The following is a 57,671-nucleotide window of genomic DNA, read 5'->3' as shown; positions in this document are numbered from 1 at the left end:
CAAATAATTCTGTAATCGGGGCATGCAGTTTAGTTACAAAAAAACTGAATGAGTCTGGAGTATATGTTGGTATTCCTGCTAAAAAATTAAATAAATAATATGTATATTCAGATGCTATTAATGAATTTAATTATTAATTGATAACTTGCGCTAGTTTATAATTATTAAGGTTATATATGGGATTAATAAAATCTATTTTAACTATCTTTTTTGATTTAATTTATTTTTTGAGAAAAGGTAGCATAGCTTTTGCTCGAAAAAAAGGAGTAAAAGTAGGTGAACAATGTCGAATTTATATTAAAAATTGGGGTTCTGAGCCTTTCTTAATTTCGATAGGTGATGATGTCACTGTGACTTCAGGGGTTAAATTTATTACTCATGATGGGAGTACGTGTTTAGTTAAAAATTCAGAAGGCAAACGCTATCAACGTTTTGCACCGATCACTGTTGGTTCCCATGTATTTATTGGAGTTAATAGTATTATTATGCCTGGTATTAATATTGGATCAAACGTAGTGGTTGGCGCAGGCTCGGTGGTCACTAAGGATATTCCTGATAATAGTGTAGTAGTTGGTGTACCAGCCAGAGTGGTCTCTAGTTTTAACGATTTTCACGCTAAAATTGAAATCAGCTGTGCCAGTGATTCTGAACTTACTGGAGTTGGTAATTACCGTAAGCGTGTAGAGCTTGCTATTGAGCTGCAAAAAGCAAAAAAAAATGCTGAATAATTTCGTTCTTAATATATCCACTAAGGTCTATCCTTTATGTTGAAAAAAGTCATGTTCTTTTTACCCACATTGGGTGGTGGAGGTGCGGAGCGCACGGTCATTCAGCTAGCAAACAGTTTTGCGGAGCAAGGTTTAGATATTGATTTAGTAGTCTGCAACTTGCATGGAGAGAAAGCAAAGCTTTTACCAGAAGTTAGTATTAAAATTCAATTGATTAATCTTGATTGTAAACGAGTGATAAGTGCGATTATACCGCTTAAAAATTTATTAAAACGCGTAGATTACGATGTATTAATAGCAACACAGACGCATAGCAATATTGTCTGTGGTATTGCAAAGAAAATGGCAAAAGTAACAACTAAATTGATTTTCCGTGAGGTGTCAACTCCCTCTAAAAATATGAAGCTCTCAGGTTTAAAGAAATTGATATTTAAATTTCTGATTAACTGGATCTATTCTTCAGTGCAACATGTTGTTTGTGTTTCAAATGGAGTATTGAATGATTTTCGGGAATACTATGCTTATTCTGGAAATAATTTAATCACTATTTATAACCCTGTACTGGATGAGGCGTATTTTGAGAAGCTAAATTTACCGGTAAAGCATCGTTTTATTAATGATGTTAACAGGGTAATAATAGCAGTAGGTCGCTTAACTGAAGCGAAAAATTTTGGCTTTCTCATTCGTTCATTTGCAGAATTGCATCGCTACTATCCTGAAACTCGCTTAATTATTTTGGGCGAGGGTGAGTTGCGTGATGAATTTGAAGTATTAGTGTCACAGCTTGGAATAAACAATGCTGTTGACTTGCCTGGTTTCGATTCCAATCCATACGCATATTTTAAATATGCTTCATTATTTGTGCTTAGTTCTAATTGGGAGGGCTTACCAGGCGTTTTGATTCAGGCGCTTGCATCAAAAGTTAAAGTAGTGAGTACTGATTGCCCTAGCGGCCCCATAGAGATTTTGGAGCATGCTAAATTTGGACTATTGGTGGCATGTAATGACCAAGTTGCTATGGTTGCAGCAATGCAACAGGCAATTTTTGGTGAGTACATAAAATTTTCCGAAACGGATTTTGAACAGCATTGTCAGCAGTTTAACAAGCAACAAGTTCAGTTTCGCTATTTGACTTTGATGGAGCAATCTATATGACTCAGAATAAAGAAATTATTGTACATGTAATCACCAACTTTGCAGGCGTGGGCGGTGCAGAAATGATGCTAGCTCGTTTGATTCAGAAAACTGAGCGAGACTTCGAGCATGTGATTATTTCATTAATTAAAACTTCAGAAGTGTATCAATCAACTTTAGAACGCTGTAAATCATATTATGCTTTGGATTGGAATGGTGTAAATTCATTGCAAGTGATATTTCGGTTGCGCAAATTACTATCACAATTTTCACCAAAAAGTGTGCAGTGTTGGATGTATCATGCCAATATTTTAACTAGTATCAGCATGATGGGTTTAAAACATCCTCCGAAGATATTTTGGGGTATTCATCATTCACTATCCTCACCAAAAGAAGAATCACTTAGTACAAAAACTGCTTTAGTAGTTAGTAAATTTTTAGCTAGAAAACCGGTAGGTATCATTTACTGCGCACATTCTTCACTTACTCAACATCGACAATTTGGTTTTCAGAATCAGAATTCGACGGTAATTCCAAATGGTGTATTTTTAGATAACTTTAAACTGAATACCAAATTGCATCAGCCTTTGGTAGTTGGATTTGCAGGACGCTATCATACAGCAAAAGGCTATCCTTATTTGTTTGAAACGATGGCAAAACTCAAAGATGAGCCAATAATTTTTAAAATTGTCGGTAGTGGAGCAAGTTTAAATAATGACAAAGTAAAAACCTTATTTGAAAAATACCAACTAGATGCTGCTAAAGTCCAATTGCTTGATCAAATTTCAGATATGCCAAATTTTTATCAGTCAATAGATGTTTTTCTAATGACATCAATCACCGAAGGTTTTCCAAATGTATTAGTAGAAGCTATGGCATCAGGAGTACCTTGTATTAGCACTGACGTAGGTGATGCTAAATATATTGTTGATAATAATGAATATATAGTAAAAGCAAGAGATTCCCACGGATTAAGAAATGCTATTTTAAAATATTATAATTTATCAGAAAATGAAAAAATAGAATTAAAAGAAAAATCACGTGAAAAAATTGAGAAGAAATTTTCTATTGATTGGGTGGCAATGCAATATATAAAATTTTGGGAAACTTGATATCAATTTTTTTGTTCGCATGAAATTTCGAAATGAATTTAATTTTTTTATGGTGCAGATCTAATGTATTTTAACTTTGACCCAGTGTCAAATTTTTTGTGGACTCCAATATTAATTGCTTTTTTTATTATTATTTCATTGAAAATCTGTGAGTATTTTAAAGTAAATTTTAAAAAAAGTTGTTTTTTATTTTTTTGGCATACTTTTTTTTGTTTTATATATCTTTATTATTCTTTAACTCAAGGTGGTGACTCAATTGTTTATTATCAAAGGGCTATCAGTGATGAATTAATAGAATTTAATTTTGGTACATCTTTTGTTGTTATTTTTACTAGGTTTTTTACAAATTTGGGGTTTTCATATGTGGACCTTTTTTTAATAAATAATTTTTTTGGCTATATAGGTTTATTGGCATTTTCAAGTGCAATTCAGAGTGCAACATATAATAAAAGTAGAAGTATAAAATTATTTGGAGTGATTCTATTATTATTACCTTCAGTTAGTTTTTGGACAACTGCTTTAGGTAAAGATGCAATCTCATTTATGGCTATAGGACTAGCATTGTGGGCAGCATTAGACTTTAAGAAAAGAAAAATATTATTATTATTTAGCATATTTTGTATGTTTTTAGTGCGTCCACATATGGGAGCTATTTTAGCAATTTCTTTTATTTTTGCATTAATTTTTGATAAAAAAACGACAATATATATAAAAATATTTTTAGGCTTAATATGTACTTTATGTACTGCTTTAATTATTCCTATTATGCTTAATTACATAGGTTTGGGTGAGGCTGAAGGCTTATCTGACGTAGACCAGTATGTGGATAAAAGACAAAATTCTAATTTAGGCGGGGGGAGTAGTGTTGACATTTCATCTATGAGCTTGCCCATGCAAATGGTAACTTATTTATTCCGTCCTCTACCTTTTGAAGCACATAGTGTATTTGCCTTATTAGCTTCTTTAGATAATTTGATTTTAATATGTATTTTTATTATGGGTAGCTTGGCTATATTGAAAAAAAATAAACCTACTGTTGAGTCTAATCGAATTTTTTTGTGGATATATTTTTATTTTTCTTTAATTGTTTTGGCAAGTACTACGGCAAATTTAGGTATTGCTATGCGCCAAAAATGGATGTTTATTCCATTTATAGTTTTTCTATTTTTATCTATTATTGGTTCGAAAAATATTAACTTAATAGGAAATAAAAAATAGTGAGATTTTTAATGATTTCTAGCTTTCTCCCTTCGGTGCTAAATTTTCGTGGGAAACTTCTTGAGCAGATTCATGCTCAAGATTTTGAAATTCATATTTTAGCTCCCGATTTAGAATTGTTTGAAAATGAAAGGCAGAAACTTGAAAATTTAGGATATAAATTGCATAAAGTTTCAATGCAACGTACGGGCACAAACCCGATATCCGATGTAAAAACCTTGTTCGAAATTTATAAGTTAATACAGAAAATAAAACCTGATTATGTTTTATCTTATACGATTAAACCTGTGATCTATGGGACACTGGCAGCATGGTTGACAAAAGTACCACGTCGCTATGCCTTAATTACAGGTTTAGGCTATGCTTTCCAAAATGTAGAAACTAATAATAAGCGTAGTATTTTCCAAAAACTCGTGCATGGTTTATATCAGCAAGCGTTATCGCATAGCCATAAAGTATTTTTTCAAAATCCAGATGACTTAAAGCTATTTCAAGATTTAAAACTAATCAAGACTAATATTCCTGTAGTGGTCGTAAATGGCTCAGGGGTAAATGTTGCCGACTTTAATGTATTGCCTTTACCTGTAGCACCTGATCAAAAAATTAAAATTTCCTTTTTACTGATTGCTCGATTATTAGTAGATAAAGGAGTAAGAGAATATGCGAAAGCCGCAAAAATCATAAAAGATAAATATCCAGATGTAGAATTTAATTTAGTCGGTTGGATTGATGAAAATCCATCTGCAATTACACAACCTGAATTAGATAAATGGATTTCTAGTGAAACTGTAAAATATTGGGGTAAATTAACGGATGTTCGCCCTGCAATTGCAGAATGCTCAGTTTATGTTTTACCGTCATATCGTGAAGGAACACCTAGAACCGTATTAGAGGCGATGGCCATGGGGCGTGCAATTATTACAACAGATGCACCTGGTTGCCGTGAAACTGTTATAAATGGTGATAATGGTTTTTTGGTTGAAGTTAAATCTGTAGAAAGTCTAGTAGAAGCGATGGAAAAATTTATTAAACAACCTGAGCTTATAGAAAAAATGGGTAAGCGTTCACGGGATCTTGCTTTAACTAAGTATGATGTAAACCAAGTGAATAAACATATGATGCAAGAGATGGAATTAATTTAAATGCTAAAACGCTTACTCGATATCATTATTGCCTCTATTGCCCTTATCCTCCTTTCGCCCTTATACGCTTTTGTCGCTTATAAAGTGAAAAAGAACTTAGGTTCACCTGTACTGTTTCGTCAAGTACGTCCGGGTTTACATGGCAAACCATTTGAAATGATTAAATTTCGCACCATGAAAGATGCGGTAGATGCTCAAGGTAATCCTTTACCAGACAGTGAACGTTTAACGCCGTTTGGTAAAATGTTGCGTTCAACAAGTCTGGATGAAATGCCAGAACTTTGGAACGTCATAAAAGGTGATATGAGTGTGGTTGGGCCACGTCCATTGCTTACAGAATATTTACCTTTATACAATGCAGAACAAGCCAAACGTCATCATGTGCGTCCAGGTATGACGGGGCATGCTCAGGTCAATGGCCGTAATGCGATAGGCTGGGAAGAAAAGTTTAAACTCGATACATGGTACGTTGAAAACCAGTCGACACTACTTGATTTTAAAATCATGTTTAAAACTGTACATAAAGTGCTAGCGAAAGATGATATTAGTGCAGAAGGCGAGGTAACCATGACTAAATTCACGGGTACAAAAACAACGATTGATGAACGAAAACATGACTAATATGTATGCGATTTATGGCTCTTCAGGTTGTGGACGTAGCTTAATGCCAGTGGCTAGAGAGCATTTGAAACGTTTGGGGATTCAGTCTGATATTTATTTCATTGATGATCGTTTAACAGAACAAACGATCATCAATCGTCATATTGCTTTAAGTTATAGCGCTTTTAAAGCCCTACCAAGTAACAATAAGTATGTATTAATTGCAATTGCAAATAGTAAAATTCGTGAAAAGCTTGCACAGCAACTGGAACATGACCAAATACTATTATGGTCTATACAGGCAAATAATACTTTGCTCATGGATGAAGTCGATATTGCAGAAGGTGCTGCGCTAAGCCCTTTTGTAACGCTGACTTCTAATATTAAAATTGGTAAATGTTTTCATGCCAATTTATATAGTTATGTGGAACATGATTGCATCATTGGTGACTATGTCACTTTTGCACCTGGGGTCAAGTGTAACGGCAATATTCATATTGAAGACCATGTTTATATCGGTACAGGTGCTGTGATTAAACAAGGTACGCCAGAAAAACCGCTAGTCATTGGTAAAGGTGCAATTGTAGGAATGGGGGCGGTTGTGACCAAGAGCGTAGCAGCAGGAACCACAGTGGTTGGCAATCCTGCGCGCATTTTAGAGAAGAAATAAAGATTTTTAAAATTAATTTGGGAAATGAATATGTTAAACACTGCATTTGAACCTTGGCCAAGCTTTACTCAAAATGAGGCAGATGCTGTATCGAAAGTTTTACTATCGAACAAAGTAAACTATTGGACGGGGCAAGAGTGCCGTGAGTTTGAAAAAGAATTTGCCGAGTTTTCTGGAACGAAGTATGCAGTTGCACTGGCAAATGGTACGGTGGCTTTAGATGTTGCACTCAAAGCACTCGGCATTGGTGCTGGCGATGATGTGATTGTTACTTCACGCACATTCTTAGCCTCAGCAAGTTCTATCGTCACAGCAGGCGCTAATCCTGTTTTTGCAGATGTTGAACTGGACTCACAAAATATTTCAGCCCGAACGATTGAGGCTGTACTGACACCCAATACCAAAGCCATTATCTGTGTTCACTTGGCGGGTTGGATGTGTGATATGGATCCGATTATGCAGCTTGCGCAGCAAAAAGGTTTATATGTCATTGAAGATTGCGCACAGGCACATGGCGCACAGTATAAAGGTAAGCCAGCAGGTTCGATTGGTCATATTAGTGCATGGTCATTTTGCCAAGATAAAATTATGACCACAGGTGGTGAAGGCGGTATGGTCACCACTAATGATGAAAGTTTGTGGAAAACCATGTGGTCCTATAAAGACCATGGGAAAAATTTTGATAGCATTTATAACAAGCAGCATCCACCTGGATTCCGTTGGCTACATGATTCATTTGGCACCAACTGGCGCATGATGGAAATGCAAGCGGTGATCGGACGCATTCAACTGACTCAAATGCCAGAATGGACCAAAAAACGTACTGAAAATACGGAAATGATTTTAAGTGCTTTTGAGCAGAGTCCTTATTTTACAGTCCATCGTCATTTAGGTGATTATGTGCATGCATGTTATAAATGTTATGTACAGGTCAATATTGAAGCCTTACCTGAAGGTTGGTCGCGCGACCGAATTATGCAAGAGATTAATGCCGCAGGCGTACCGTGTTTTAGTGGATCTTGTTCAGAAGTATATTTAGAGCATGCTTTTGATGGTACACACTGGAGACCTGAAAAACGATTGGAAAATGCTCAGAAACTAGGTGAAACCAGTTTAATGTTCCTCGTGCATCCAACTTTAAGTCTGGACAGTATGCATAAAACGGTTAAGGCCATTCAGCATGTAATGAGCCAGCTGTAAACTGAATGGGTTTATATGACCTTATTAAATGAAATAAACCAATTCGATGTTGGATATCTAGATGAAGAAATCATGCTTTCATCTAGATAAAATAGCCAAATTGAAAAAAAGAAGTTTTCCTGTGAAATCAATTATTGTTCCATTTGCGGCAGCACCTAGACAAACCAAGCAAATTTTTTTAGTTGCTTTAGATTTTGTTGTTTTCCCTATTTTGATTTGGCTATGCTTTGTTATCCGTGAGTTTAATTTAGGTGCAGAAGTCGTCCCTAACCTTGCTTTTGGCTCATTGTGGGTCAGTTTTTTAGCGGTGGCTGCACTTTTTATCAGTGGTGTTTATCGCTTTATTGTCCGTACTTTTAACGAAGTCTTTATTGCCAAACTGGCATTTGCAACCACTTTAACCGTGGTTGGTTTGTACGCGATCGCTTATTGTACTCATGCTTTTATTCCTACTTCCATTCCTCTCATGTTTGGTTTTATGATGTTTGCTTGGATTTGGGTGAGTCGTGGCATTATTCGTGCCATTGTAAAATCATACTTACAATCTGATGTTCCACGTAAACGTGTCGCAATTTATGGCGCAGGTTATGCAGGGCAGCAAGTGGCTGCAGCTTTATACCGCTCGAATGAACACTTACCCGTGTTTTTTATTGATGATGATGCCTCTTTGTTTGGTCAAATGATGGGGGGGCTCAAAGTTTATAGTCCAGCCTATGCACTCAAGTTATTTGCCAAACAACAAGTCGATGAAATTCTGATTGCCTTGCCTTCGGTGGGTCGGGTCAGAAAAAGCGAAATTGTTAAATTCTTAGAACCAGCACACCTCAAAATTACTGAAATTCCAGGTTTAACCAAACTGGTGGATGGCGAAATTCGAGTTTCAGATATTCAAGAAGTGGATATTATTGATTTGCTGGGGCGTGACCCAGTTCCACCTATTCAAGAGTTATTGGCCAAAAATATTTTCAATAAAGTAGTGATGGTCACAGGTGCAGGCGGTTCGATTGGTTCAGAACTGTGTCGTCAAATTATTAAAAATAAACCTCAAAAATTGGTCATTTATGAACTGACCGAATTTGCCTTATACAGTATTGATAAAGAACTGAAATTAAATACCGAAATTGAAATCGTGCCTATATTGGGAACGGTGCTTGATCAGCCAAAACTTGAACGCGTTATTGAACAATATCAAGTACAAACGGTTTATCATGCTGCGGCTTATAAACATGTGCCGTTAGTGGAATGTAATCCACTGGCTGGACTGAAGAATAATTCGATTGGAACTGCTTTTAGTTTAAATGCGGCCGTTAAAAAAGGTGTAGAAACCTTTGTTTTAATTTCTACAGATAAGGCCGTACGCCCAACCAATGTCATGGGCGCATCGAAACGTATGGCAGAATTATATTGCCAAGCCATGGCGGAAGCACAGGATCAAACTCAAGTCAGTATTGTGCGTTTTGGTAATGTGTTGGGTTCCTCAGGTTCGGTGGTACCACTCTTTAAACAACAAATTCTCAAAGGTGGCCCCATTACGGTGACCCATCCCGATGTAACGCGTTATTTTATGACCATTCCTGAAGCTTCACAGTTGGTCATTCAGGCAGGAGCATTGGGTGAAGGTGGAGATGTGTTCTTACTTGATATGGGAGAGCCTGTTCGTATTCAGGATTTAGCCCGTCAAATGATTTCGCTCAGTGGTCTAAAGGTGCGTGAACAAGATTCAAAAACTGGTGATATTGAAATTCAATATTCAGGTTTACGCCCAGGTGAAAAACTGTATGAGGAATTATTGATTGATCATGAAGATACTGAAATTACGCAACATAGTCGTATTTTAAGGTCTATTGAAAAGCATTATCCTTTAGATGAGTTGATTACAGTTTTTGATCAGATGTATCTATTAACTGCTGTCGATGATGATGTGAATTGGGCCTTGGCACAATTGGAATATTATGTTGATGGTTACCATCGCGGCAAAGAAATTAAAGTCAATTAAAAGGCACAACTAGCTAGGTACAGAAATGATTAAAAAAGCGATTCTTCCAGTGGCCGGTTTAGGAACTCGCTTTTTGCCTGCCAGTAAATCGATTCCGAAAGAAATGGTGACTGTGGTCGATCGGCCTGCTATCGAGTATGTGGTAAAAGAGGCAATCGCCGCAGGGATTGAGCAAATTATTTTGGTCACGCATTCATCAAAAGCGTCGATTGAAAATTATTTTGACCGTAATTTTGAACTGGAAAACAGTTTAGAACAAAAGAAAAAATTCGATTTACTCAAAGAAATTACCGAAATTTTGCCTGCTCATGTCACTGTAGTGAGTGTGCGCCAAGCACAACCTTTAGGTTTGGGGCATGCGGTACTTTGCGCTAAAGATCTTGTCGGTGATGATGCCTTCGCGGTGCTCTTACCTGATGTGTTGGTCAAAGATACGAATGAAAAAAATGATTTGTCTTTAATGATTCAACGTTTTCAGCAGACACAAACCGCACAAATTATGGTTGAAGCAGTGCCGAAGCATTTGGTTGATCAGTATGGCATTGTTGATGTTGCAACACTTCCTGCCGAAGGTGAAAGTGTCACGATGCAGAGCATTGTGGAAAAACCAGATGTAGCAGATGCACCGTCTAATCTCTCTGTCGTCGGGCGTTATATTTTACCTGCCAAAATTATGCAGTTATTGCAGCAAACGCCGAAAGGTGCCGGCAATGAAATCCAATTGACCGATGCGATTGCTTTGTTGCAACACACTGAGCAAGTCGAGGCTTATCGTATGAAAGGTCAGACCTTTGACTGTGGCAATAAATTGGGTTATTTAAAAGCAGTATTACATTATGGTGTGGCACATCCAACATTGGGTACAGAATTTAAAGCTTTGATTCAAGAGTTGGCATTATAGACAGGGTGCGAGCATGAAAGTTGCAGTATTTGGAAAAACTTTATATGCGGGAGTGATGGCTGCGTTGTTGTCAGAGTGCGGTCATCAAGTGTACTGGTGTAATATTTTTCAAGATTCACAGCACATTCAACGTTATTTTCAAGATGAATCAGTCGAGCGTTTATTGGAAAAACAATTGGCTCAGGGCTTTCTTCAGTATTGTGACTTTAGCGCTTTACCCTTAGATTTGGATGCCTATTTATTTAGTTTTAGTCCTACCGATCAGCATCTTGGACAGCATGTTTTGTTGCAATTGCAGCAACGTGCAATCATTCATCCTAAACTCATGATCAATGCCTCCACACTAGGTTTACAGGGGACTGAAAACTTTAGCACCTTGCTTCCACAAGACCATTGGGTGTATTTACCTGACACCATTCAGGAAGGCAATGCTTTGGCCAGTGTGACCCAAGCCAAACAGTTGATTGTCGGTTGTAGCCAAGCCGAGGTTCAAGTCAAAGTTCGAGAATTATTGCGTCCTTTATTCCCACTTGAGCAGCAATACTTATTTATGCCGATTTTAGATGCCGAATTTACTAAACTGAGTATTTCTGGCATGTTGGCGACCCGTATCAGTTACATCAATGATTTGGCCGTCGTGGCTGAAAAATTAAATATTGATATTGCCCATGTACAGCAGGGCATGGCAGCAGATAATCGGATTGGACTGTCTTATTTAAGTCCTGGAGCAGGTTTTGGGGGTGAAAATTTTTCACACGATATTTTGACTTTGGCCAATACCGTCTCTGGTACTGGGGTAAAAAGTCAGTTGTTGGCCCAAGTTTGGGACATTAATGAACAACAAAAAGAGCTGTTGTTCCGAAAATTGTGGAATTACTTTCATGGTGATTTAAAAGATAAAACTGTGGCCATTTGGGGGGCTTCTTTTAAGGAAAATACCTCGCGCATTCAGCAATCACCGATTCACATGATGCTCAATGCTTTATGGGCACAAGGGGTTAAAGTTCGATTACATGATCCGCAAGCTTTAATTGAAATAGAAGCACTTTATGGGCAACGTGATGATTTGATATTATGTCACGATCAATATCAAGCAGTTCAGGGTGCACACGCGCTATGTTTGTTGACCGCATGGAAACAATACTGGAGTCCAGATTACAATAGGCTACATCAAACCATGTTGCATCCACTTATTTTAGATGGTCGTAATATTTACGACCCTGAATACATGAAACTGCAAGGTTTTGCCTATATGGGGATTGGACGATAATGCAAAAAACATCTCATTCTTTTCCTGCTATTCAAAACAATCAAAGCATTTTGGCGCATTTAAATGAATTAAGTCATTCATTTCAATCGATGCATGTAAATCAGTTATTTGAACAAAATCCGCAACGCTTTGATCATTTTTCCGTGCAATTTGATCAGTTGTTCTTTGATTATAGTAAACAGCGGATTGATCAAAATATCCTGAATGCTTTAATTGAATTTGCAGAAACTCAAAATTTAGCGGCTTGGATTCAAATATTATTTTCAGAACATGAGATTAATTATACCGAGCAGCGTGCGGCTATGCATTGGGCATTGCGCTTACCTGAACATGATTTGGTACATAGTGAACTGTCACAACAGGTACATGCGCAATTACAGCGCATGTTCAACTTGGTAGAAAAAATTCATGCTGGGCAATATCGCGGTGCCACGGGTGAGGTGATTCAGGATGTCGTCAATATTGGTGTAGGCGGCTCTGATTTGGGGCCTTTAATGGTGACCCAGGCATTGTCTGATTTTAAACACGCCACGACCAAGCCGCTGAATGTACATTTTGTTTCGACCATGGATGGGAGTCAGCTTTCAGAATTGTTGCATAAATTACGCCCTGAAACCACACTCTTTATTATTTCATCCAAATCTTTTGTCACAATTGATACTTTATCCAATGCGCAGACCGTCAAATTATGGCTAGAGAAATCCTTGGGTACACAACCAGAAACGCTTAAACATCATTTTATCGGTGTCTCGACCAAATCAGAAAAAATGGTTGAATGGGGTATTGCGCCCGAAAACCAGTTTTTACTCTGGGATTGGGTCGGTGGGCGTTACTCACTGTGGTCTTGTATTGGTCTGCCAATTGCTTTGACCATTGGCGTAGAAGGTTTTAAGCAATTTTTGGCAGGTGCTTATGCCATTGACCAACATTTCCAAAGTGCACCTTTAAATCAAAATATTCCAGTGTTAATGGGTTTGTTGGGTGTTTGGAATAATAATTTTCTCGATATTCAAACGCATGCCGTACTGCCCTATGACGGTCGTCTAAAATATTTTGCCTCTTATTTACAACAATTGGAAATGGAGTCGAATGGTAAGTCGATTCAGCGTACAGGCGAAAAAGTCATTTTAGATACCTGTCCGATTGTATGGGGTGAGGTAGGACCTAATGCTCAGCATGCGTTTTATCAATTGTTGCATCAGGGTACGCAAGCAGTCAGTTGTGATTTTATTGCGCCTATACAGCGATATAATACCAATCAGTTTACCTACGTGGAAAATGCCGATGCTTTAATTGAGCAGCATCATTTGGCTTTGTCTAATTGTCTGGCACAGTCGCGTTTATTGGCATTTGGTCATCAGGCTTTAGATCAGGTCGAACGAGAATGTTTACCGCTTTATAAACAGTATGCAGGTAATCAGCCGAGCAGTACGCTGTTATTAAATGAATTAAATCCTTATAGCTTGGGCATGTTGATTGCTTCGTTCGAACATAAAGTTTTCGTACAATCCGTGCTCTGGAATATTAATCCTTTCGATCAGTGGGGCGTAGAAAAAGGTAAGGATATCGCCAATCAGCTTTTGCCCATTTTAAATGGTGAGAGTGAAGATCTATCCAGTCTCGATGCGTCGACTCAAGGTTTAATCCAAATCTTATTAGGAAAAACACATGGCTAAAATTCTAGTAACTGGCGGTGCAGGTTATATTGGCTCGCATACCTGTATTGAATTATTAAATTCTGCACATGAAGTTGTTGTGTTGGATAACCTGTCGAATAGTGCTGAAGAATCGTTGCACCGTGTGCAAGAGCTGACAGGGAAAGCTTTGGTTTTCGTTGAGGGTGATATTCGGAATGGACATATTTTAGATCAAATTTTTACACAACATCAGATTGATGCGGTCATTCACTTTGCTGGTTTAAAGGCAGTGGGAGAAAGTCAGCACATTCCATTGACGTATTTTGATCATAATATTGCAGGTTCTCTGAGCTTGGTCAAAGCAATGGAGCGGGCAGGTGTTTTTAATTTAGTCTTTAGCTCATCTGCGACAGTGTATGATGAAGCCAATCGTTCACCATTAAATGAAGATATGCCGACAGGCATGCCAAGTAATAATTATGGGTATACCAAACTCATCATCGAGCAACTTTTACAGAAGCTTTCAATTGCAGATGCGCGTTGGTCAATTGCATTATTACGCTATTTCAATCCGGTCGGTGCACACAAAAGTGGTCGAATTGGTGAAGACCCTCAAGGAATTCCAAATAATTTGATGCCTTACGTAACTCAAGTGGCAGTTGGGCGTCGTGATAAATTATCAATTTTTGGTCAGGATTACGATACGGTTGATGGGACTGGTGTGCGTGATTATATTCATGTGGTGGATTTGGCAGTAGCGCATTTGTGCGCCTTAAATAACCGTTTAAAGGCGAAGGGGTGTCGTGCTTGGAATATTGGTACAGGTAATGGTTCATCTGTATTGCAAGTCAAAAATACGTTTGAACAAGTTAATGGTGTAACCATTCCATTTGAAATTGTGCCACGCCGTGAAGGTGATGTAGCAACCTCTTTTGCAGACAATACACGCGCAGTTGCAGAGTTAGGTTGGACACCGCAATATAACTTAGAAGATATGTTGGTCGATAGTTGGAATTGGCAAAAGCATAATCCAAATGGTTATCAAAATTAAAGAAGATCTATAAATGGGAGCGCAAGCTCCCATTTTAATGGATTTAACTTTGAATTAATGCGGTCAGTTCATCCACATAATGTTGCATCGGTTGAGGATTGTGATCTAAACGACTTTCAATATTTAAACGAAGCAGTGGTTCGGTATTTGAAGCACGAACATTGAAACGCCATGTTCCAAAATCTAAACTGATGCCATCGGTTTGATCTATTGAAGGATTTTGATCTGCATAATGATCAAATATTTTCTGAATAGTGTAGGCAGTATCGGTTACTTTAAAGTTAATTTCACCACTACATGGAAAATGGCTGATCATATCTTCAACCAGTGAAGATAAGGATTGCGAAGTTTCAGACAATAAAGAAACCACCAATAACCAAGGAATCATGCCACTATCACAATAAGCAAAGTCACGAAAATAATGATGTGCGCTCATTTCACCGCCATAGGCTGCATTATGCTCACGCATTTGATCTTTAATAAATGAATGACCTGATTTTGATTGAACTGCAACACCTTGATATTTTTCAATAATATCTAAGGTATTCCACACCAAACGCGGATCATGCACAATTTTTTCGCCTGATTGTTTCAGTAAAAAAGCTTGCGCCAGTAGACCGACAATATAGTAGCCTTCAATAAAATGACCTTTTTCATCAAATAAAAAACAGCGGTCAAAGTCACCATCCCATGCAATGCCCAAATCGGCTTGATGAGCCAAAACAGCTTGAGAAGTACTGTCACGGTTTTCAATTAAGATGGGATTAGGAATGCCATTGGGAAAGTGTCCATCAGCTTGATGATGAATTTTAATAAATGTTATTGGAATGTTTAATTGTCTAAATTTTTCTTCTATTGCATCAATAACATGACCGGCTGCGCCATTACCTGCATTCACCACTAGTTTCAAAGGCTTGATCTGGGATGGATCAATATAAGTCATCAGGTGATCAATAAATTCTGGCACAATATCGTATTTGTGTGTGTGGCCTTTTAGTTCAACCGCTAAAAATTGTTCGCTTTCGGCCAAAGCTTGAATTTCTTTAAGGCCTGAGTCTGCACCAATCGGACGTGCATTTTCACGAACCAATTTCATGCCATTATAATCCATAGGATTATGACTGGCTGTGATTTCAATTCCACCTTGAACATCTAAATGAAAAGCCGCGAAGTAAACTTCTTCTGTGCCTGTCATGCCTAAATCTAGTACATCTACCCCTGCATCATTTAAACCCTTGATCGTGGCCTGCTTTAAACCCTCACTGCTGAGACGAATATCGGCACCCACCACAATGGTTTTAGGCTGGTAAATTTGCCCATAAGCACGCCCTACTTTATAGGCAATTTCTTCATTGAGTTCTGTGCCCAATTTACCGCGGATATCATAGGCTTTAAAACAGGTCAGGGTGGTCATTAAAATTCCTTCAGTGATTCAAGATAGAAAGGCCAGTTTGTCTTTGAATAATATGTTAACAATTAAATATTTAATTAATTCAAAACTTATAATTATTTTGACTTTGTAGTCTTAGATTAAAATTTTAAACTTGAGTTTAGGCCTCGAATTTTAATTTAATAATAAAGTGGTGAAGCATATTATTAATTGCTATTTGAGTTCTATGTTTAATACCCCAAATAGGACCATCGCTCATTCGTTCATTAAAAAATGCTTTTTACAACCAATTTCGCGCCAGACAGATGAGACGCTGTTAGTGTAACATTTTCCAAGTCATCGACTTTCTATATCTACTCTGGTCTTTTTGATGCAAAAGAATGAATGGGATTTTAGATGTATGTCTACCTTCAAGAATAGATCGTTTTCATCACTTTTGATACCGACCTAGAAAAAGTACGAGGATAAAGTGAAGGGGGAAAATTCAGATTAGCCTGATCATTAATTTAATAGAATTGATGTTTGTTATTTTTTGTGAAAAATCTGGCTCAATGCTATAATTGTGTGTTTGATAATTTATCAGCTTTTAAAAATTGATCATGATGATGCAACTTCACGTATCCCACTTAAATATGAGTTTGGTTGATCAAAACTTATCAGCTATAGAAAAAATTCCTCCCATGCAGCGTCGACGTTTATCGCATCTCGCAAAACTGGCGTTGAATAGTGCGATGCAGACTTTAGAGCTTGCACAGGTCGATTATATTGTATGGGTGTCGCAGTATGGCGATGAAGCGAAAACACTAAAAATTCTAGAAGATGTGTTAAGCGATCAAACCCCTTCGCCGACCCAATTTTCAACGTCAGTGCATAATGCGATTTCAGGACTTTATTCCATTTTATGTCAGGATGCGACACCTGCGACCAGTTTGGCGGGTTCATGGAGCGATGGGCTGATTGAAGCCTATGCATGGTTAAAAACAATGCCCAAAGCGCATCAGGTTTTGCTGGTGTATTATGATGAAGCTTTGTCTGACCTCTATATGGAGCATCAGCCATTTTCTGCTTTTGCGATGTCCGCGATTATTTCATTAGCGCCTGCCAATCTGATCTTGAAGTCAAGTCATGTTGCTGAAGATCTAGCGTATCAGCAAGCTTTAGCGTTTAAGGTGTTTTGGAACAATCACAACCAAACTGAATCGAAAGCGTGGGCGAAATGTTGAAATTAAATCGAATTAAACAAAAAGCCAACTATGCATGGCGTGTTGGGGCTACAGGATTTAGTTTTGCCAGCTTTGGTTTGGGAGGAGTCGCGATTGGTGGGTTGATTGCACCACTGGTGAAGCTGAGTTCACCCGACCTTGAGATTCAAAAACAGCGCACCCAAAAGGTCATTAAACATAGTTTTAAAGGTTTCACTGAAATGATGGTGAAACTGGGCATTATGACGTATACGGTTGATGGTTTGGACAAATTACAACATAGCCAGCAGGAGTTGGTGATTGCCAATCATCCGACACTGATTGACGTGGTGGTTTTAATTGGTTTAATGGAACAAGCAAACTGTGTGGTCAAGCAGACGTTGTGGTCGAATCCATTTACCAAAGGCCCTGTACAAAGCGCAGGTTATATTTTAAATGCAGGTTCCGAACAATTTATTCAGGATTGTGTACATAAATTACAACAAGGCCATGTGGCTTCACTGTTAATCTTTCCTGAAGGAACACGAACAGCCAAAGGTGGGCAGTTGAATGACTTTCAGCGTGGTGCAGCCAATATTGCGCTGCGTGCAGGTGTGCCAATTCGCCCTGTGCTGATTACCTGCACGCCATCGACTTTGACCAAAAATGAAAAGTGGTATCACATTCCAGAACAGCCTTTTCATATCCATGTGAAAGTTTTGGATGCGATCCGAGTGGAAGACGTATTGGATGATGTAACGGTCAATCCCAAAAATGTGCGTCAATTAAATCAACAATTACAGTGGTTTTTTAACCAAGAGTTATCCGTAAATGAGCAATCTTGCTGATGAATTAAAGCAAATGATTATTGATGTCCTCGCCCTTGAAGACATCCGTATTGAAGATATTGATACAGACGCACCTTTGTTTGGTGATGGTCTGGGTTTGGACTCGATTGATGCTTTAGAACTGGGTTTGGCATTGAAAAAGTGCTATGGCATTCATTTGAATGCAGAGTCCGCAGAAACCAAAGAACATTTTAAATCAATTCAAAGCTTAGTGGCTTTGGTTGAAGCACAGAAAACAGCATAAGAGGTTGCTATGCTTGCACAAGAAACCGTGTTAGAAAAATTACGTGAATGGATGGAAGAGCTGTTTGAAATTGCGCCTGAAGATGTGCGGTTAGAATCAAACTTGGCTTCAGATCTCGATGTTGACAGTATTGATGCCATTGATTTGGTCGTGAAAATTAAAGAACTGACAGGCAAGCAAGTCAATCCTGAAGACTTTAAAAATGTGCGCACCGTACAAGATGTGGTGGTCGTAATTCAGAATATGTCGACTGCATGAACAACCTTTTAAAAGGGATAGCAGGGGTCGGATTGATCCTCTATCCTTTTTTTGTGGCTTATGCTTTAGCGCATGGACAGTATGTCTGGGTCAGTGCGGTATTGATTGCGCTGGGCATCTTGCGTCTATTGAGTAAGGGCAATGCTTTGCTGTGGCCCTTGACGGGTTTTGCCATTTTATGTGGTGGGCTGAGTTTGATTTTAAAAGATCATGCGTGGCTTAAACTCTATCCTGTTTTTATGAGTCTCGGGGCGTTGTTGATTTTTGCCAGCACCTTGATTCGACCGCCTTCGATGATTGAACGTTTTGCACGTTTGGCAGAGCCTAATTTGCCCGAAGAAGGGGTAGAGTGGACCCGTCAAGTGACCAAAGTTTGGTGTGGGTTTTTCTGCATCAATGCAGTCATTGCGCTAATCACCGTTTTTTTCGCACCGATGAAAATTTGGGTGCTGTATAACGGCTTGATCTCTTATCTCTTGATGGGTGGACTGTTACTGGGTGAGTTTGTGTTGCGCAAACGCCAGCAGCGACTGCATCAGGTACAGAAATAACAGCATCTCTGTTAGGTCAACTGAAACAGTGGCCTCGAACTATAGCGATTAAAAATACGGTTTTTAAAAACACATTTTATGTCTTGTCATTTTCAACACCATCTCCATTCATCGCGTCCCCTGTGTATTCAGGCGGATTCAAGTTCCGTTTCCTTTCACACTTTTTGGTTGGATGTAGCTGAACAGACTGCGCAAATTCAGCAGTTGGAACAGCCTATATGGGCGCTTTGGCAAGAACACAGTTATGAATTTTTAGTGTTGTTATTCGCGGCCTTGCAAGCAGGTAAGCAAGTGCTGTTGCCGCCGCATCGGGTCAGCGACTTAGAAAAAGAACTGGCTGAACAGCAGATTTATTTTTTAAAACGTTTGCCGTCGACAGCAGAGTCAACCTTCGAGCTTCAATTTGATGCTGCCTTTCTCAATCAGGCTCAGCTGTATTTTTATACTTCGGGCTCAACTGGACAGCCGAAAAAGATTCCGCGCAGCTTGCAACAGTTATTCAATGAAGTCTGTGGTTTAGAAGACAGTTTTGATTTGCCTGAGCAAGCGGTTGCGATCGCTACGGTGAGTCATCAGCATATTTATGGTTTGTTGTTTAAGCTGTTGTGGCCCTTAGCCAGTGGACGCAGTTTCTATCAAAAACAACTGGCTTTCCCTGAAGATGTGGTCGATAGCCAAAAGAAAATTGCCCATGTGCAGCTGCCCAATTATCTGATTTCCAGCCCTGCATTGTTGAAGCGCTGGACTACAGATGTGATATTGCAAGACTGCCATAGGGTCTATTCTTCGGGAGGAAAGTTGGATGCAGGCGTACGTCCTTTGCTGAACCGTCCGATTACCGAAGTATTTGGCAGTTCTGAAACAGGCGGGATTGCCCACCGTCAGGCAGATGATGCGTTATGGACCCCCTTTGCCAATGTCGACATTCAGTGCGTTGAACAGCAAGAGTTAGCCGTCAAAACTAACCATGCTTTTAGCGCGGATTGGATTTTGACAGGTGATAAAGTAAAGCTTATGGATGCACAAAACCCTAAAAGTCCATTTCAGTTATTGGGACGTTTGGACCGCATTGTTAAACTTGAAGAAAAGCGTTTAAGTCTCGATGCGATTGAAGTAAAAATTGTTGAGTTGGTCGAAATACAGCATTGCCATGTCCTAATTCATGAAAAAGAACAGCGCCAGATTTTGGCGGTGGTGGCTGTGCTGACCGAGGAAGCTCGTGTACTGCTCATTGAAAAGGGCAAAGCAGTATTCACCGCACAACTGAAAAAACAATTGCAAAACAAACTGGAAAGCATTGCGATTCCGCGGCAGTGGCGATTCTTAACGCAAATGCCACAAAATGCACAATCGAAGCTGAATAAACAGTATTTAAAATCACTCTTTCAGCCGATGATCTTGCCCGTTGTGCTGAAACAGCAATCTCAGGATACGCAGATCAGTTATGCTTTAGAATTTGTGCCAGAGCTGGAATGCTTTAAAGGCCACTTTCCGAACTTCCCTATTTATCCAGGCGTAGGACAAATTGGTTTTATTCAGCATTTTGCCAAACAAAACTGGGCGGATTTATTGTGGTGTAATGGTTTTGAGCAGTTAAAGTTTCAAGGACTGATCCAACCCTATCAAGTGGTGGAACTGGTGCTCAGTCGTAAAGCGCATAAAGTCAGTTTTGAACTGAAAAATCGTGACAAAATATTGGCATCAGGACGTTTGCTGTTTGCTGTCCCTTCAGACGTTTAAGCCGAGAGATAAAAATGAAACACTGCTTTGTGATTCCTGTGTATAACCATCCACATTATTTGGCTGCGTTGCTATCACATTTGAGTGGCTTTGAGTTACCTATTATTATGGTGAACGATGGCAGTGACGCCGATTGTACGGCAGTTTTACATCAGCTCGCGAGTGACTACCCATGGGTTGATTTGGTCGAGCATATACACAATCAGGGTAAGGGGCAGGCAGTGATCACGGGTCTAAAGCATGCCTTTCAATGTGGTTATAGTCATGCCTTGCAACTGGATGCTGACGGACAGCATGATTGGCAGGATGTGCAGCGTTTTTTAGAAACATCCATCCAACACCCCGAGGCAATGATTATTGGTCAGCCGATCTTTGATGAAACTGTTCCGAAAAAACGTCTTTATGGCCGTTATGCAACGCATATTTGGGTGTGGATTAACAGTCTGTCTTTTGACATTAAGGACAGCATGTGTGGCTTTCGCATTTACCCTCTGGCTCAGACAGTGAACATTCTAAACACAGCCAAGTTTCAACCGCGGATGGGCTTTGATTCGGAAATTTTGGTACGTTTGAAATGGGACAATGTGCGGTTTATCAATCTGCCTACCCATGTGATTTACCCTGAAGATGGTATTTCACACTTTGATGTTTGGCGGGACAATTTGGGCATGGCGCGTGCGCATAGTCGTTTGTTGGGTGGCATGCTGCTGCGTTTCCCCAAACTGATTTATCAGAAAGTGAAAGGCTAATGCGGTCAGAGAAGCATATGCAGAAATGGAGCGCCGTGAAAGAGCGGGGCGGGATGATACCGCTGATGCTGATGCTCGGTTTCTACCGCTTGGGTGGACGTTGGTTGTGCAGAGTTATATTGTACTTTGTAATTTTATGGTACTGGATTTTTTCCAATACAACGCGTCAGGCTTCGCTGTTGTACTTAAAAAAACTGCATCATTTTGCAGGTGTGCAGTCGCCGTTTCAGGCTGAGCCGCAGCTGTGGTACAGCTATACGCATTTGATGCATTTTGGCGAATGTATTTTAGATAAAATTGAGGGATGGCTTGGGCATATTCCTGAGCAGAACTTAAAGCTGCATGGTCATGCACACTTTCGTTCGCACTATCAAAAAGGTGCGGTGATTGTGGTGTCGCACTTTGGCAATATTGAATTGCTTCGTGCCATCAAATCAGAGCATCCACAAAAAATTAATGTACTGGTCTATCAAAAACATGCCACTAAGTTCAATGCATTTTTAAAAAAATTGAATGAACAGGCAGATGTTAATTTAATTTCGGTGGATGAGTTGGGGATTGAAACAGCACTGATTTTACAGGATAAGTTGGATCAAGGTGAATGGGTGATTGTAGCGGCAGACCGCGTACCCGTGCAGTCGGATCGGGTACAATCGGTTGCTTTTTTAGGCGAGCAAGCGCTGTGGCCCCAAGGGGCGTGGATTTTGGCCAGTTTGTTGAAAGCACCTGTGTTGGCGGTGTTTTGCTATCGAGTAGATACACATTTTGAAGTGCATATTCACCAAGTAGCGGAGCAGTTAAATTGGCCACGTAAAGAGCGTTTACATGCCATGCAACAGACCACACGACAGTATGTGGAGCTATTGGAACAGCATTGTATACGCGCGCCCTATCAATGGTTTAATTTTTATAATTTTTGGAATAAAGGATAAGTCTTGTGTTAATTGTTGGGGAAAATCCGCTCAGTATTGAAGATGTTGTGGCTGTAGCGCGTAAAGAAAAACAGGTGGCCTTGCCCGTATCCGCGGAATGGACAGCACTGATCCAACGCGGCGCAGATTTCCTTGATCAGCTGTTGCAAGACGAAGGCGTCATTTATGGCGTGACCACGGGTTATGGCGACTCGTGCTTGGTTGAAATTCCAGCCCACCAAGTGCATGAGCTGCCGCTACATTTATCGCGTTTTCATGGCTGTGGCATGGGGCAAAACTTAGACTTGATTACGGCGCGTGCTGTAGTTGTAGTGCGTTTATGTTCTTTGGCACGCGGCTATTCGGGTGTCTCCCATGCCTTGTTACAGCGTTTGGTCTGGATGCTGAATGAAGATGTGATTCCTGTGATTCCCTCTGAAGGTTCGGTGGGTGCCAGTGGTGACTTGACGCCTTTGTCTTATATCGCTGGGGCATTGGTCGGTGAGCGCGATGTGTACTATCAAGGTCAGATCGTGCCAATTGCACAAGTGTATGCCGAAAAAGGCTTGCAGCCTTTGGTAATGCGTCCTAAAGAAGGCTTGGCCCTGATGAATGGTACAGCGGTCATGACTGCCATCGCCTGCCTAAACTATAAAAAAGCAGAACAGATTTCTTTTGCCAGTACTTTGATTACCGCATTGAATGTTTTAGCTTTAGAAGGGAATCCAAGCCATTTTGATGAAGTCTTGTTTGCACAAAAACCACATCTGGGACAACAACATATTGCAGCCCAATTACGTGACTGGTTAAACAGTGAAGTACAAACTGAACACCAAAGTTCACGCTTGCAAGACCGTTATTCACTGCGCTGTGCACCGCATGTGATTGGGGTGTTTGAAGACTCTAAACTGTGGCTGCGTCAGTTTATTGAAAATGAGCTGAACTCAAGCAATGATAATCCATTGATTGATCCTGTGAATCTGCGTGTACTGCATGGTGGACATTTCTATGGTGGACATATTGCCCAAGCCATGGACAGCCTGAAAATTATGATTGCCAATATTGCTGACCTGATGGATCGTCAGTTGGCACAGTTGGTGGACTATAAAATGAACAATGGTTTGCCACGCAATTTAACGGGTTCTAGTCCTGAGCGCTTGCCGTTGAATCATGGTTTTAAAGCGGTGCAAATCGCGGTTTCAGCGTGGACGGCAGAAGCCTTAAAACAGACACTTGCTGCATCGATTTTCTCACGCTCAACCGAATGTCATAATCAAGATAAAGTCAGTATGGGCACTATTGCCGCGCGTGATGCTAGCCGTATCATTACCTTAACCGAACAAGTGATTGCAGCACTCAGTTGTGCAGCGGTTCAGGCGGTTAAACTCAAAGGTGTAGATACAGAACTCAGCCCTGTTTTAACAGCATTTCAACATTGGGTGCTTCAGAGTTTCACCTATGTAGAGGAAGATCGTCCTTTGCAACAAGAGCTTCAGGCGCTGGTTAATCGCTTTGAACATTTAGAACTGTTAAACAGCGTTGCTGTTCAATATTCATAGGAAATGAGCATGCATGCTGATGTAATGATTGAGGTGCCTTTTCATGATGTCGATACCATGAATGTGGTGTGGCACGGCCATTATTTAAAATATTTTGAAATTGCGCGCTGCAAACTGCTGGATCAATTTCATTACAACTATAATCAAATGCGCGACTCGGGCTACGCATGGCCTGTGATTGAAAGTCATGTCCGTTATGTACAAGGTATCGAGTTTGAACAAAAAATTCGCGTGCGTGCCATTTTAAAAGAATGGGAAAACCGTTTGAAAATTGAATATCTGATTTTCGATGCGGTTTCGGGCAGAAAGCTGACCAAGGGTTATACCTCACAAGTGGCGGTACACATTGAAAAACGTGAAATGTGCTTCCAGTCGCCACAGGTGTTGCTGGACTGTTTAAATGCATGGCCTGAATTTAAAGCGGAGTAATGCGAGTATGATTCGATACAAATTCTCTAAGCCGATTTTGGTTGTGTGTGCAGTCAGTGTGATGACTTTGCTTGCTCCCGCAGTGAGTGCGCAAAATACTGAATTGAAGCAGGTGTTTGCTCAGCTCGGTGCAACGCCTGTGGTGCGTGCCCAATTTGAGCAGCAGAAAAAACTGGCCGCTTTGAACAAAACTTATGTGTCCAAAGGCACGGTGCTGTTCAGCAAAAACCAAGGTGTACTGTGGCAAATTCAAAGTCCAGTTAAAGCCGATTTGGTGGTGACACCGCGTAAGTTGGTACAAAAGACGCAGCGAACGTCCAGTCAAATCGAAGTCGATAAGACCCCCTATGGCTCTGTAGCGACGATGTTTTTACAGTTAATGTCGGGCAACGAAGCGGCACTCGCTAAAAACTTTAATGTGGTGTCTGCCAATTACAGTCCGACGCAGTGGAATGTCAGCTTAACGCCTAAAAGCAGTCTATTTAAAAAGCTTTTTGTTCAAGTCGATGCGCAAGGTCAGCGTTATGTGGACCGTATTACCATTTTGGAACAAGTCAATAACCGCACCATCATTCGTTTTAGCCAGCAAACGGCTCAACCTCAAACTTTAACGGCTGCGGAAAATGCGCTTTTCCAATTGGCAAAATAAATTTAGCACCCTTTGGCTGTTGGTGCTGTGTGTCATTGCTTTGGCACTGGGCGTGGCTTGGCTGAATAAAGGTATTAAGATTGAGACCAATATTTTTGCTTTGCTGCCTGAGGCACATCAGGATGTTCATCTGGAACAAGCACAGCAATATGTGAGTCAGCAGTTAAATGACAAAGTTTTTGTGCTATTGGATGCCAAAACGGATCAGCAACTCGAACAGGCAACGCAAGCACTCAAAACCCAAGCCGACCAAAGTCAGCTATTTTTACCTGTTCGTCCGCAGCTTGATCCTGATCAATTTGCCCAAGCGTTGTATCAACACAAGGCGGGGCTGTTATCCAAGACTGATCAGCAGATTTTGCAAGAGCAAGATGATACCGCATTGATGGAGCAAGGCTTATTACAACTGATGAGTCCGGGCATGCCGATTACGGCTGAAATGCTCAAGCAAGATCCCTTGCTACTATTTCCGCGTTATGCAGTCGGTTTAAGTGCTTTACAAAATAATGCCGATATCAATTTAGAACAGGGCTTTGCCACGATTCGTGATGAGCAAGGTATCTCGCGCCTGATAGTACTTCAGCTCAACAACAGCCCTTATAACATTGCCTACCAAGAGCAGACTGCTGGGTTTATTAAAAATATCAATCAGCAACTCAGCCAGTTGCAGGTCAAACCGCACTGGACAGGTACACTGCTGTTTGCACAGTTCGGCACCAACTCTGCCAAAGAGGAAATTTCCACTATTGGCGTGGGTTCGACCATCGGGATTTTGCTTCTGGTCTGGTTTGGCTTCCGTTCGATACGACCGATGCTGACGGAAATGGTTGCGGTCGGCACAGGCAGCTTGGTGGCCTTTGCGGTGACGTATTGGGTGTTCGGCGAAATTCACTTGATGACACTGGTCTTTGGCGCCAGTTTGATTGGGGTCTGTGTCGATTTTTCATTTTACTTTATGGCCATGCAGTCTCAGCACCGACAGATTGATGGATTTGCTGTTTTAAAACCATTATTGCCGAGTTTATTTGTGGGGCTAATGACCACGCTGTTGGCCTATGTGGTGCTGAGTTTTACTCCATTTCCGGGCTTTAAACAGATTGCGGTCTTTTCCATGGTTGGACTGAGTGCCGCATGGGTAACCAGTATTTTACTGCTGCCACGTTTGCCTACGCTGAATGCGGAACCTGCGATACGTGCTTTGGGCTTTATTGGCAAAGCACGCAGTTATGTGCAGAGTCGAAATACGCTGCGCTATGGCATGATTTCACTGATTCTACTGGTAACGGGTAGTAGTCTCGTCTTCCTGAAAAGCAATGATGACATCCGCAATCTGCAAAGTATGGATGCCACCTTAAAGCAGGAAGATCAATATATTCGTTCGCGTTTTATGCAACAGCAAAGCAGCGAATATTTTGTGGTACAGGGCAGAACCCCAGCAGAATTAGAGCGGCATGAACAGCAACTACTGGCAGAGCTTACGCCCTTGCAGCAGGCTGGAAAGCTAGATGCTGTACAAGCTTTAGGGCAGTGGATTCCCTCGCTTGAGCAGCAAAAACACAATATCGCGATGTTACAGGCGATTCCTCAATCCGCTTTGGTGAAATATGCGCAAGCACTACAGCTCAACGCAGCCGATGTTTTAAACTGGCAAGCGCATTTAAAAGACCAACCGTTATTGACCGAAGCAGTCTTTAAAGACCATCCCTTGCATTTTTTCCAGATGAGTCCGACACAACGTTTGGTGATGTTGCAAAATGTGCATGACGTCAAAGCCGTGCAACAGCTTGAAAATGCTGATGTACAACTGTTACGTCCAGTTCATCAACTGTCTGAATTGTTTAAACAGCATCGAGTGCAGGCACAGTGGCTATTACTCAGCGCTTTGCTGATTTTAGCCGTTGGCTTAGGGGCACTTTATGGAAAAAAATCTATTCTGCCTTTGGTGTTGCCTGTCAGTATGGCTTTAATGACTACTTTTGCGATTCAAGCCTGGCTGGGTGTCGAGATTAATTTATTCAGCATTATGGGCACCTTCCTGATTATTGGGATTGGGGTGGACTATGCAATCTTCTACCGCCACGGACACGATCATCCACAGGTGGTGGGTATGGCTCTGTTCCTGTGCATGATGTCGACGTTCTTTGGTTTTGGTTTGCTGTCTTTTAGTCATACCTATGCCATTCACAGTTTCGGCTTAACGGTTTTGCTGGGTGTTATTTTTTCATTTATTTATGCCACACTTTTTACATCCTCCGATGCAAAGCATGGGGTGGTTCAACAATATCAGCCAAAGAGCTGAGTCAAAGGGTACAGTGCAATGAGCACCATGCAACAGACAGATGTTTTAATTATTGGGGCGGGACCATCAGGTAGCTCGGCCGCAGCTTTGCTGCGCCAAAAAGGCCATCAAGTCACGGTCATTGAAAAGCAGTTTTTTCCGCGTTTTTCCATCGGCGAGTCTTTATTGCCGCAGTGTATGGTGTTTTTAGAAGAAGCGGGCTTATTAGAGACGGTGCGTGCACATGCCGATGAATATGCCTTTCAGTTTAAAAATGGCGCGGTTTTTTTAAGAGGCTCACAGCGCAGCTTTTATGACTTTACCCAAAAGTTTAGTGAAGGTCCAGGCACCACATGGCAGGTACGACGTGCCAACTTTGACCAGCTTTTGGCACAGCAAGCCGAAAAAATGGGAACGGACATCCGTTTTGGTCATGAAGTATTGGCGGTCGATGTGGCATCTACACAGCCGATTTTGACGGTCAAAGATGCGCAAGGTAACAGTTACCAAATTCAAGGCAAGTTCCTCTTAGATGCCAGTGGTTTTGGCCGCATTTTGCCAAAGTTTCTCGACTTAGAAAGTCCATCGGACTTTCCTGTGCGCCGTGCAGTTTTTACCCATATTGAAGATGGTTTATTGAATGACCCTGAGTTTGATCGTGAGAAAATTTTAATTACCGTACATGAAAAAGACCACCGTGCATGGTACTGGCTGATTCCCTTTGCTGATGGGCGTTCTTCATTTGGCATCGTGGCGGAGCAAGATTTTTTTGAAAAATACGGTTATGACGGCAGTGCGGACTATGACTTAGAAGCCTTGCAGAAACGTATTTTGGCTGATGATGCCAGTTTGTCGCATGTGCTGCGTCATACCAAACATGATACTCCTGTACGTACTTTGGTGGGCTACTCTGCTGATGTGAAACATTTGGCATCCAACAACTATGCGCTACTCGGCAATGCAGGCGAGTTCCTAGATCCTGTTTTTTCTTCAGGGGTGACCATTGCCTTGAAATCTTCCAGTCTAGCGGTGCCTTTGGTCGAGCAAGTGCTGCAAGGTCAGGCGGTCGATTGGATGGAGCAATATGAAAAGCCGCTGCGTAAAGGCATTCAAGTGTTCCGTGCCTATGTCGAGTCATGGTATTCGGGGGAGTTTCAGGATGTGGTGTTCTCCACGCATCAGGATGAAAAAATCCGTCGTATGATTGCTTCTTTACTGGCAGGTTATGCGTGGGATGCGAGCAACCCGATTCATCGTAATGCCAAGCAACGTCTGAGCACTTTGGCCGAATATTGCCGAGAAGAACAACCCCAAAAAGAGTCGCTGACCGATGAAACTTAAGCTGTGTTTAAAGACCATCAGTTGGGTTTTAGCCAGTGCTCTGCTTTGTAGTGCTTGCCAAAGCTGGATCCCAAAAGCGCAAGGACTCGCGACCCCGCAGTGGGCTGCGCAGAATTACCAGCGCCAAGACCAAATTGAAGTGCAGTGGAAAACCCAGAGTTTCAGCTTTTTACTGTACCAACAGCAACGTGGGCAGTCACTTGACATGCTAGCGCTCAGCCTTACGGGACAGCTGTTGTTTAAGCTCAGTTTTGATGGTCAAAAAGTAGAAGTTGAACAGCGGATTGAGGCGATGAAACTGTTGCCTTTCGATTACGTGGTACGCGATATTCTGTATGCGACCTATCCAAATTTTACTACGTTACATGCAGCTCAAAATGCGGTCGTGCAGAAAGACGATACCATTTATATACAGCAACAGCCCGTATTGAAAATTCAGCAAAATGAGGGAGTAATTGAGCTAGATAATCTGCAAGTGCCTTATCAGATAGTGATCAGTGCAGTGAGCAATACTTTAGAAGATGATCAAGGTGACCATCATGACTAAAAATCTACAGCATGTTTCAGCCGTTGGTATTCAGTTTAGTGCGGCGCTGTCGGCTTTGGGACAAAATACCGCTGAGCTTCAACATGCCTTAACAAGCACAGAAAATACCTTGTCGCAACGAGAGGATCTGATTGCGGGGCGTACGGTATGGGTTGGCGCATATAACTCAGCGTTGATACAGAACATTCCTGAAAACTTAAGCGGTGCAGACTCACGAAATTTACGCTTTGCGCTGACTGCTTTGTCGCACATTGAAACTGAGATTCGTGCCTATACTGCACAGTTCTCTAAACAGCGTCTTGCGGTGATTATGGGCACATCGACGTCTGGAATCGCAGATAATGAGCCTGTATTAAAAGCGCAGTTGCAGCAGCCAACAACGCAGTCTGTACAACATCAAAAACAGGAAATGGGCAGTTTGGCGAAGGCCTTACAACATTATTTGGACTGGGATGGACCTGCCTATACTATTTCTACCGCTTGTTCCTCGGCAGCTAAAGCGATGGCGGCGGGGCAACGTCTGCTGAATGCCGATTTGGCCGATGCTGTCTTAGTTGGTGGAGTCGATACCCTGTGCAAGCTGACCTTAAATGGTTTTGAGAGTTTAGAAAGCTTATCGAGCGGAATTTGTCAGCCCTGTGGTGCCAACCGTGACGGTATTAATATTGGTGAAGCCGCAGGGCTGTTTTTATTGTCTAAAGCACCTGCAGCTGTGATGTTGCTGTCGAGTGGTGAGTCAATGGATGCATGGCATATTTCAGCACCACATCCCGAAGGACGAGGGGCTGTAGAGGCAATGCAAAACGCATTAAATGTTGCACAGCTTGAAGCAGGTGATATTGGTTATTTGAATTTACACGGCACATCCACACCGCAAAATGATGCGATGGAGATTAAGGCGGTACAGACCGTTTTTTCAGATGCAGCTGTGGCCTTGAGCAGCACCAAACACAAAACGGGACATTGTCTGGGGGCAGCTGGTGCAATCGAAGCCTTTATTTGCCAGCAGGTTTTATTGGATCAATCCTGGTTGCCGCTGCATCATGCAGGCGAATTGGACGAGGCTTTGGTTGGGCAAAATTATGTGCGTGTTCCACATTTGGCTGCACCGATTCGCTATGTAATGAGTAATTCCTTTGCTTTCGGTGGCAGCAATATCAGTTTAATTTTGGGGACGGCTTTGCCATGATGGATGCTGTACAATTTATTCCGCATGAAAAACCGATGGTTTTCGTGAGTCATCTAATTGAAGCTAATGATGAGTTTGCCATTGCAGAGCTTCACATTACCGCTGATTTGATGTTTTGTGAGCCAGAAGGTTTGCCCACATGGAGCAGCATTGAGCTTATGGCACAGACCATCAGCGCCTATGCAGGCTATAAAGGACAGACTAAAGGATTGCCACCGAAAATTGGCTTTTTATTGGGCACTCGTAAAATGCAGTTACCTTGTGCCTATTATAGTTTGGGCACAACGGTGCAGATTCGGGTAGAACAAAGTTATTTGCACGAAGGTCTGGGGCAGTTTAATTGTGAAATTGTATATCAAGAGCATCAGTTCAGCGCCATATTAAGCGTATTTGAGCCTGAAAATATGAATGAAATCATTGGAAAACTAGTGTGAACAGAAGAATTTTAGTCACGGGTTCAAGTCGTGGAATAGGTAAAGCGATTGCTTTGGAATTGGCTCAAGCAGGTTTTGATGTCACGGTACATGCACGCTCAAGACAACATGAAGCAGAACAAGTTGCCGCGCACATACAAGCCTTGGGTCAGTCTAGCCATGTGTTGATGTTTGATGTTAATGATCGTGCAAACATCACGACTATTTTAGAACAGGATATTGCTGAACATGGCGCTTTTTACGGTGTGGTGCTCAATGCAGGACTGACCCGTGATGGCGCTTTCCCCGCATTGACCGATGAAGACTGGGATGAAGTGGTTTCGACCTCTCTGAACGGTTTTTACAATGTGCTAAAACCTCTGGTGATGCCGATGATCCGCTTGAAAAAGGGCGGACGTATTGTGACCTTATCTTCAGTGTCTGGGATCATGGGGAACCGTGGTCAGGTAAACTATAGTGCTGCCAAAGCAGGCTTGATTGGTGCGACCAAAGCACTGGCACTAGAGCTAGCAAAACGAAAAATTACGGTGAACTGTGTTGCTCCAGGCTTGATTGAAACCGAAATGGTGAGCGAAGAAGTCAAAGAGCATGCTTTGAAAATGATTCCGATGCAACGCATGGGGCAGGTAGAAGAAGTCGCAAAAGTGGTGAAGTTCTTATGTAGTGATGATGCCAGTTATATCACCCGCCAAGTGATTTCAGTCAATGGAGGTTTGATCTAATGAAACGTGTTGTCGTGACAGGCATGTCTGGAATTACCTCTTTGGGTGAAACCGCAGAGCAAATTTTTGAACAATTTGAACAAGGCGAAAGTGGCATTCGCTATATGCCTGATTGGGAAATTTATCCCGATTTACGCAGTAAATTGGCTGGCCCTGTTGAATTCTTTACTGTACCTAAGCATTTTAACCGTAAAGTGACCCGAGGCATGGGTCGCGTGGCCTTAATGTCTGCCGTATGTGCTGAAAAAGCATTGGAAGACGCAGGTTTACTGCATGCCGATATCTTAAAAAGTGGCGATGCAGGCGTGGCTTTTGGTTCCTCTGCGGGCAGTGTAGATGCGGTGCGTGAGTTTGGCGCGATGTTGATTGAGCATAATATGAGTCAACTCAATGCTACGACCTACATTCGTATGATGTCGCATACCAGTGCAGTCAATATGACAGTGTATTTCGGCCTAAAAGGTTTAACGCTGCCGACCTCAAGTGCTTGTACTTCAGGTTCCATGGCGATTGGTCAGGCTTATGAAGCGATTAAATATGGTAAACAAACTGTGATGATCGCAGGTGGTGCAGAAGAGCTCAGTGCCGCTGGTTCAGCTGTGTTCGATGTGTTGTTAGCGACCAGTGTGCAAAATGACCATCCAGAGAAAACCCCACGTCCCTTTGATGCAAAGCGTGATGGTTTAGTGGTGGGTGAAGGCGCAGGCTGTTTGATTTTAGAAGAATATGAACATGCTCAAGCGCGTGGAGCGACCATTTATGCCGAGATTGTCGGTTATGGTAGTAATACCGATGGTCAGCATGTGACCCGACCTGATTCTGAAATGATGGGGCGTTGTATGCAGTTGGCACTGAAAGATGCACAGCTTGCTGCTGCGGATATCGATTATGTCAATGCACACGGTACCTCAACCGATCAGGGGGATATTGCTGAATCACAAGCAACTGCTCGTATCTTAGGTAAAAAGCCGATTAGCTCATTAAAAAGTTATTTTGGGCATACACTTGGAGCGTGTGGGGCAATTGAGGCGTGGTTGAGTATTGAAATGATGCGACGCAATCAGTTGGTGCCTACGCTAAATTTAGATCAGATTGACAGCGCTTGTGGTGATCTAGATTATATTGTTTCAGATATGCGTTCAGCAGAAACGCAAATGATCATGAGCAACAATTTTGCTTTTGGGGGAATTAATACCTCCTTGATTTTTAAACGTATCAAATAAAATGAGGGAAAAATAATGTCTTTTAAAAATATCTATGCAGTGGTTGTGTTGTCTTTCGCTACGATTGCATCGGCTCAAGCGGCTGACAAAATGTATGATTTTAAGTTTCAAGAAGCGGTGAGTCGTGCAGTTGCAGATGGTGTACTCGATGGTTCAGTGAATTTTTATTTGGCTGGAACTAAATCGGGTGGCAAAGTGATTGAAAAAGGCTTAGTGACCAATAAAAAGACCAATGGTTTTGCCAAGTCAGCCGAAAGTTCATGTGATCATGTACTTCGTTCAGCATTGATTCAATTCCAAAATACAGCGAAAGCCAATGGCGCAAATGCCGTGACCAATCTGGTGAGTTTCTATAAATCGAATGAAACACGGAGTAGTACGACATATCAATGTGCCAAAGGGACCGCGATGGCGGGTGTAGCATTGAAAGGGGACTTGGTGAAATTTTAGTTCTAAAGACAAAAGAGCTGATTTTCTTTGAATGTATAACAGCACGAGTTGATTAGATTTACCATGATGAATATTCTGATTAAAGGTATCCATCATGGGCCAGTATATGAACAATACCGGTCTAAACAAGTCATTCAATGCCATCAATGATTTGTGATGAATTGATATTATGAAACCTAAATTAAGGTTTTAAACTTGATTTAAGAATTTAATTCAATAATAGAGTTCTTAGTTATTGATTAATAAAAAATTTAAAGACTAAAAGTTAATAGCGAGAATTTTAATGAATAAAAGCTAATAAATTATTCGAGTTATATTGTTTTATTCGGTATTTGGCTTTTGTAAATACCATCAGTGATCCTTCAAAGTCTTTAATAGCGATTTTTGCCAAGATATTTGATTCAAGTGTAGATCAAGTGAAATAAAAATTTAGACAATAAAAAAGCTTTTGCTCATTGAAGCCCCTATGAGTTTAAAAATAAATAAGTAATTGATTTTTTAATTGATCCTTTTTTCTTTGTAAGAAATATCAGTGCCCTATTCATAGAAAAACCCAGCCTAATTTTTAATCAATATGGCTGGGTTTATTCAATTTAGAACTTTAATGGTAAGTTTAAAACTATATTGTTTAAACATACCAGTTGTACGAGAGTACTTTATTTACTCTCATACAGCAGTTTTCACTGGCCTTTTACTCTTATTCGACAGTTACGCTTTTGGCGAGATTTCGAGGTTGGTCAACATCGGTTCCGCGTAATACCGCAACATGATAAGACAACAGTTGTACTGGAATACTATAAACAATCGGCGCTAAAATAGGACTAATACTTGGGATATGCACCACATGTTGACGATCTTTTTCTTTAATCCCGCTGTTTTCATCGGCGAATACGAATAACTCACCACCACGTGCTTGAACTTCTTCCATATTGGATTTGAGTTTATCCAACATCTCATCTTGTGGAGCTAGAATGACCACAGGCATATCGTTATCGACTAAGGCCAGCGGACCATGTTTAAGCTCGCCTGCTGCATAACCTTCAGCATGAATATATGAAATTTCTTTTAGTTTCAATGCACCTTCTAGCGCAATTGGGAACTGTGTGCCACGACCCAAGAATAAACAATGCTGTTTTTCTACAAATAATTCAGACAAACGCAAAATATCTTTATCTTTTTGCAAACTGTCTAAAATCACTTTCGGGGTATGCCACAAGTCATTGATGATGGTTGTTATCTGTTCAAGCGCAATGCTTTGTTTCACTTGACCAATTTTTAATACCAACAACATCAGTGCTGCAAGTTGAGTCGTAAATGCTTTGGTTGAAGCGACCCCAATTTCTGGACCTGCCAAAGTCAATAAACTATGCTGGGTTTCGCGAACCATTGAAGATGTCGCAACATTACAAATAGTCAGTGTCGCAATATTTACATTTTTCGCCAGAGCACGTTTTTGCGTATCGCGGAGTGCTGCCAAGGTATCGGCTGTTTCGCCAGACTGTGAAATACATACATATAAGGTATTGTTTACAATCACAGGGGTGCGATAACGAAATTCACTGGCAATTTCGACCTGACAAGGAAGGTCAATCAGTTGTTCAAACCAGTATTTTGCAATCATTCCTGCGTGATAACTTGTTCCACAGGCAATAATTTGGATCTGTTGAATCCCATCAAAGTCAATAACGGCATCTTTTAAGAAATCTTCGCGTAAAGTATGACCATTGAGTGCTTGGGAAATGGTTTGCTGGATGGCTTCAGGCTGCTCATAAATTTCTTTGAGCATGTAATGTTTATATTCACCTTTAGATGCATTGCTGACGGTCGCATCTAATTCTTTAACAGGACGCTCAACCAACTGACCATTGACAAAAACTTCAATGGTGCTGCGAGTTAAACGTGCAATATCACCTTCTTCAAGATAAATAAAGCGATTGGTAATCGGAAGCAACGCCAATTGATCGGAACTAATAAAGTTCTCACCAATACCGACGCCAATCACCAAAGGTGAGCCTTCGCGCACTGTAATCAGTTCATCAGGATAGTCAGTATGTACAATGCCCAGTGCATAAGCACCTTTAAGTTGTGGAACCACTTGTTGTACTGCGCTTAAAAGGCTAGATGTCGTCTTCAAGGCATCATTAACCAAATGCGCGACGACTTCAGTATCAGTTTGTGACGTAAACACATAGCCTAATGCTTCTAAATCATCTTTCAGTTCTTGATAATTTTCGATAATGCCATTATGAACGACAGCCACAGTCCCTGAGATATGTGGATGGGCATTATTTTCTGTTGGCTTGCCATGTGTGGCCCAACGCGTATGTGCAATGCCTAATGAACCGATTAATTCAGCTTCATGAACCGCTTGTTCTAAATTAACAACTTTACCAACACGGCGTTCACGCAAGACTTGACCTTGGTTAATCAGCGCGACACCGGCTGAATCATAACCGCGGTATTCAAGGCGTTTAAGACCCTCGATTAAAATATCCGTAATACTACGTTCAGCAACGCCACCAACAATTCCGCACATATTTAAATCCTCTTATTTTTTCAGTTTTTGGGGGCGTTGATAATTTTCTTTAGCCACTTGTTTTGAGCGTTCAAAAGCGAGGCTATTTTCTGCCACATCACGCGTAATGACTGAGCCTGCACCTACAGTTGCGCCATGGCCAATATGAACAGGAGCAACAAGGGAACTATTTGAGCCGATAAACGCGGCATCGCCAATAATCGTTTTAAATTTATTCGCACCATCGTAGTTACAAGTAATGGTTCCTGCACCAATATTTGAACCGGCACCGATTTCTGCATCACCTAAATAACTAAAATGATTGGCTTTTGAGCCTATTCCAATGCTTGAGTTTTTGACTTCAACAAAGTTGCCGATATGAACATCATTGGCCAGTTTTGCACCGGGACGTAAGCGAGCAAATGGACCAATTTGGGCATCTGCACCCACCACGGCATTGTCGAAGATGCTATAGGGTTGAACTTTAGTACCCGCTGCAATTTTGGTGTTTTTAATGATGCAGCCAGCGCCAATTTCGACATGATCACCTAGTTCGCAATCGCCTTCGATAATCACATTAATATCAATCCGAACATCTTGACCGACGGTTAAATGACCACGTAAGTCAAAACGAGAAGGATCAATTAAATGCACGCCTTGTTGCATGAGTTTTTTGGCTTGATCTTGTTGGAATTCACGTTCAAGCGCTGCAAGTTGAATGCGGTCGTTCACGCCTTCTACTTCAAATGCAAGCGTTGGTTCAACCGAGGCAACGTCTAAACCATCAGCAATGGCCATCGCAATAATATCAGTTAGATAATATTCGCCTTGCGCATTTTCATTGGACAATTGGGGCAGCCATTGATGTAACTTAGCATTATTGACGCAGTAAATTCCTGTATTAAATTCTTTAATTTGACGTTGTTCATCATTGGCATCTTTATGCTCTACAATGGCTTGAATTTGACCATTTTTACGCACAATACGACCATAACCGGTTGCATCATCTACAGTTAAAGTGACAATACCAATCCCTGTTTGTGTGGATGCATCAAGTAAGCGTTGTAAGGTATCTTGTGTCACACAAGGCACATCACCAGACAAAATTAAAGAAACGCCGTCTTGAGGTAATACTGGTAGGGTCATTTTTACCGCATGCCCAGTACCCAGTTGTTCAGCTTGTTCGACCCACTGTACATTTTCTTCGGAGAATGCTTGTTGGACCAATGGGCCACCATGACCAAAAATAGTAATAATATTTTTTGCATTGAGTTTTTTTGCAGTTTCGATCACATGTTTAAGTAAAGGACGTCCTGCAAGGGGTTGTAATACTTTGGGTAAAGTTGAACGCATACGTGTTCCTTTACCTGCAGCAAGAATAATAACGCTAGTAGACATGTATAATCCTACGAATTTAGCTTAAGCCATTATAAAATATAAATAAATACAAATACATAACGCAGCCCAAAGACCAGCTATAATGTCATCAAACATGATGCCAAAACCGCCATGTATCTGTCGGTCAATCATACGAATAGGCCAAGGTTTCCAAATATCAAACAAACGAAATAAGGCAAATCCAATCACGACCCAAACCCAATTGATCATCCCCAAATAGAGGAGGGGTAAAAAAGTAATCGATTGTCCAGCAAATTCATCCCAAACAATACGGCCATCATCATGAACGCCCATCACTTTAGCGGTTTGTCCGCAAATATAAATACCTAAAAGTGACATTAAAATAATGGCCAGCAAGGTATTGAAAAACCCTATAGCCAGCCAAAAAGGAATAAACAATAAAGCAAAAGCAGAACCAAAGGTGCCTGGTGCTTTGGGTATAAGTCCAGAGCCAAACCCCACTCCACAAAACACAATACAGCGGTTGAGCCAAGACATGTTTTTAAAATTGATTGGGGGGTTATGCAAAGTGTTGGTATCCATTAAATTGCAGTAAATGATCTACGCCATTCTGCACAAAAGTTAAAGCGCTTTGTTGGGTAATTTGTCCAATATTGGTAATGTTGACATCACTTTGTTGTTGCAAAAGTTTTTTATAATTTTGCGGATTGATTGTAAAACATAATTCATAGTCATCGCCACCCGCTAAAGCGTGCTGCCATTGTTTTTCTTGAGGTAAAATGCGCAGTGTTTCGCTGATTGGGAGTTGGTCTAATTGAATTTGAGCACCCACTTGAGATGCTTTAAGAATATGACCTAAATCTTGGGCTAAGCCATCCGAGATATCAATCATACTGGAGGCCAAGCCTTTAAGTTGCTGACCTAAACTACAACGCGGAGTAGGATAATCCAATCTTTGTTGAAGTGGATGTCCTAAATTGTGTAAGGCATAGGCTGCATCCCCGAGCGTTCCGCTGACACAAATATAATCACCCACTTGTGCGCCTGAGCGAGTAATAGCGTGTCCAGTTTCTATCCAGCCGAGTGCAGTCACTGAAATAGTGAGATGTGGGCTTTGGGTGGTATCGCCACCAATTAAGCTAACCCCAAATTGATCGCAACAATCATATAAACCCTGACTAAAGCCTGTCAGCCAATCATGATCAATTTGGGCTAAACTCAATGCGAGTAAAATACTTTGCGGTTTTGCACCCATTGCAGCGATATCAGATAAATTCACAGCAACAGATTTCCAGCCAATCGCATGTGGGCTGGTATTAAGCGGGAAGTGTCGACCTGCAATCAAAGTATCGGTACAGATGACCAATTGTTGCTGAGGAGGAGGTGTGAGCACGGCTGAGTCATCACCCACACCTAAATCGACAATATTGACATCCGAAGATGCAATAGTCTGTCGATTAAAATAGTGATCAATGATGGAGAACTCAGCCATACAACAAATCTACTGTAACATTAGTCGGCTTGTTGCTTTTCTGCTGCCCGTAAATTGGTGGCTAAACGATCTAATACACCATTGATGTATTTATGACTGTCTGCACCACCAAAGTGTTTGGCAAGCTCAATCGACTCATCTAAAACGACGCGATATGGAATTTCAAGATGCTCTTTCAATTCATAGGCGCCTAGACGAAGTGCAGCGAGTTCAACGCCATCAAGTGCCTTAAGCTCACGATCAAGTACAGGAACTAAAAGTTCATCCAATACTTCATGATTGGCAACCACTTGAGTCAACAATTCATGATAATAACCGAGATCCACTTTGTGCATGGCATTTTCAACACGCGTACGTGCTTCAATTTCATGGACGGGATTGTGGCTCATCTGCCATTCATAAATTCCTTGTACAGCAAAGCGACGTGCTTTACGTTTCGCTGCATAAGTAGCTTGAAGTGTTTGCGACATGTGTTAAATAGCCTTTAACAAGTTAACCATTTCAATAGCAGTAAGGGCAGCTTCGCCACCTTTATTACCTGCTTTTGTTCCAGAGCGTTCAATCGCTTGTTCAATACTATCCGTAGTGAGTACACCATTAATAACAGGTAAGCCAGTATCCAGACCAACAACGCCTAAACCTTTGGCACATTCACCTGCTACAAAATCGAAGTGAGGCGTGCTTCCACGAATGACTGCGCCTAGCGCAATAATTGCATCGAAACGATCTGATGCAGCCAATTTTTTCGCGACAACAGGAAGTTCCCAAGCACCAGGTGCATGAACAACAGTAATATTATCTTCTGATACACCATGACGTTTCAATGTATCAATCGCACCTTCTAATAGATGTTCAACCACAAAACTATTAAAACGGCCGACTAAAATCGCGTAACGGCCTTCGCTCGCGAGATGTAACATACCTTCAATACGGCGAACTGCCATAGCAACCTCGATTATTTCTCTATTGTTTGATTTGCGGTGACATATTCCACCACTTCTAAGTTAAAGCCAGATAGGGCATTGAAACGTAATGGAGAGCTTAAAAGCTTCATTTTTTCCACACCTAAATCGCGTAAAATTTGTGCCCCAACGCCAATGGTTTGGTATTGCTGTGAAAGAGCCGCATTGGATTTGGTCGGTTTTGGCTTGGTTAAGCTTTCTAATGCTGGGCCTAAGTCTTGTAAATGACGTTGACCAATCCAAACCAGTACCCCACGGTCGCTGTTAGAGATTTCTTTCAGTGCTTTGTCTAAATTCCAAGCCGGTTCGCCATCTTGTTTATTGAGTTTCAATAAGTCACGAACTGGATTAAAGCCATGAACACGAACGGTGGTCACACCTTCTTTCGGCTGACCTTTAACCAAGGCCAAGTGAATATCAGGGTTGCCAAGTTCACGGTAACGTACTAGCTCGAAATTGCCATATTCAGTTTTAATTGTTTCTTGACCCAAACGTTCAACTGTTTGTTCATTGGTCATACGGTAGTGAATAAGGTCTGCAATAGTACCGATTTTCAAACCGTGTTTTTCTGCAAAAACTTCAAGGTCAGGGCGGCGCGCCATGGTGCCATCTTCATTAATGATTTCACAAATGACCGATGCAGGTTCAAGTCCTGCAATACGTGATAAATCACAACCTGCTTCAGTGTGACCAGCACGGTGTAAAACACCGCCAGGCTGTGCCATCAATGGAAAAATATGACCTGGCTGTACAATATCGGCTGGTTTAGCATGTGCAGCAACAGCAGTCTGAATCGTATGTGCACGTTCAGCAGCAGAGATACCTGTAGTAATCCCTTCAGCTGCTTCAATAGATAAGGTGAAGTTGGTCGCATGTTGTGCGCCATTGGCATCGACCATCAGCGGAAGATTGAGTTGCTGACAACGATCACGGCTTAAGGTTAAACACACCAAACCACGCGCATGCGTAATCATGAAGTTGATATCTTCTGGACGCACATGGGTCGCGGCAATCACTAAATCGCCTTCATTTTCTCGATCTTCATCATCCATCAGGATGACCATTTTTCCTGCACGGATATCTGCTACAAGCTCTTCAACAGTATTGAGCGGCATCAACCTTCACCTTTTTGTGTCTCGAATGACATTTTAATTGCATTGATTGTGGCATATTCTAACGCTTTTTGACTTACTTTGCCTATGCTTATTGATTGGCCTAAACAGACCCTTGTTATACACAGGTATAGAATAGTTGAAAAGGGTCTTTTATTTTAAAATGGCGAGATGAAGTTTAATATTTAACTATTTGAAATACATCAATAATAAAAAATTTAAATCAAATATAAAAAATTGCTTTAACTTTGAACAGTTAATCGGGTTGGTTAAACACTATCAGCAGAAAAACACTATTAAGATATTTTACTGATAAGAAATATTCTATAAGCAGAATTAAGATTTTCTAAATTTAAAATAATCTTAATCAAAATATACAATTCGCTACTTTCTATATACGTCATGATTCACTTAGTACACCTTAAAGCCTCATAATCCTTACAGATTTTGAAGTTTCTTTTGCATAAACTGTTGTTTCTCTCTTCTATTTAATAGGTCATTAGAATGAATCATTTTAATACAACGGATATTAAAGAACATGCTTCAGTCATTGCCTCATGTGGTACAGAAGTAGGAAAAGTTGATCATTTAGAAGGACAAGATGCAATTAAATTGACTCGGAGTGATGATGAAAATAATGAACATCATGTCATTCCGTTAAGTTGGGTCAGTGAAGTCAAAGATGAACAGGTTATTTTGAATAAAAATTCAGAAGATGTTCGAAATGAATGGAAAACTTTGTAATGCTCTTAGGATCAGCCCACTTAGATCAATCAACCTGAGCAGACTTGCTGTTTAAATTTAACGCGTCGAACTAAAATAGCGTTGATATTGCATTGAAAATGCCAGTTGAATGAACTGGCATTTTTTATAATTTAACTCAAAATTTTAAGTACATAACTTCTGGTTTTTAAACGATGCTTTTTTAGGGTTTAACTAATTTTAGGGTTTAACTAATGATGGGGGATTTTGAGGCGTTAAATCGACAGGAGATAGACGCCAAATCTTATTACCCACATCATCCGCCACTAAAATAGCCCCTGAAATATCAACAGCTACGCCCACAGGTCGCCCAAAAGCCTTGCCATTCTCACTTAAAAAGCCAGTCAAGACATCTTGCGGTGGGCCAGCGGGTTGACCATGTTGAAACGGAATGAAAATCACTTTATAGCCACTATGCGGTTTCCGATTCCATGAACCATGCTGACCAATCAGCGCACCACCATGATATTGAGGCATTAATTTAGCATGATAAAATGCCAAGCCCAATGATGCAGTATGGTTGCCTAAAGCATAATCAGGCTTGACTGCACTTGCCACTTTTTCGGGATACTGTGGTTTTACGCGAGTGTCTACATGTTGCCCATAATAACTATAGGGCCAACCATAAAAAGCGCCTTCTTTGACTGACGTGAGATAATCGGGAACTAAATCGTTACCGATTTCATCACGCTCATTGACGACTGTCCACAATGCACCGCTTTGAGTTTGCCAAGCCATTCCGTTGGGATTACGTAGTCCAGTTGCAAATGGTTGTGCTGTACCTCTCGCAATATCATATTGCAGAATGAGTGCACGTCCCGTTTCTTTGTCTAGGCCATTTTCTGCCACGTTACTGTTTGAACCTACTGTGATATACAGTTGAGTTCCTGTTGGATTCGCAATCACATTCTTCGTCCAGTGATGGTTTAATGGACCACTGGGAAGATCCAAAACTTTGGTTCCGCTTGCGGTAATTTGAGTCGCATCCTGTTCATAAGGAAAGCGTAGCAGGGCATCGGTGTTCGCCACATACAGCATATTGCCCACTAAGCTCATACCAAACGGGGAGTTCAGGTTCTTTAAAAACACGGTTTTTTGCTCCGCAATACCATCCCCGTTGCGATCACGGAGTAAACTAATTCGGTTGGCACTGGGATGAGATGATCCTGCACGATTCATCACCAGTTTCATGATTTTGCCTTTAATTCCTTTGGTGTCATCAGGTTTTGGTGGTGCATCGGTTTCGGCGACCAAAACATCCCCATTCGGCAATACATATAACCAGCGTGGATGTTGAAGATCTGCTGCAAATGCTTGTACTTTTAAATGCGCAGCAGCAGTGGGCATCATTCCCTCAGGCCAGCCTTGGGCAGGTGCGATATTAACAGTGGGAAATAAATTCGCTTTGGGTTCAGGCAGATTGGGATTCGCGCCATAGCTGTCTAAAATAGAATGTTGAGAAGATTGTGCACATCCCGTTAAAGTCAATATGAGGGCAGAGCTTGCCATACACCGTAAAAATCGAGTAGACATTTATTATCTCCTATTTCTTTTTATGCTTATTTTAAAACGTAGGGCGATTGTAGATAGCTGAAACTGATAGGTGTTTAATCAGATTGTTATTGAAAGAATTTTTAATACATATTTTTGACGGTATAAAATTAAGTGTGTGAACAGGTATGAATATGTGGAGTACAACACCACTAGATTAGCATACAGGTGAGTAATAAAAGTTGTTTAAATGCCTATTTAAAATTTTGCGGAGAATAGCCCAAATGGCGTTTAAACATAGCGCTAAAAGCACTTGGACTGGCATAACCTAATGATGTGGCAATACGTGAAACAGCTTCGCCTTCTGCTAACTGGCTCAAGGCGAAAACAATATGCATATGCTGAATCCACCCGCGATAAGACAATCCAGTTTCTTTTCTGAATAATCTAATCAAGGTTCTTGAACTCGTTCCAATGGTATCGGACCATGTGTTTAAGTCTTTTACCTGATTTGGATGATGGATTAATTGTTCACAGATTAAAACTAAGCGTTTATCTCGAGGCCATGGAATGTCTACAGGAAAAGTAGAGGCTTGTTTAATTTCCTCAAAAATAAGCAGTTGTAAGGCTTTGTGTAAATCTTCGCCATACGGCGTTGCATGGTGTTGTATGAGGTCAAGTTGATTTAGTCTAAGCACTAATTCTCGCAGAAGATTGGTCATGCTCAGCAAAAAACATTGTGTGCCTAATATTTGTGCAGCCGTTTGCTCAACCAGAGCCGTACTTAAGCGCACGTCACTTAATGAAATGACACTATGTTCGACAAAGGCTGGAATCCATAAGGCACATTGGGTTGGAACAAGCCATACATGGTCTGCAGTATGAACACGAATTGAGCCTTGAGAGGCATACAATAATTGCGCACGATTATGGGAATGTGGCGCAATAACGCTACCATAATTGTATTTTGATCCCATTGAGATAATCAGTGGACTTATTGCTTTAGTATTAATAGTCATCTTATGTCCGTGAGTAAAATTGTCACTTATGCGATGATTTTTGGAATATACATGTAAATATGACAATCTATAATAAGTGCCATGAATGTTTTAAAGCAATAAGGCCTTACATGCAGTCCTCTTCTCAGATAAAGAAACAGCCTGAAATAAATGTTCCTGATCGAGTGCCGAAAATGATACCGCAGATTATTTTTGCTGTGGCTTTGGCACATTTACTGAATGATTTAATTCAAGCAGCATTGCCCGCGATTTATCCACTGTTAAAAGATAATTTTTCATTAAGTTTCACACAAATTGGTCTAATTTCATTGGTTTATCAGATTACTGCCTCTTTGTTGCAACCTTGGATTGGTTTATATACCGACAAATATCCTAAACCCTATTTATTGCCACTCGGCATGGTGGTGACCTTGCTGGGTATTGTGATGCTCGCTTTTTCGAGTAGTTTCTATATGTTGTTGGTTGCAGCCTCTTTGATTGGTGTAGGCTCATCGACTTTTCATCCTGAAGCCTCACGAGTTGCCCGAATGGCATCGGGAGGAAAGTTTGGTACAGCACAATCGACTTTCCAAGTGGGAGGCAATACAGGGTCGGCAATAGGCCCCTTATTGGCAGCCATTATTATTGTTCCCAATGGTCAAGCATCGGCAGCATGGTTAATTTTATTTGCTTTAATTGCGATTTGGGTTTTATTCAAAGTCAGTCAATGGACCATCCAGTATGCTAAAACTCAAATCAGTAAAACATCATCCAGCACAAGCTTTAAATTACACGGCAAGACCTTAGTACGCGCACTCAGCATTATTTCTATTTTGATGTTGGCTAAGTTTACTTACATTGCAAGTATCAGTAATTATTATACTTTTTATTTAATTGAAAAATTTCATCTTTCACTTCAAAGCGCACAATTATATTTATTTGCTTTTTTAGCCGCTGTTGCATTTGGGACATTCTTTGGTGGCCCGATTGGGGATCGTATAGGACGCAAAGCGGTTATTTGGATTTCATTTTTAGGCATGGCACCGTTCGCGATGTTAATGCCGTATGCAAATTTGTTCTGGACTTGTGTTTTGGCCATTATGTCAGGTTTAATTATGTCTTCTGCATTTTCTGCAATGGTGGTTTATGCACAAGAAGCAGTGCCTGGTCGGGTAGGGATGGTTGCGGGTCTAATGTTTGGTTTAATGTTTGGGGTAAGCGGAATAGCTGCAGCAGGCTTAGGGTACTTAGCGGATAAAAACGGCATAGAGTGGGTATTTGGACTGTGTTCTTATTTACCTTTACTCGGAATTTTTACTGTATTTTTACCCAATACTCAAAATAAAGTAAAGAATAGCGTGTCATGAGATGGATCAATTGCTAAAAAATAGATTTTAAAATCAATAATAAAAACCCTGATTCGAAGATCAGGGTTTTTTAAATGAGAGCTAGGAAAGAAGTTAAACTTTTATTCTCTGTAAACATGACCTGAGCATTTTGTGCTGAACTAAACAAAAACCTAATCGGCTATTTAAAGGTGTGTTGAATGTTCAGCTTAGATTTGAGTTGAAGAAAAAAATAGGCTTTGTCTATATTTGTTCATTGCTGCTTGTATTGGTAGCCCAAATACGCTGGATTGATATTAAGTTCACGCCATGTTCATCAGTTAAATACTAAACTGCTTAAAACCGTAATATCCATTCTCCTTTCACATAATGATAATTATAATTTGGGCCGTTAAAAGCAGCACTGTTGCTGTATCCGGCACTCATACGAAGAAATTGAGATCCCTGAATTGGACTTTGTAGATTCAATTCAAAAAGGCGAGTGGATTGACTTGCAGCATCATTGATTTTTTCACGTCCTAGACCCACAGTTAAACCGGTAGACCATCCAGCAAAGCGTTTACGCCAACCCAGTGCTAACATAGATTCTTCATAATCTTTTGGGTTGAAATACGCTCCACCGACATCTTCTTGACGACTCTGGTAAGTTCGGTAACGTCCCTGAATCGTCAGTCCTAAATCGAGTGAAGGTTGATAGATCAATTTAATTCGACCATGGTCACGTCGGTTATTATCTGAAAAAAATTGTGAGCCAGCTAAACCGACAACTGTGACGTGTTCACCTAAGCCTTGATCCATCGTAGCACCAACAAAGGTAAAAGAAGTTCCCTGATCCAGAGCAAGTTGTGTTTCTACCCAGTCACGATTCACAAATACTTCTAATGCTGTCTTTTCGGCTAGAGCTGTTCGATAACTACCATCAAGGGTTAATAACGTATGATCATTTTGATTGAATAAGCCAGCATCCAAAAACCAACCATTAGCAGTAGCGGACTCTATATCTCTTGCGATAAAAGATATTTTTTGCCCGTCTTCACTCCAATTATCGGCCTTATACTGATAAGCACTGGCACGTATACCAAGATAGTGATCGCCATTTTCATATTTGGGAAAAAATTCTGCCGATAACCTACGGGTTTGAAATCCCTCACTATCATCACTGAAAAAGAATTCTGTTCCAGCAGCTCGCTCTTGGGTTACCTGATTTTCATCTAATGCATTCGCAAAACTGCCTGTACTGATCACCATGAACAAGGGCATAACGATACAAAGCTTTAATTGTTTTATGTTCATTTAGTTCCCCATGTTTTTCGAGTTCTCAATACTTCATCCAAGTATCCAAGCACACTGGCAGGTTGTAATAAGAAGCTATAAGCAATAACGTAGATAAAAAAACCGCTAAAATTTTTACGCACTTTTAGATCCAAATCTTTAAACATTCGACGTTCAATCGAGTAATTGAGTAAACCCAAGAGGAAGGCCATAGGAAGCAAAGCCAAAGTCATAATGCCCACAATCCAATAATGCCCAAAACATGCCAATATTAATCCTGGTATAAAGCCAAAGGTAAATGCCAAATCCAGCCAAGGGAAAAGTAGATTCCAATAAATAAAGAAGGTTGAAAGCCGTGGTTTGATTAAAATGGAAGGATGCTTAATGAACGCTTCCATCATGCCGCGAGCCCAGCGTTGGCGTTGCTTAATAAAAACTTTGAGCGTTGTGGGCGCATTGGTAAAAAGACAAGCATCTTCGCAATGTCCGACTCTATATCCAGCATTGAGCAAAGCCCAAGTCAGCACAATATCTTCGCCTACACATTCAGGCCATCCACCGACTTCGATCAATGCAGCACGATCATAGATAGAGAAAGCCCCTTGTGCCACTAACGTACCTTGATACAGCGACTGCATACGTTTTGTTGCTGAAATTCCAAGAAAATAATCCCATTCTTGAGTTTTGGTCAGCAAGTTCACTCGAGAGTTACGGACTAAAATTTTACCTGCTACAGCTCGAGTATTGGATGGGTCTAGCAGATAGCGTTCTACAATATTAATCAGTGCAATATTATGCAGGTATGAATCTGCATCAATGGTGACCACCAGATCATGTTCAACCAGTTTAAATCCTTCATTCAAAGCATGTGCTTTACCCGCATTTTTTTCCAAATCTAGTAAAGTCAGCCAAGTAAACCGTTGTTGCAAAGCTTGAACAATCGCCGCTGTCTCATCCCGAGAGCCATCATTAATTACGATGACTTGTAATTCCCCCGGATAATTCTGATGGTCGATGCTGACCAACGTATCTCTAATTGAAGCAGCTTCATTATAAGCCGCAATCAAAATAGTGATGCCTGGATAAAATGAAAGCGATTGCCGAGGTGGTCTTCTATCCATTATTAAACTTAAAGCCGCGAAGGAATTCATAAATCCTGGAATAATCGCGATACCATAAATCAAAAAAATAGCTGCAAACTGACCAATGTACATACTCAGGTCATGCATCCAGACTTGTGCAATCCAAATCGAAAACCAAGTCCATAGACAAGCACCCATCAAAGCGACAAAAAATTTTAACCGTACCGAAAAATAAAATCGAGATACTTTGTTGTCACTTTCAGTATGAATCATGATACTTTTCCACAAAGTATTGTCTTGTTAGTGCAAATTATAACCACAATTATGTTTAATAAAATCAGTTAAAATAAACTCCAGAGTTCCTTATTCTTAAGGTATTTAAAAAACAATAAAATCATAGATATGCATTATTTTCTTTTGAAGTACCTTTTATTTTTTATTATGGCTAAGTTTATGAATGAACACACATCGAATTTTAAAAGACTGAAACACGGCAAAGATATACTGTTTAGATGATAAGGAATAATTTAGGCGCTTGAATGATATTTAGATTATATTTGGCAGATATGTAAATGCAGTCATATCATTTAGGACAAAATATTAAGTTATAAAAAGATTAAAAAACCTGTGATAGGAGAATCAAAGGATTAATTTAAAACAGAGAAAGATTTAAAGATAAAATTCTGAAAAATGGGTCGGACGATCATTTTTAAAACTTTCGCGATCAGATTTAAGATTATTCCAAGTTTTCTCTGCTATTTTTTAAAGTTCAGTCAGTATGATGAAGGTCTTAACTATACTTAAAATAGATGATTCCTATTTTTGCTTGTTGTTAAAACCCAGATCATCAAACGATTTCTAAGACTGTGTTTTGAGTTCAGCAGATACGATCCCAAAACCAGCAATCCACTCACTGATTGCTTCATAACAATGCACTTTCATCTCGTATTCACCGAGTTCTGAGAATGCTGAAAATGCAGCTATCCATGAACGAACTTCTTGACCACCGCGTCCACCTTCATGACGAATATCCTCTTCGGTCATCGCTTCAAGTGCCGAAAAATCAGCATTTTTAAATTTTTCCAGTAAGGCCAGATCCCATTCTGGATTAAGTGGAATAGAAATGCTTTGATCACCGGCTGCCAAGCGTTGACCTACAGAAATAATTTTAGCCTGACGAGCAGCGCGTGACTCGAATGTTGGGTTACGACCACAAATTAAAAACTCTTCAACTTCAAGAGGAACAGAACCCATTTGAGGCGTAGGTGGATCATGTGAAAGTCCACCTGTTCCTAAAATTAATACCCGTTCATTTTCAAGATTTAATGATTGAATAAATTGTCCAACTGCACGACCAAGTGCGATCGTTCTTTTCGTGGTTGGCATGGGTGCTGCTGCACCATTAATAAAAATAGGAATGGTGGGATAACGATCAAGTTTACCATCACATAGAAAATGTAAGGGTTGAGTGACACCATGATCTGCCTGCATACGGTAGGAATAGGCGACATCCACACCTTCATCAAGGACTTTACGAACCAAATGAATTGCTGTGGCTTCAGGGACATCAATTTTGCCCGGCCCATAATCCCAATCACCTGCCGCAGTCGCACGTATACCTACACAGAAACTGGGCATTAAATCATAAAAGAAACCATTAAAATGATCTGGGCCAAAGCTAATAATTAAAGTTGGCTTATATGCTTTGACTTGTTCAGCCAATTCAGCAAAAGCTTTGCGTACTGTGTGTTCTTTCGTGCGATCTTGTGGTGAAGTAAATTCCATTAAAGGACTGTGAGAGGCACAAATGAGTTTAACAGGCATATTCCGATTCCTTGAGGAAGACAATCCCAAAAAATTGCTTTGAATGGTTTTTAAATAATAAGTATTTCCTTTATAAATACTTATTATTAAGAAGAGAGGTCTAAGATCTATTTTTATAGAAATGCTTAGACCCGTCTTTCAATATTGATCGCTTTGAATTCATCCTCATGAGCAAATGCTGTACTCATGAGGATTCAGATGTTGAGTGCAGTAAAAACAGATTAATTCACACCACGCGCCGTTAAATAATTTTTAATAACGGCATTAAATTCTTCGGCTTTTTCTACCTGAGACCAATGCCCACACTGACTAAAAATATGAGCATCGGCATGTGGGACAATATTCAAAATATCCCAAGTCCGTGAAACTGGAATAACGACATCTTGTGTGCCATGAATCAACAATACTGGAACAGTAATATTTTTCATTTTTTCGAAATCAAGGGGGAAATCAAAACGGTCGCGATCACGTGCACCAACCACATCCACCAAACGATCTGATGCATAGTCATTTTTAGCAGAATCAAAACGTACTTTGACCAACTCATCGGTAATCAAATCTTTGTTTACCACAAACATGGAAAGGGTGTTTTTGATACCTTCTTCTGTTAAAACTGGGTTTGCATGTGCTTTAAGTGCAGCCGTTTGTTTTGCACCGCCTGTACCCATAGAGATAATCCCAAGGACACGCTCAGGATAATCAAGCACCATCTGGAAAGCCAACCAACCTCCAAGTGAATTACCCACCACCCAAGTCTTTTCAATCCCTAAAGCATCTAAAGTACGAATAGCGTGATCAACCCAAGCCCGAATACCATAAGCCGTATTGGGCGCTACCACAGATTGGCCATACCCAATGGTATCAATTGCGATACAACGCGCTTGTTCAGCAATTTCAGGTAAGTTTAACCACCAGTTTGCAGCCGCAGAGACACCAGTACCTGAGCCATGTAAAAATAGAATAGGTGTACCTTGACCAATTTCGTGATAGTGGGTTAACTCACCTTCAGCAGTTTCAATCCATTTATCTTCTAAACCGAAGAATGAATCTGTTTGATATTCAGGGATTTGAACTGTGCTCATACCTACTCCTCGTATAGCTTTATATTGGTATGGTTATCTTTTTAGATAACCATCCTAAATTGACGTATTAAAATTTGATGGTCATAAGCTAGATAGTACAGGTTAAAATCAGGTAAATTGATACAAAATTATGATCGCACTAAACAAAAAAACGATCATATAAGTGATTGTTTTAATTTAAATTAAGTGGATGTTGGTGTGGTTTTTTTGACCACTTTAGCAATAAGTCTATGCTTTAAAATAGTGATCTTTTATGAAGTCACTGTGCTGATATTTTGAGTTAAAATTGATCAGGATCAAAGGTTGCGCCACGATACGTTTCAGTCTTTTTTTAGTTATAACTGGTATTGATCGGTATAGATTAAATACCTTAGCCTTGCCCTTGGATTTTACCTGATGGAATAGCGGGTGATCGAATGAAGTAATGATAAAAAGAGATAAATGACTATTTTATGGATTATTTTGATTTTGAAGTCATCCAATAATAATTTAAAGCTATATGTATGATAGAAATTTCATTTACTCAATCTAGTTCAATATTGATATTTAAATAATACCGATCCATATAAAAAAACTATTATTTATTGATCATTTATCTTTCTATAATTTTATATACATATGATTTTTATGAAAATAGAGGTTTGTCTAGTAGGTATGATATTTAAACCATTTACACTGCTGTATGCGTTGTAAATCATAATCAAGGATGAATGAAATGAAATTCAACAAAATCGCGCTAATGACATCATTATTAATTTCTACTCAGTTATTTGCGCAAAAGCCAAATGTGGTCATCATTTTGGCAGATGATTTGGGCTATTCCGATCTTGGTTCATTTGGTAGTGAAATCAAAACCCCTCATATCGACAGTCTGGCAAATCAAGGTACCCGCTTTACCAATTATCATACTCCGAGTACCTGTTCGCCTACACGTTCTGAGTTGATGTCGGGTACAGATCATCATCAAGCTGGGCTAGGTGCAATGGCAGAAACGATGCGGGCAGATGCAGCAAAATTTGATTTATCGCCTCGTCCACAGTTTTTAGGTAAACCCGGTTATGAAGGGTATTTAAATACGCGTTCAATGACCTTGCCTCAAGTATTAAAAGACAATGGTTATAAAACACTGATGGCGGGTAAATGGCATCTTGGATATACACCTGAGACGAATCCAGCAAAAAGAGGCTTCGATTTTTCTTATGCTTTATTGAATGGTGCCGACTCACACTTCAAAACACTTCCTGAAGGGATAGAACGTAAAACCATCTACACTGAAAATGGTCAGGTGACGGAATTACCTGATGACTTCTATTCAACCGACTTTTTCACGCAAAAAGTGATTGAATATATTGGTGATCATAAAAAAACAAGTCAACCTTTTTTTGCTTATGTTGCGCTGACGGCACCGCATTGGCCTCTGCAAGTGCCGACAAATTATTTGAATATGTATAAAGGGCAGTATGACCAAGGTTACGATGTCATTAAACAAAAGCGTTTAGAAAAAATGCTCAAGCTCAAGCTTATTAACTCTACAAAAACAGCCCATGTTGTGAGTAAAGAACTTGCGCCAATGAATTTAGACACGTGGAATAATCTAACGGCCGAACAGAAAAAAATCGAAGCACGTAAAATGGAAATCTATGCGGCACAGATTAAAAATATGGATGATAATGTTGGAAAACTCATTCAACATTTGAAAAAGATTAAACAATACGACAATACGCTATTCATTTTTATGTCAGATAATGGCGCAGAAGGTTTCTATCGCCCACTGCCAGGTTATGACAATAGTTATCATAATTTAGGTAAAACGAAATCTTATGAACTGATTGGCCCACGTTGGACCGAAGTGAGCAGTGCACCTTTTTCACTCTGGAAAGGAACCGCAGCTGAAGGCGGTGTGAGTGCACCAGCGATTGTGAAGCTTCCAAATAACAACACAGCGAAAGTAAGCAATAGCTTTGTGAATGTAAAAGATATTTTCCCGACTGTTCTGGAAATTACTCAATCCTCATTAAAACCAGCTTACCAAGATGCGACTCAATACAATCAGCTTTTGGGTAAATCATGGATGAGTTATCTGAAGGGTAAAACTAATTCTGTATATGGCGACAATTTTATCTATGCAGATGAATTGCATGGCGATGCCTATGTGCGTAACAAAAAATGGAAACTGACGCGTACCATTACTAAAAACCTAAGTGGCCCAGATTGGAAGTTATATGATCTAGAAAATGATCGTACAGAAACCACAGACCTGAGTACAAAACATCCTGAAATTGTAAAACAGCTTCAGCAAGAATATGTGAAATATACTCAACGGGTAGGTGTGCAAGATTTCGCAGAATAATTTCCCATCTCAAGCTTGATAAACAGGGAATGCTGTGGGGATATTTACAGTGAGTTTTTGAGAACATAGTTTTTCAAAAACTCAGCAAGCTAGAGATCTGGTTACGTTTGGAAGTATCAATGAATGCTGGTCATACTTCGGCTGACCTGTACTTTGAGGAAAATCCAAAACATTGGGCAAGGTTGAAATTGCCATGAGTTAAATTCTTTTGGATTTATATATGGGTGCTTGAAAATGAACGCCCTTCGATCAAAATAAGCTAAATGCTCGATCCAACAGAAGTGAATGTTGCTCAGTTTAAAATTTTCTTCGATACCACTGGCTAGCAAGGCTAAAAAATAGGGACGTAGTGCTATTTTTTAGCTTCAAACAGATGATCTGAGCATGATGTCTTGGTAGAAATTGTTGAAATGTATTATGAAACAACATGGATAAGATATTTTCTGCGCTGAATGAGCCGATTTATTCTGTTGCTGACGATATATTGGCTCTACCTATTCAAAAATGAGCTATTCCAAGGTTTGAATTTTTCATAGCTCAATATTGATGATGAGTCTAAATATGGTCGAAACTATAACGAAAATCGAATCTATACCAAGTATACCTTTAAATTTTAAACGCCTAAATAAAAGCAGCTGGACGCTCCAGCTTTTTTTATTTATTGGACACTCAAGAGTATGAAGAATAAATTTAGTGCCTTCGCATTAACGTTTTAAAAGACGATTTTGATTATTGGGTATGATTTTTCACGTGTAAAAAAGCATATATTTTGATTCAATCATGTTGAATGAAAGCATTCAAAAATAAAAAAGCACCCCAGAGGATGCTTTTTCAAAAATTGATTAAAAAATTAAGCGTGGAGCTGACGTGCTTTAGACATGGTCAAAGCTAAATCTTCAATCATATCTTCCTGACCACCCACCGTACCACGGCGACCCAATTCCATCAGAATTTCACGTGCAGATACACCATATTTTGCTTCAGCACGTTTCGCGAATAACAAGAACGATGAGTAAACGCCCGCATAACCTAAAGTGGCTGCATCACGGTCGGCACGGATTGGATTCAACATCATAGGAATCACAAGATCTTCAGCAACATCTTGAACTTTAAACAAATCAACCCCTGTATCCATCCCCATGCGATTCGCAACAGCAATGAATAACTCAAGTGGGGTATTGCCTGCGCCTGCACCTAAACCGGCAGAAGCCAAGTCAACACGTATCGCGCCTGCTTGAACTGCCGCTACGGTGTTGGCAACACCCATACCCAAGTTATGGTGACCATGAAAACCCAGCTCAATACTGGAATCAAGGCTGTCACGTAAACATGCGACGCGATCAGTCACATCTTGTGGCAGCATATAACCGGCAGAGTCCGTCACATAAATACAGTTCGCACCGTAAGACACCATTTTTTTGGCTTCTTCAAGCAATTGAGCAGGGGTTGCCATGTGCGCCAACATTAAGAAGCCCACAGTATCCATTTCTAATTTACGTGCAGCGGTAATATGTTGTTCGGAACAGTCTGCTTCTGTACAGTGCGTTGCCACACGAATGGTTGAAACACCAATTTCATGTGCCATTTTTAAATGGTCAACCGTACCAATCCCCGGTAAAAGAAGTGCCGAGACTTTCGCATTCTTCATCCGTGGCACAACCGCAGACAAGTATTGCTCATCTGTTGCCGCAGCAAAACCGTAGTTCACCGATGAACCACCAAGGCCGTCACCGTGTGTAACTTCAATTAAAGGTACGCCTGCATCATCAAGAGCAGTTGAAATTGCAATCATTTGCTCAACAGTCGTTTGATGGCGCTGTGGGTGCATACCATCACGCAAAGTCATATCATGAACAATAATCTTAGACATGTGGTTGCTCCTTATTTCGCTTCAGTGGTTGTTTGTTGTGCAATTAAACGCTCTGCAAACATTTCTGCAGTCCGTGCAGCTGCCGCTGTCATAATGTCGAGGTTACCGGCATATTTAGGCAAGTAATCTCCTAAACCTTCAACCTCTAAATACATAGAGACACGATTCTCATCAAAGACTGGACCATTGACCAGTTTATAACCTGGTACATATTTTTGAACTTCGAGGATCATTGCATGTACTGATTCAGTAATAGCAGCTTGATCGGGTTCACCTTCCACTAAGCAATGCACTGTGTCACGCATCATGAGGGGTGGTTCAGCAGGATTGATGATGATGATGGCTTTACCTGCTTTCGCACCGCCAACTTTCTCAATCGCACCCGCAGTGGTGCGGGTAAATTCATCAATATTTTTACGTGTACCCGGGCCTACAGATTTAGTCGATACCGTTGCGATAATTTCACCATAACTCACAGGCTGAACCCGTGAAACGGCTGCCACCATCGGAATCGTGGCTTGACCACCACAGGTCACCATGTTGACGTTTGGCAATTCACCCTGCTCAAGCAATGCGGCAAGATTGACTGGAGGTACACAAAATGGACCAATCGCAGCAGGCGTTAAGTCAATCATTTGTACGCCAAGTTCATTGAGCTTGCGGCTGTTTTCAGCATGTACATAGGCAGAGGTCGCATCAAAAGCAATTTGAATATTGTCTGCTAATACATGTGGCAATAAACCGTCTACACCATCGCTGGTTGTTTTTAAACCCATTTCCGCTGCACGAGCCAAACCCTCAGAAGTTGGATCAATGCCCACCATCCATACAGGTTCTAACCATTCACTGCGTTGTAGTTTGTAAAGCAAATCTGTACCAATGTTACCCGGGCCGATTAATGCACATTTAATCTTTTTCATGAGTGTACTCTCTTAAAATTCCATTTATTCAGCGGCAAATAGGGCGGTTACTGATCCAAAACCGTCAATTTCAACTTTAAATTCATCACCAGGATGTGCGACCACCATTGGTCCGAGCGCGCCTGTAAGAATGATGTCACCCGCAAGTAAAGGACGACCACGTTTGACCATTTCATCGGCTAACCACACTGCTGCGTTTAATGGGTTGGCTAAACATGCTTTGCCTACACCTTGAGACACGACTTCTTCGCCACGTGTCATTACCATTTTGCAGTTTACAAGGTCTAAATTTTCTAGTTTTACAGGCTTTGAACCTAAAATGAAGGCGGCAGAAGAGGCGTTATCTGCCACAGTATCAATGAGTGAGATTTTCCAGTTTTCGATACGACTATCGACAATTTCAACGGCTGGTAATGCATAAGCTGTTGCGTTGATAATGTCAGCATAGCTATGTTTTTGTTGCGTTAAATCTTGATGAATCACTAAGGCGATTTCTGCTTCAACTTTGGGTTGAATCAATAACCCTGCTGGAATCGCTTCACCATCGCCATAGGCCATGTCCGCAAATAACATTCCAAAATCAGGCGAATCGACACCTAATTGCTTTTGTACTGCCACTGAAGTCAAGCCAATTTTACGACCCACTAAGCGACGCCCTTGGTCTAAGGCACGTTGCGTGTTAATTTCCTGAACGGCATAGGCAATATCTAAATCAGCACGTTCACCGCCTAATTGTGGGCGAATCGGTGAAATCGGAGTTTGTGACAATTCAGCAGAGCGTAAAGCTTGTGCAACTGATTCAACACTCGTTTCAACAACAGCAGAATTTGGCATCACTGTTTCCTTAAATTATAAAAATTAAATTTATACCGTTATTGATGGATACATTTTGAACACTCAATGAGGTTGCTCACTTGATAGACCATTTGCAAATCGGTTCAATCCATTTGGGAAACGTGTATATAAAGACCCATTTAGCATCGGAAAAATATGTGATTTATACCAATACTTATTTTATTTTTTACAATAGTTAGAACTTATACATGGCCTGTTTAGTCGCACATTGAGCACAATTCCATTGAGAAATTCAGGGTAGAAACAAGCAATACCGTCTTCTTATATAATTTGTTTTTTGAATACAGACAGCGTCTACGACTATAAGCTAAGAAATAGCGATACTCTGACTTTGTTTGGATGAGATTGAAAAAGTGAGCATAAATTTAAGCTTCTCATTTTTATAATAAAAATATTAGTTGAAGAGATAATACTGTGTTGTTGCCTATTAAAAATTGATTGTATGCTATTTCAATATTGATAGAAAAAAATGATGAACAGATCATCAAAACAGATTTGTTTTAATTGATAAATATTTTATTTTTCAATTGCTTATATTTTAAATATTGAATGTCAGTCATTTCTCTTAACCTATATAACGACTATAGACTAGCTTGTTCAGACCTCCGTATTCACCGTTAATAGACTTAATTGTGACTGGAATGGATTTCGCTATGAGTACTAACCCAATTAATTATAAAACCCAAGTGGCAATTTTAGGTGCAGGCCCAGTGGGCTTAACGATTGCCAATTACTTAAGCAAGCAAGGCATTTCAGTCATTGTTGTAGAACAGTTGGCGAGTTTGATTGATTACCCACGTGCGATTGGGATTGATGATGAATCTTTACGTACCATCCAATCCCTCGGTTTAATTGAACAAGTTTTACCGCATACCACGCCAAATCATGCCATGCGTTTTTTAACCCCAAAAGGTCATTGTTTTGCCGATATTCAACCCATGACGCGTGAATTTGGTTGGCCACGTCGTAATGCTTTTATTCAGCCACAGGTGGATAAAGTTTTACTCGAAAATTTAAAAAACTATAA

At 40.5% G+C, this 57,671-nt stretch carries 54 protein-coding genes (2 of these 54 cut by a window edge); 37 read left to right on the top strand and 17 right to left on the bottom strand.

The genetic code is table 11. The annotated features are described in order from the left end of the window. The 14 genes from GA0116959_RS09070 to galE all read left to right on the top strand — a co-directional run. A protein-coding gene (locus GA0116959_RS09070) for an acyltransferase (RefSeq protein WP_244878584.1) crosses the window boundary here: on the top strand, positions 1-98 show its 3' portion. 499 nt of this gene lie to the left of the window's left edge; 98 of the gene's 597 nt are visible here — the last part of the coding sequence; its start codon lies off the left edge, out of view; its stop codon occupies positions 96-98. Between the two features lie 78 nt (positions 99-176). Next, positions 177-728, top strand: coding sequence for an acyltransferase (locus GA0116959_RS09065; protein ID WP_092720353.1), 552 nt, complete (start codon positions 177-179; stop codon positions 726-728). Between the two features lie 36 nt (positions 729-764). Beyond that, a complete protein-coding gene (locus tag GA0116959_RS09060) occupies positions 765-1,883 on the top strand; it encodes a glycosyltransferase (RefSeq protein ID WP_092720351.1) in 1,119 nt (372 codons plus the stop codon). Beyond that, a complete protein-coding gene (locus GA0116959_RS09055) occupies positions 1,880-2,974 on the top strand; it encodes a glycosyltransferase (RefSeq protein WP_092720349.1) in 1,095 nt (364 codons plus the stop codon). The genes GA0116959_RS09060 and GA0116959_RS09055 overlap by 4 nt, the downstream gene beginning before the upstream one ends. 63 nt (positions 2,975-3,037) lie before the next feature. Next, positions 3,038-4,192, top strand: coding sequence for a hypothetical protein (locus tag GA0116959_RS09050; RefSeq protein WP_092720347.1), 1,155 nt, complete (start codon positions 3,038-3,040; stop codon positions 4,190-4,192). After that, positions 4,192-5,334 carry a glycosyltransferase family 4 protein gene (locus GA0116959_RS09045; RefSeq protein ID WP_092720344.1) on the top strand — a complete coding sequence of 381 codons (1,143 nt, stop codon included), beginning with the start codon at positions 4,192-4,194 and terminating at the stop codon, positions 5,332-5,334. The genes GA0116959_RS09050 and GA0116959_RS09045 overlap by 1 nt, the downstream gene beginning before the upstream one ends. Next, complete coding sequence (locus GA0116959_RS09040) at positions 5,335-5,955, top strand: sugar transferase (RefSeq protein ID WP_092720342.1); 621 nt, start codon at positions 5,335-5,337, stop codon at positions 5,953-5,955. Further along, complete coding sequence (locus GA0116959_RS09035) at positions 5,948-6,604, top strand: NeuD/PglB/VioB family sugar acetyltransferase (protein ID WP_171256896.1); 657 nt, start codon at positions 5,948-5,950, stop codon at positions 6,602-6,604. The genes GA0116959_RS09040 and GA0116959_RS09035 overlap by 8 nt, the downstream gene beginning before the upstream one ends. Positions 6,605-6,634: 30 nt before the next feature. Beyond that, entirely contained in the window at positions 6,635-7,804 is a 1,170-nt protein-coding gene (locus tag GA0116959_RS09030; RefSeq protein ID WP_092720338.1) for a DegT/DnrJ/EryC1/StrS family aminotransferase, read from the top strand. A gap of 121 nt (positions 7,805-7,925) precedes the next feature. Then, on the top strand, positions 7,926-9,800 hold the full coding sequence (locus tag GA0116959_RS09025) for a polysaccharide biosynthesis protein (protein WP_092720468.1): 1,875 nt from the start codon (positions 7,926-7,928) through the stop codon (positions 9,798-9,800). 25 nt (positions 9,801-9,825) lie between these two features. Next, the gene (gene galU, locus GA0116959_RS09020; protein WP_092720336.1) at positions 9,826-10,701 is read left to right on the top strand and encodes a UTP--glucose-1-phosphate uridylyltransferase GalU; all 876 of its coding nucleotides are present in this window, start codon (positions 9,826-9,828) and stop codon (positions 10,699-10,701) included. Between the two features lie 13 nt (positions 10,702-10,714). After that, positions 10,715-11,971 carry a UDP binding domain-containing protein gene (locus tag GA0116959_RS09015; protein ID WP_092720334.1) on the top strand — a complete coding sequence of 419 codons (1,257 nt, stop codon included), beginning with the start codon at positions 10,715-10,717 and terminating at the stop codon, positions 11,969-11,971. After that, the gene (gene pgi / locus GA0116959_RS09010) at positions 11,971-13,647 is read left to right on the top strand and encodes a glucose-6-phosphate isomerase (protein WP_092720332.1); all 1,677 of its coding nucleotides are present in this window, start codon (positions 11,971-11,973) and stop codon (positions 13,645-13,647) included. Before GA0116959_RS09015 ends, pgi begins: the two co-directional genes overlap by 1 nt. Continuing rightward, entirely contained in the window at positions 13,640-14,659 is a 1,020-nt protein-coding gene (gene galE, locus GA0116959_RS09005) for a UDP-glucose 4-epimerase GalE (protein WP_092720330.1), read from the top strand. Before pgi ends, galE begins: the two co-directional genes overlap by 8 nt. Positions 14,660-14,702: 43 nt before the next feature. On the opposite strand, the gene GA0116959_RS09000 is transcribed toward galE, so the two are convergent. Then, positions 14,703-16,073, bottom strand: a complete 1,371-nt coding sequence (locus GA0116959_RS09000; RefSeq protein WP_092720328.1) for a phosphohexomutase domain-containing protein — start codon at positions 16,071-16,073, stop codon at positions 14,703-14,705. A gap of 578 nt (positions 16,074-16,651) precedes the next feature. Here GA0116959_RS09000 and GA0116959_RS08995 point away from each other — a divergent pair. The 19 genes from GA0116959_RS08995 to GA0116959_RS08905 all read left to right on the top strand — a co-directional run bounded on the left by GA0116959_RS08995 (position 16,652) and on the right by GA0116959_RS08905 (position 33,352). Beyond that, positions 16,652-17,272 carry a beta-ketoacyl synthase chain length factor gene (locus tag GA0116959_RS08995; protein WP_092720326.1) on the top strand — a complete coding sequence of 207 codons (621 nt, stop codon included), beginning with the start codon at positions 16,652-16,654 and terminating at the stop codon, positions 17,270-17,272. Beyond that, on the top strand, positions 17,266-18,078 hold the full coding sequence (locus GA0116959_RS08990) for a lysophospholipid acyltransferase family protein (RefSeq protein WP_092720324.1): 813 nt from the start codon (positions 17,266-17,268) through the stop codon (positions 18,076-18,078). The genes GA0116959_RS08995 and GA0116959_RS08990 overlap by 7 nt, the downstream gene beginning before the upstream one ends. Then, positions 18,062-18,322, top strand: coding sequence for a phosphopantetheine-binding protein (locus GA0116959_RS08985; protein ID WP_092720322.1), 261 nt, complete (start codon positions 18,062-18,064; stop codon positions 18,320-18,322). The genes GA0116959_RS08990 and GA0116959_RS08985 overlap by 17 nt, the downstream gene beginning before the upstream one ends. Positions 18,323-18,331: 9 nt before the next feature. Then, a complete protein-coding gene (locus tag GA0116959_RS08980) occupies positions 18,332-18,580 on the top strand; it encodes an acyl carrier protein (RefSeq protein ID WP_092720319.1) in 249 nt (82 codons plus the stop codon). Next, entirely contained in the window at positions 18,577-19,131 is a 555-nt protein-coding gene (locus GA0116959_RS08975) for a COG4648 family protein (RefSeq protein WP_092720317.1), read from the top strand. The genes GA0116959_RS08980 and GA0116959_RS08975 overlap by 4 nt, the downstream gene beginning before the upstream one ends. 78 nt (positions 19,132-19,209) lie before the next feature. Further along, the gene (locus GA0116959_RS08970; RefSeq protein ID WP_092720315.1) at positions 19,210-20,871 is read left to right on the top strand and encodes an ApeI family dehydratase; all 1,662 of its coding nucleotides are present in this window, start codon (positions 19,210-19,212) and stop codon (positions 20,869-20,871) included. 14 nt (positions 20,872-20,885) lie between these two features. Further along, a complete protein-coding gene (locus GA0116959_RS08965) occupies positions 20,886-21,620 on the top strand; it encodes a glycosyltransferase family 2 protein (protein ID WP_092720313.1) in 735 nt (244 codons plus the stop codon). A 17-nt stretch (positions 21,621-21,637) separates the two neighbouring features. Beyond that, the gene (locus GA0116959_RS08960; protein WP_092720466.1) at positions 21,638-22,552 is read left to right on the top strand and encodes a lysophospholipid acyltransferase family protein; all 915 of its coding nucleotides are present in this window, start codon (positions 21,638-21,640) and stop codon (positions 22,550-22,552) included. A gap of 5 nt (positions 22,553-22,557) precedes the next feature. Beyond that, positions 22,558-24,090, top strand: coding sequence for an HAL/PAL/TAL family ammonia-lyase (locus tag GA0116959_RS08955; RefSeq protein WP_092720311.1), 1,533 nt, complete (start codon positions 22,558-22,560; stop codon positions 24,088-24,090). A 9-nt stretch (positions 24,091-24,099) separates the two neighbouring features. Continuing rightward, positions 24,100-24,519: an acyl-CoA thioesterase gene (locus tag GA0116959_RS08950; RefSeq protein WP_092720309.1), complete on the top strand. Its 420-nt coding sequence runs from the start codon at positions 24,100-24,102 to the stop codon at positions 24,517-24,519. A 7-nt stretch (positions 24,520-24,526) separates the two neighbouring features. Beyond that, positions 24,527-25,168 carry a LolA family protein gene (locus tag GA0116959_RS08945; RefSeq protein WP_092720307.1) on the top strand — a complete coding sequence of 214 codons (642 nt, stop codon included), beginning with the start codon at positions 24,527-24,529 and terminating at the stop codon, positions 25,166-25,168. After that, positions 25,143-27,467, top strand: coding sequence for an MMPL family transporter (locus GA0116959_RS08940; protein ID WP_092720305.1), 2,325 nt, complete (start codon positions 25,143-25,145; stop codon positions 27,465-27,467). Before GA0116959_RS08945 ends, GA0116959_RS08940 begins: the two co-directional genes overlap by 26 nt. A gap of 18 nt (positions 27,468-27,485) precedes the next feature. Further along, complete coding sequence (locus tag GA0116959_RS08935) at positions 27,486-28,787, top strand: NAD(P)/FAD-dependent oxidoreductase (protein WP_092720303.1); 1,302 nt, start codon at positions 27,486-27,488, stop codon at positions 28,785-28,787. Next, complete coding sequence (locus tag GA0116959_RS08930; protein WP_092720301.1) at positions 28,777-29,334, top strand: DUF3261 domain-containing protein; 558 nt, start codon at positions 28,777-28,779, stop codon at positions 29,332-29,334. Before GA0116959_RS08935 ends, GA0116959_RS08930 begins: the two co-directional genes overlap by 11 nt. Further along, positions 29,327-30,523 (top strand): beta-ketoacyl-[acyl-carrier-protein] synthase family protein, encoded by a 1,197-nt coding sequence (locus tag GA0116959_RS08925; protein WP_092720299.1) that lies wholly within the window; start codon positions 29,327-29,329, stop codon positions 30,521-30,523. Before GA0116959_RS08930 ends, GA0116959_RS08925 begins: the two co-directional genes overlap by 8 nt. Further along, complete coding sequence (locus tag GA0116959_RS08920; protein ID WP_004684333.1) at positions 30,520-30,957, top strand: hotdog family protein; 438 nt, start codon at positions 30,520-30,522, stop codon at positions 30,955-30,957. Before GA0116959_RS08925 ends, GA0116959_RS08920 begins: the two co-directional genes overlap by 4 nt. Continuing rightward, positions 30,954-31,679 (top strand): 3-ketoacyl-ACP reductase FabG2, encoded by a 726-nt coding sequence (locus GA0116959_RS08915; RefSeq protein WP_092720297.1) that lies wholly within the window; start codon positions 30,954-30,956, stop codon positions 31,677-31,679. Before GA0116959_RS08920 ends, GA0116959_RS08915 begins: the two co-directional genes overlap by 4 nt. Then, positions 31,679-32,902, top strand: a complete 1,224-nt coding sequence (locus GA0116959_RS08910; protein ID WP_092720295.1) for a beta-ketoacyl-ACP synthase — start codon at positions 31,679-31,681, stop codon at positions 32,900-32,902. The genes GA0116959_RS08915 and GA0116959_RS08910 overlap by 1 nt, the downstream gene beginning before the upstream one ends. 15 nt (positions 32,903-32,917) lie before the next feature. After that, on the top strand, positions 32,918-33,352 hold the full coding sequence (locus tag GA0116959_RS08905) for an excinuclease (protein ID WP_092720293.1): 435 nt from the start codon (positions 32,918-32,920) through the stop codon (positions 33,350-33,352). A 697-nt stretch (positions 33,353-34,049) separates the two neighbouring features. On the opposite strand, the gene glmS is transcribed toward GA0116959_RS08905, so the two are convergent. The 7 genes from glmS to ribBA are packed head-to-tail and all read right to left on the bottom strand — an operon-like array spanning position 34,050 to position 40,795. Continuing rightward, positions 34,050-35,888 carry a glutamine--fructose-6-phosphate transaminase (isomerizing) gene (glmS, locus tag GA0116959_RS08900; protein WP_053579093.1) on the bottom strand — a complete coding sequence of 613 codons (1,839 nt, stop codon included), beginning with the start codon at positions 35,886-35,888 and terminating at the stop codon, positions 34,050-34,052. 12 nt (positions 35,889-35,900) lie between these two features. Next, on the bottom strand, positions 35,901-37,265 hold the full coding sequence (gene glmU / locus GA0116959_RS08895) for a bifunctional UDP-N-acetylglucosamine diphosphorylase/glucosamine-1-phosphate N-acetyltransferase GlmU (protein WP_092720291.1): 1,365 nt from the start codon (positions 37,263-37,265) through the stop codon (positions 35,901-35,903). A gap of 21 nt (positions 37,266-37,286) precedes the next feature. Beyond that, entirely contained in the window at positions 37,287-37,808 is a 522-nt protein-coding gene (locus GA0116959_RS08890; RefSeq protein ID WP_053579091.1) for a phosphatidylglycerophosphatase A family protein, read from the bottom strand. Beyond that, positions 37,786-38,718 (bottom strand): thiamine-phosphate kinase, encoded by a 933-nt coding sequence (thiL, locus tag GA0116959_RS08885; protein WP_092720289.1) that lies wholly within the window; start codon positions 38,716-38,718, stop codon positions 37,786-37,788. Before thiL ends, GA0116959_RS08890 begins: the two co-directional genes overlap by 23 nt. Positions 38,719-38,738: 20 nt before the next feature. Further along, positions 38,739-39,188, bottom strand: a complete 450-nt coding sequence (gene nusB / locus GA0116959_RS08880; RefSeq protein WP_053579089.1) for a transcription antitermination factor NusB — start codon at positions 39,186-39,188, stop codon at positions 38,739-38,741. Positions 39,189-39,191: 3 nt separating this feature from the next. Continuing rightward, a complete protein-coding gene (gene ribH, locus GA0116959_RS08875; protein WP_004649641.1) occupies positions 39,192-39,662 on the bottom strand; it encodes a 6,7-dimethyl-8-ribityllumazine synthase in 471 nt (156 codons plus the stop codon). A gap of 11 nt (positions 39,663-39,673) precedes the next feature. Further along, positions 39,674-40,795, bottom strand: coding sequence for a bifunctional 3,4-dihydroxy-2-butanone-4-phosphate synthase/GTP cyclohydrolase II (gene ribBA, locus GA0116959_RS08870; protein WP_053579088.1), 1,122 nt, complete (start codon positions 40,793-40,795; stop codon positions 39,674-39,676). Positions 40,796-41,296: 501 nt separating this feature from the next. On the opposite strand from ribBA, the gene GA0116959_RS08865 reads away from it, so the two are divergent. Beyond that, positions 41,297-41,536, top strand: a complete 240-nt coding sequence (locus GA0116959_RS08865) for a DUF2171 domain-containing protein (RefSeq protein WP_053579087.1) — start codon at positions 41,297-41,299, stop codon at positions 41,534-41,536. Positions 41,537-41,734: 198 nt separating this feature from the next. Here the strand turns inward: GA0116959_RS08865 and GA0116959_RS08860 are convergent, their stop codons facing one another. Next, entirely contained in the window at positions 41,735-43,087 is a 1,353-nt protein-coding gene (locus GA0116959_RS08860; protein WP_092720287.1) for a PQQ-dependent sugar dehydrogenase, read from the bottom strand. 212 nt (positions 43,088-43,299) lie between these two features. Beyond that, complete coding sequence (locus GA0116959_RS08855; protein WP_092720286.1) at positions 43,300-44,064, bottom strand: AraC family transcriptional regulator; 765 nt, start codon at positions 44,062-44,064, stop codon at positions 43,300-43,302. A 110-nt stretch (positions 44,065-44,174) separates the two neighbouring features. Here GA0116959_RS08855 and GA0116959_RS08850 point away from each other — a divergent pair, with 110 nt between their 5' ends. Beyond that, on the top strand, positions 44,175-45,410 hold the full coding sequence (locus GA0116959_RS08850; RefSeq protein ID WP_092720284.1) for an MFS transporter: 1,236 nt from the start codon (positions 44,175-44,177) through the stop codon (positions 45,408-45,410). 315 nt (positions 45,411-45,725) lie between these two features. On the opposite strand, the gene GA0116959_RS08845 is transcribed toward GA0116959_RS08850, so the two are convergent. The 4 genes from GA0116959_RS08845 to GA0116959_RS08830 all read right to left on the bottom strand — a co-directional run bounded on the left by GA0116959_RS08845 (position 45,726) and on the right by GA0116959_RS08830 (position 50,649). Further along, positions 45,726-46,682 carry a hypothetical protein gene (locus GA0116959_RS08845; protein WP_092720282.1) on the bottom strand — a complete coding sequence of 319 codons (957 nt, stop codon included), beginning with the start codon at positions 46,680-46,682 and terminating at the stop codon, positions 45,726-45,728. Next, positions 46,679-48,016, bottom strand: a complete 1,338-nt coding sequence (locus GA0116959_RS08840; protein ID WP_244878583.1) for a glycosyltransferase family 2 protein — start codon at positions 48,014-48,016, stop codon at positions 46,679-46,681. Before GA0116959_RS08840 ends, GA0116959_RS08845 begins: the two co-directional genes overlap by 4 nt. 585 nt (positions 48,017-48,601) lie before the next feature. Further along, positions 48,602-49,567 (bottom strand): 3-carboxyethylcatechol 2,3-dioxygenase, encoded by a 966-nt coding sequence (locus GA0116959_RS08835; protein WP_092720280.1) that lies wholly within the window; start codon positions 49,565-49,567, stop codon positions 48,602-48,604. Positions 49,568-49,788: 221 nt separating this feature from the next. Beyond that, positions 49,789-50,649: an alpha/beta fold hydrolase gene (locus tag GA0116959_RS08830; protein ID WP_092720278.1), complete on the bottom strand. Its 861-nt coding sequence runs from the start codon at positions 50,647-50,649 to the stop codon at positions 49,789-49,791. A 715-nt stretch (positions 50,650-51,364) separates the two neighbouring features. Here GA0116959_RS08830 and GA0116959_RS08825 point away from each other — a divergent pair. Then, positions 51,365-52,999: an arylsulfatase gene (locus GA0116959_RS08825; protein ID WP_092720276.1), complete on the top strand. Its 1,635-nt coding sequence runs from the start codon at positions 51,365-51,367 to the stop codon at positions 52,997-52,999. A gap of 850 nt (positions 53,000-53,849) precedes the next feature. On the opposite strand, the gene dmpG is transcribed toward GA0116959_RS08825, so the two are convergent. The 3 genes from dmpG to GA0116959_RS08810 are packed head-to-tail and all read right to left on the bottom strand — an operon-like array spanning position 53,850 to position 56,623. Beyond that, the gene (gene dmpG / locus GA0116959_RS08820; RefSeq protein WP_092720274.1) at positions 53,850-54,869 is read right to left on the bottom strand and encodes a 4-hydroxy-2-oxovalerate aldolase; all 1,020 of its coding nucleotides are present in this window, start codon (positions 54,867-54,869) and stop codon (positions 53,850-53,852) included. 11 nt (positions 54,870-54,880) lie between these two features. Further along, positions 54,881-55,789, bottom strand: coding sequence for an acetaldehyde dehydrogenase (acetylating) (locus tag GA0116959_RS08815; RefSeq protein ID WP_092720272.1), 909 nt, complete (start codon positions 55,787-55,789; stop codon positions 54,881-54,883). Positions 55,790-55,813: 24 nt separating this feature from the next. After that, positions 55,814-56,623 (bottom strand): 2-keto-4-pentenoate hydratase, encoded by an 810-nt coding sequence (locus tag GA0116959_RS08810; protein ID WP_092720270.1) that lies wholly within the window; start codon positions 56,621-56,623, stop codon positions 55,814-55,816. A 674-nt stretch (positions 56,624-57,297) separates the two neighbouring features. Here GA0116959_RS08810 and GA0116959_RS08805 point away from each other — a divergent pair. Beyond that, positions 57,298-57,671, top strand: the beginning of a protein-coding gene (locus tag GA0116959_RS08805) for a bifunctional 3-(3-hydroxy-phenyl)propionate/3-hydroxycinnamic acid hydroxylase (protein WP_092720267.1). The gene runs 1,234 nt beyond the window's last position; only the first 374 of its 1,608 coding nucleotides appear in the window; its start codon is at positions 57,298-57,300; the stop codon falls past the right edge of the window.

The sequence above is a fragment of the Acinetobacter albensis genome, assembly GCF_900095025.1.
GTDB lineage: Bacteria > Pseudomonadota > Gammaproteobacteria > Pseudomonadales > Moraxellaceae > Acinetobacter > Acinetobacter albensis.
This window is presented reverse-complemented; position numbering and strand designations above follow the sequence as displayed.

Bases quoted from the DNA above. Each gene is read 5' to 3' on its own strand.
- GA0116959_RS08810 (WP_092720270.1), bottom strand. From the start codon at position 56,623: ATGCCAAATTCTGCTGTTGTTGAAACGAGTGTTGAATCAGTTGCACAA.
- GA0116959_RS08950 (WP_092720309.1), top strand. From the start codon at position 24,100: ATGCATGCTGATGTAATGATTGAGGTGCCTTTTCATGATGTCGATACC.
- GA0116959_RS08985 (WP_092720322.1), top strand. From the start codon at position 18,062: ATGAGCAATCTTGCTGATGAATTAAAGCAAATGATTATTGATGTCCTC.
- dmpG (WP_092720274.1), bottom strand. From the start codon at position 54,869: ATGTCTAAGATTATTGTTCATGATATGACTTTGCGTGATGGTATGCAC.
- ribBA (WP_053579088.1), bottom strand. From the start codon at position 40,795: ATGCCGCTCAATACTGTTGAAGAGCTTGTAGCAGATATCCGTGCAGGA.
- GA0116959_RS08825 (WP_092720276.1), top strand. From the start codon at position 51,365: ATGAAATTCAACAAAATCGCGCTAATGACATCATTATTAATTTCTACT.
- GA0116959_RS08995 (WP_092720326.1), top strand. From the start codon at position 16,652: ATGATGCAACTTCACGTATCCCACTTAAATATGAGTTTGGTTGATCAA.
- GA0116959_RS08975 (WP_092720317.1), top strand. From the start codon at position 18,577: ATGAACAACCTTTTAAAAGGGATAGCAGGGGTCGGATTGATCCTCTAT.
- nusB (WP_053579089.1), bottom strand. From the start codon at position 39,188: ATGTCGCAAACACTTCAAGCTACTTATGCAGCGAAACGTAAAGCACGT.
- GA0116959_RS08960 (WP_092720466.1), top strand. From the start codon at position 21,638: ATGCAGAAATGGAGCGCCGTGAAAGAGCGGGGCGGGATGATACCGCTG.
- GA0116959_RS09065 (WP_092720353.1), top strand. From the start codon at position 177: ATGGGATTAATAAAATCTATTTTAACTATCTTTTTTGATTTAATTTAT.
- GA0116959_RS09040 (WP_092720342.1), top strand. From the start codon at position 5,335: ATGCTAAAACGCTTACTCGATATCATTATTGCCTCTATTGCCCTTATC.
- GA0116959_RS08890 (WP_053579091.1), bottom strand. From the start codon at position 37,808: ATGGATACCAACACTTTGCATAACCCCCCAATCAATTTTAAAAACATG.
- GA0116959_RS08860 (WP_092720287.1), bottom strand. From the start codon at position 43,087: ATGTCTACTCGATTTTTACGGTGTATGGCAAGCTCTGCCCTCATATTG.
- glmS (WP_053579093.1), bottom strand. From the start codon at position 35,888: ATGTGCGGAATTGTTGGTGGCGTTGCTGAACGTAGTATTACGGATATT.
- GA0116959_RS08980 (WP_092720319.1), top strand. From the start codon at position 18,332: ATGCTTGCACAAGAAACCGTGTTAGAAAAATTACGTGAATGGATGGAA.
- GA0116959_RS08835 (WP_092720280.1), bottom strand. From the start codon at position 49,567: ATGCCTGTTAAACTCATTTGTGCCTCTCACAGTCCTTTAATGGAATTT.
- GA0116959_RS08865 (WP_053579087.1), top strand. From the start codon at position 41,297: ATGAATCATTTTAATACAACGGATATTAAAGAACATGCTTCAGTCATT.
- GA0116959_RS09060 (WP_092720351.1), top strand. From the start codon at position 765: ATGTTGAAAAAAGTCATGTTCTTTTTACCCACATTGGGTGGTGGAGGT.
- GA0116959_RS09035 (WP_171256896.1), top strand. From the start codon at position 5,948: ATGACTAATATGTATGCGATTTATGGCTCTTCAGGTTGTGGACGTAGC.
- GA0116959_RS08855 (WP_092720286.1), bottom strand. From the start codon at position 44,064: ATGACTATTAATACTAAAGCAATAAGTCCACTGATTATCTCAATGGGA.
- GA0116959_RS08970 (WP_092720315.1), top strand. From the start codon at position 19,210: ATGTCTTGTCATTTTCAACACCATCTCCATTCATCGCGTCCCCTGTGT.
- GA0116959_RS08910 (WP_092720295.1), top strand. From the start codon at position 31,679: ATGAAACGTGTTGTCGTGACAGGCATGTCTGGAATTACCTCTTTGGGT.
- GA0116959_RS08935 (WP_092720303.1), top strand. From the start codon at position 27,486: ATGAGCACCATGCAACAGACAGATGTTTTAATTATTGGGGCGGGACCA.
- GA0116959_RS08930 (WP_092720301.1), top strand. From the start codon at position 28,777: ATGAAACTTAAGCTGTGTTTAAAGACCATCAGTTGGGTTTTAGCCAGT.
- GA0116959_RS08965 (WP_092720313.1), top strand. From the start codon at position 20,886: ATGAAACACTGCTTTGTGATTCCTGTGTATAACCATCCACATTATTTG.
- thiL (WP_092720289.1), bottom strand. From the start codon at position 38,718: ATGGCTGAGTTCTCCATCATTGATCACTATTTTAATCGACAGACTATT.
- galE (WP_092720330.1), top strand. From the start codon at position 13,640: ATGGCTAAAATTCTAGTAACTGGCGGTGCAGGTTATATTGGCTCGCAT.
- GA0116959_RS09000 (WP_092720328.1), bottom strand. From the start codon at position 16,073: ATGACCACCCTGACCTGTTTTAAAGCCTATGATATCCGCGGTAAATTG.
- GA0116959_RS08940 (WP_092720305.1), top strand. From the start codon at position 25,143: ATGCGCTTTTCCAATTGGCAAAATAAATTTAGCACCCTTTGGCTGTTG.
- glmU (WP_092720291.1), bottom strand. From the start codon at position 37,265: ATGTCTACTAGCGTTATTATTCTTGCTGCAGGTAAAGGAACACGTATG.
- GA0116959_RS08840 (WP_244878583.1), bottom strand. From the start codon at position 48,016: ATGATTCATACTGAAAGTGACAACAAAGTATCTCGATTTTATTTTTCG.
- GA0116959_RS08830 (WP_092720278.1), bottom strand. From the start codon at position 50,649: ATGAGCACAGTTCAAATCCCTGAATATCAAACAGATTCATTCTTCGGT.
- ribH (WP_004649641.1), bottom strand. From the start codon at position 39,662: ATGGCAGTTCGCCGTATTGAAGGTATGTTACATCTCGCGAGCGAAGGC.
- GA0116959_RS09030 (WP_092720338.1), top strand. From the start codon at position 6,635: ATGTTAAACACTGCATTTGAACCTTGGCCAAGCTTTACTCAAAATGAG.
- GA0116959_RS09015 (WP_092720334.1), top strand. From the start codon at position 10,715: ATGAAAGTTGCAGTATTTGGAAAAACTTTATATGCGGGAGTGATGGCT.
- galU (WP_092720336.1), top strand. From the start codon at position 9,826: ATGATTAAAAAAGCGATTCTTCCAGTGGCCGGTTTAGGAACTCGCTTT.
- pgi (WP_092720332.1), top strand. From the start codon at position 11,971: ATGCAAAAAACATCTCATTCTTTTCCTGCTATTCAAAACAATCAAAGC.
- GA0116959_RS08945 (WP_092720307.1), top strand. From the start codon at position 24,527: ATGATTCGATACAAATTCTCTAAGCCGATTTTGGTTGTGTGTGCAGTC.
- GA0116959_RS08845 (WP_092720282.1), bottom strand. From the start codon at position 46,682: ATGAACATAAAACAATTAAAGCTTTGTATCGTTATGCCCTTGTTCATG.
- GA0116959_RS08990 (WP_092720324.1), top strand. From the start codon at position 17,266: ATGTTGAAATTAAATCGAATTAAACAAAAAGCCAACTATGCATGGCGT.
- GA0116959_RS08815 (WP_092720272.1), bottom strand. From the start codon at position 55,789: ATGAAAAAGATTAAATGTGCATTAATCGGCCCGGGTAACATTGGTACA.
- GA0116959_RS09055 (WP_092720349.1), top strand. From the start codon at position 1,880: ATGACTCAGAATAAAGAAATTATTGTACATGTAATCACCAACTTTGCA.
- GA0116959_RS09050 (WP_092720347.1), top strand. From the start codon at position 3,038: ATGTATTTTAACTTTGACCCAGTGTCAAATTTTTTGTGGACTCCAATA.
- GA0116959_RS08925 (WP_092720299.1), top strand. From the start codon at position 29,327: ATGACTAAAAATCTACAGCATGTTTCAGCCGTTGGTATTCAGTTTAGT.
- GA0116959_RS08850 (WP_092720284.1), top strand. From the start codon at position 44,175: ATGCAGTCCTCTTCTCAGATAAAGAAACAGCCTGAAATAAATGTTCCT.
- GA0116959_RS08905 (WP_092720293.1), top strand. From the start codon at position 32,918: ATGTCTTTTAAAAATATCTATGCAGTGGTTGTGTTGTCTTTCGCTACG.
- GA0116959_RS08920 (WP_004684333.1), top strand. From the start codon at position 30,520: ATGATGGATGCTGTACAATTTATTCCGCATGAAAAACCGATGGTTTTC.